The organism is Thalassospira australica (assembly GCF_044790785.1).
GTDB lineage: Bacteria > Pseudomonadota > Alphaproteobacteria > Rhodospirillales > Thalassospiraceae > Thalassospira > Thalassospira australica_A.
In genome coordinates, this window is record NZ_CP085258.1 from 3769387 (window position 1) to 3827057 (window position 57671).

Sequence of the window (57671 nt, forward strand, 5' to 3'; positions counted from 1 at the left end):
ATTCGACTTGCAGCCCGACTGGAAAATCTATTGGCGCAGCGCCGGGGATGCCGGTTTCCCGCCGCAACTCGACTGGACCGGATCAGCCAATATCGGCAACGGTGAAATCCGCTGGCCCGCCCCGCATCGGTTCTCGATCTTTGGCCTCGAAACCTTCGGCTACAAGGATCACGTCATCCTGCCGATTGATGTGCCGATCACCGACCCGGCACAAGGCGCAAACATCAGTCTTGATGTCGATTATCTGGTCTGTAGCGACGTCTGCATCCCCGCACAGGCAAACTTCACCCTCGATATCCCCGCCAGCCTTTCGGGGGACACAAACGGCGATACGGCAGGCATCAGCCGCTTTGCCCACGACATCGAAAAATTCGCATCCCGTGTGCCGCTTCGCGGGAACAACCTGCCGATGTCGGTCACCGATATCTGGCAGTCGGTCGAAAATGACGAAACCGTTCTCAATGTCACCGTCACCGGCCTTGATCAAACCACGACCGACCCGGTTGAAATCCTGATCGAAGGCAATGTTCGCCTCGGCTTTGGCGTGCCGGTTCCAACCGAAACCGATGACGCAACCGGCACACAGCAATTCCGGCTCCCGATCTATGGCCTCAAGGACGGTCAGACCACGATTGGCGATGACATGATCGTCACCGTCATTGCTGGCCCCCTTGCCATCGAACAGGACCGCCAGATCGCCGCTGCCCCGTCCGGCAGCAGCAACACCGGTGCCAGCACCACCACGCCCCCCACCGGCAACACCGCCATCACCAGCCTCTGGCTGATCGGCGCGCTGGCCCTTCTGGGCGGGTTTATCCTCAATTTCATGCCCTGCGTCCTGCCGGTCCTGTCGATCAAGGTCATGTCGGCGATGAAGGCGCAAGGCTCCGAGCGTAGTGCAACGCGCCGCGGCTTCCTTGCCAGTGCGGCGGGCATCATCACCTCCTTCTGGCTGATCGCGCTCGTTCTGATCGCGATCAAGCTTGCGGGTGGCACGATTGGCTGGGGTATCCAGTTCCAGCAACCCCTGTTCCTGACCGTGATGACCATCATCGTGGCCCTGTTTGCCTTCAATATGTGGGGCCTGTTTGAAATCAATGGTCCGGCCGAACTCGGCAATGCCGCCAATGATGCCATCACCACGCGCGAACAATCCGGAAGCCACCTTGGCGGTCATTTCCTGACCGGCATGTTCGCCACCCTGCTTGCCACCCCCTGCTCGGCCCCGTTCCTTGGCACGGCGGTCGGTTTCGCCCTGGCCGGCAGCAACTTTGACATCGTCTGGATATTCACCCTGCTTGGCATCGGGCTTGCCATTCCTTATCTCGCGATTGCCGCCCGGCCCGAAATCGCCCGCCTTCTGCCCAAACCGGGCCGCTGGATGGGCTTTGTCAAAGGGGTTCTGGGCGTGGCCCTTGCTGGCACCGCCATCTGGCTGCTGTCGGTTCTGGCCGTGCAGATCGGCATGGGCGGGGCGATTGCGGTTGGTGTGGCCCTTGTGATTGCCGGTATCCTTCTGTTTGCCCGTCACCGCACAACGCTACAGAAACGCAAATTCGCCTTTACCGCACTCGCCACCCTTGGCGTGCTGGCCGCCCTGTTTGCACCGGGCTTTTCCAAGGCCCCGGTGCGCGACACGGCGGCCACCGAAACCGCCACCGGCAAACTCCCGTGGCAGCCATTCGCGCCGGATGACATCGCGCGCCACGTTGCCGATGGCAAAACCGTACTGGTCGATATTACCGCCGATTGGTGTGTGAGCTGTCAGGTCAACAAAAAGCTGGTCCTTGAAACCGCCGAAATCACCGATGCCCTGTCGGCGGACAACATCGTCCTGATGCAGGGCGACTGGACCCGCCCGGACCCGCTAATCTCGCAATATCTCGCCGGATATGGCCGTTATGGCATTCCGTTCAACGCGGTATTTGGCCCCAAGGCGGAAAAAGGCATCCTGCTTTCGGAACTTCTCGGCAAGAAAGAAGTTCTGGATGCATTGGCCGGGGCAACCGGCGGGGCTGATCTTGTCAAAAACTGATCCGGTCCATGTCTTTGCATGTCTCGGCCGGAATGCAGGGATGGATGACAAAGATTTGAAACCATCGCAACATCACCGGATATGATTGAAGATCAATCCGTTTTGCTGTTTGATGGCCCGATCCAATCACCAGAACAAGGGCGGCAATAAAGCCCCCCGCATGACGGAGAAAACCCCATGACCATCGAAATCGGCAGCACCCTTCCCGAAGTCACCCTTTTCCGTGCAACGGCCGACGGCCCCGAAGCCGTCAACACCAAGGAATTTTTCGCCGGTCGCAAGGTTGTCGTCTTTGCCGTGCCCGGTGCCTTCACCCCGACCTGTTCGGCCAAGCATCTGCCGGGCTTCGTTGCCAATGCCGATGCCATCAAGGCAAAGGGCGTTGATGAAATCGTCTGCCTGGCATCGAACGACGCATTTGTGCTGCGCGCATGGGCCAAGGCGGAAAACGCCGGTGACAACATCACCATGCTGTCCGATGGCGATCTCGCCTTTGTCAGCAAAACCGGCCTTGAACTGGACCTGACCGGTCGCGGCCTTGGCAAACGCGCCAACCGTTTTGCCATGATTGTCGATGATGGCAAGGTCACCGACCTCGCGGTCGAGGCACCGGGCGCATTCGACGTTTCAAGTGCCGAAACCGTTCTGGGCAAACTCTGATCGGTTCTCCCGAACCCCACGGCCTGAAAACAGAAAAGCTCCGCAGCAATGCGGAGCTTTTCCTTTATCCGTAGACGCTTAACGCGGCAAAAGAACCGCAATCGGGTCCGATTTGCTGTCAAAATCGCATTCAAAAGTCGGATTGGTGTGTTTGGCGATGAAATGCACCACGCCTTCGCGGAAATCCGCCTTGATCGGGGACCAGCTCATAAAGACACCGCCGCGATTGTCATACTCGCGAATATCGCGATCGCGGAAAAGTTCACGGAAACTATGGCCCAGATCTTCGGTTGCACCGGCAACCAGCCAGGATGGCTTCAAGCCGCCATGCCACAACAGATAAACACCGCCAACATTGTCGAGTTTCAGTTCGCTGAAATCATCAATCATGAACAGGCGGTAATATTCGCCACGCGGGCTTTTCCGCCATTTGATATCTTGTGCCTTTGGCTGGCGCATACCGCCAAGCGACCAGAATCCCATTTCATCCTCCAAGCGTGCCAAAATGCGCGCAACTGCCTGTTACACGCATCCCAACGCAGCTTCTGTTTTTTTATGATTTTCACGATACCCGATAACTGTAAACTTTTGGTTGATCAAAAACAGTTCACCGAATTCGCAAAATCTTGTTCTTTCGCAAGATTGTTTTGTGGGCTTCCATCTTGAATATAAGATGTTTTTGCCGTTTTGGAATAGTCAGTCAAACAATTTGTCAATGTCATCCTGACTGATCCCCTCACCCTCAAGCTGCGGACCGTTCAAAAGGTCATCATCTTCATTCTTTGGCATCCCGTCATTATCATCGGGAACCGGAAGATCGCTAAAGGCATCCTCGCCCCAGATCAGGATCATATTGTGAACCCGCTCCTCAACGAACTCAAGGGTTCTGACCACCTTGTTGATCCGCTGCCCGGTAATATCCTGGAAGTTACAGGACTCGAAAATCTTGGTGACCAGAAACGCAATCTGTTCGACATGGTCGGCAACAAAATCATTCGGTGCCGAATTCTTAAGCGTCATCGCCAGATCGTCGATCTGTTCGGCGGATTCAAGGATCGTATGCGTTGCCATTTCCGTATCCTTGATGATCGCATCAAGTTCGGTGGTCGCATTGACAAGGCGGTCATCCTCGGCCTTGGGATGGCGCAGCGACGCAATCTGCATCTTCGCCTTGTGAATATGTTCGTTCATTTCCTCGATCTGCTTGCGGATCAGTTCGAGGTCGTCACGATCAGGCTCGGATGCCCCCGGACGATTGCTATGGGTGAAATTGCTCCTGACCGGTTCGGGCAGGGTATCGGCCGCCTTCTCACCATTCGATGCCGGCATGTCCGGGTGGCTTGCATCCCCACCACCGCCGGAACCAACCGCATCGCGAAGCTGCGCCACTTCGGATCGCAGCGCACGGATTTCGTCAAGAACGGCCTGATTGATCCCCGATGCATCCGCCGCCGCAGACTTGGGCGCGGACAAGGCTTCCCCCCCACCGATACCGCTTTCAAGCGTCGGATCGAAAAAGGAATCCGACCAATCTTCGACCACACCACCCGAACGTTCTTTCAAACGGCGTTCTGCGGTAAAAACCTTCTGCACGCGACGTGTCATGGTTGACTTCAATCCTCCGGCAACGGGTTTTCGCCCGATCCCTATTCCCCCGATCACCCACCCCCGTGGTCAGATGATCACATTACAATCAGTATAAGGGGCCAGATTGCTACAAGTCCAATGGGTTTCAAGAACAACCCCTTGAAAAAGAACACCCCGGCCAACCGACCGGGGTGTTTTCGAAGGCTATGTTGCGTTGCAAATCAAGCAGATTCAGGCATCCAGCGCAGAACCGGCTTCCTTGCAGCCGCCGTTTCGTCAAGACGACGGCGCGGCGTCAGATACGGCGCATTTTTAAAGAATTCCGCATCGCCCGATTCTGCCTTGGCCACCAATGCCAGAACCGCATCGCAGAACTGGTCAATCGATTCCTTGGTTTCCGTTTCCGTCGGCTCGATCAAAAGCGCACCATGAACCACCAGCGGGAAATACATGGTCATCGGGTGGAAGCCCTCGTCAATGATCGCCTTGGCAAGATCCAGCGTCGAAACACCGGTATCTTTCAGGAAATCATCGTCAAACAGCGCTTCATGCATGCAATAGCCGGGGAATGCCACGCTCAGCTTGTCTTTCAGACGCGCCAGCAGATAGTTGGCATTCAGCACCGCATCGCCCGATGCCTGACGCAATCCATCCGCCCCGTGACTTTTCATATAAGCCAGCGCACGAATGAACATGCCCATCTGGCCGTGGAAGCCTTTCAGACGACCGAACGGCTTTTTGCCATCCTGTTCTTCTGCGGTTTCCACCAGATGGAATTTCTCGCCCTTGCGCACGACATAGGGGATCGGTGCGAACGGGGCCAGTGCGTCGGAAAACACAACCGGACCCGAACCCGGTCCACCGCCGCCATGCGGGGTCGAAAAGGTTTTATGCAGGTTGATATGCATCGCATCAATGCCAAGGTCCGCCGGGCGCACCCGTCCGACAATCGCGTTGAAGTTCGCCCCGTCGCAGTAAAAATACCCACCGGCCGCATGGACCAGATCGGCAATCTTGCGAACGTCGCGTTCAAACAACCCGCAGGTATTCGGGTTGGTCAGCATGATACCCGCCACATCGTCGCCAAGCTTGGCTTCGAATGCCGCCAGATCAACACGGCCATCTTCGGTGGCCGGGATCGAATCAACCGTGAAACCGCATGCGGCTGCGGTTGCCGGGTTGGTCCCGTGGGCCGATTCCGGCACCAGAACACGACGACGGTTTTCACCGCGCGCATCAAGGGCCGCACGGATCGCCATCATGCCGCAAAGCTCGCCCTGCGCGCCCGCTGCGGGCGACATGGAAACCGCCGGCATCCCGGTCAGAACCAGCAACCAGTGTGCGCAACTGTCAATCAGTTCAAGCGCCCCCTGAACCGTGCTTTCGGGCTGCATCGGATGCAAATCGGCAAGACCGGGCATACGCGCGACCTTTTCGTTCAGGCGCGGGTTGTGTTTCATCGTGCACGATCCCAGCGGGAAGAAGCCGGAATCGATGCCAAAGTTTTTCTGCGACAGGCGCGTGAAATGACGCACCACCTGCGGCTCGGACAGGCCCGGCAAACCGACATCGCTATCGCGATCAAGGCCGCCAAGGCGTGATTTGATGCCCGCCGGTTTCGGAAGGTCAACACCGGTACGACCCGGTTCGCCCTGTTCGAAAATCAGCTTTTCCTCAAGAACGAGGCCGCGGTTACCGGTATGGGTGGTAAAGCTCATGCCAGCACCTCCTTCAATGCAGACGCAAGGTCCGCGATGTCTTCGTCGGTGTTGGTTTCGGTCGCCGCCACCAGCATGTAATGGTCCAGATCGTCGCGGTTCGGATACAGGCGCGACAACGGAACCCCGCCAAGGACACCCTTGCCAACCAGTGCCTCGACCACCTCGGCTGCCGGTTTGGCAAGCTTGACGGTGAACTCGTTAAAGAAGCTGTCATTGACCACTTCCGCCCCCGGCACCGCATCAATCGCATCTGCGGTCTTGCACGCGGTTTCATGATTAAGGGTCGCCACACCACGATAGCCGTCTTCACCCAGAAGGCTCATATGCACCGTAAAGGCCAACGAACACAGACCGGAATTGGTACAGATGTTCGACGTCGCCTTTTCGCGGCGGATATGCTGCTCGCGCGTCGAAAGTGTTAGAACAAAACCGCGCTTGCCGTCCTGATCGACCGTTTCACCGCACAGGCGACCGGGCATCTGGCGTACCAGTTTGCTGGTCGTCGCAAAAAGTCCGACATACGGCCCGCCATAGTTCAGGTTGTTGCCAATCGACTGGCCTTCGCCGCAGACGATATCCGCGCCAAAGCTGCCCGGCGACTTGATCGCGCCAAACGCCATGGCCTCGGTAAAGACCACGATCAGAAGCGCCCCCTTGGCATGGCACGCGTCCGCAAGCTTCGTGTGATCCTGAATGCGTCCGAAAACGTCCGGGTACTGGACCACCACACAGGCGGTCTGATCATCAATCAGATCGTCAAGCTCGTCGGCAGTTGCCTGCTTTTCCGGGTGCCCGTCGCGACCGGCAACTTCGGTATCGCTATACTGGCAATAGGTTTCCGTGACTTCACGGTAATGCGGATGCAAACCACCCGACAGAACCGCCTTCTTGCGCCGTGTTGCGCGGCACGCCATCAAAACGGCCTCCGCGCACGACGTTGCCCCGTCCCACATTGATGCGTTCGCCACATCCATGCCGGTGATCGATGCCACCTGGGTCTGGAATTCGAACAGATACTGCAACGTACCCTGTGCGATTTCCGGCTGATACGGGGTATAGGCCGTCAGGAACTCACCGCGCTGGATGATGTAATCGACCGTGGCCGGAACATGGTGGCGATACGCCCCCGCACCCAGGAAGCTCGGCACGCTGGCCGTTCCCATGTTTTTGGCGGCCAGTTTCGCCATGTCGCGTTCGACCTGCAATTCACCCAGATGATGGGGCAGATCGACCGGCTCGGACAGCAACGCGCCTTCGGGCACGTCGCTATATAATTCATCAACGGACTTTGCCCCGATGGTTTCAAGCATCGAGGCGCGATCCGCACTGGTTAGCGGAAGATAACGCATATCTTAAAGGCCTTCGACAAAGTCTTTATACGCAGCTTCGTCCATCAGCTCGTCAAGCTGGGACTCATCGGAAAGTTCCATGCGGAAGAACCAGCCATCGCTTTCCGGTGCTTCGTTGACCAGTGCCGGATTGTCATCAAGCTCTTCGTTGGCTTCGACAACCACACCATCCAGCGGCGCATAAACGTCGCTGGCGGCCTTGACCGATTCGACAACTGCCGCGTCACCATCCTTGGTCAGCTTTTTGCCGACTTCCGGCAGTTCGACATACACGATATCGCCAAGCGCCTGCTGGGCGTAATCGGTGATGCCGACGGTCGCGACACCGTCTTCATATTCAACCCATTCATGTTCCTGCGAGAATTTTTTAGTCATGGTAATTCGTCCCTGTAAGATCAGTTGTCTCGATTGTCTCTTACGGGCGGCTTATTGCCAGCCCAAAACCGGTTTCTTCAGTTTTTTGTCATTAGCCGCGATAGTAACGGTGCGGCGCAAACGGCAGTTCGACGATTTCCGCCGGACGCGCTTTGCCGCGCACCATCAAATCGACTTTGGTACCCGGGGCGGCAAATTCAATTGCGACATATCCCATCGCAATCGGGCCATCCACGGTCGGGCCGAAACCACCGCTGGTGATTTCGCCAATTTCTTCGCCGTCACTGTTCAGGATCGGGGTATGTTCGCGCGCCGGGGCCTTGCCTTCGGGTTTGATCCCGACGCGCTTGCGATCCGCCCCGTTGGCCAGCTGATCAAGGATGACATCCGCCCCCTTGAACCCGCCTTCTTCGCGACGACGCTTGTTGATGATCCAGTTAAGGTCCCCTTCGACCGGGGTGGTCGTGGTATCGATATCGTTGCCATACAGGCAAAGACCGGCCTCAAGACGCAGCGAATCGCGCGCGCCAAGGCCAATCGCCTCGACCTCGTCCTCGGCCAACAACTTGCGCGCCAGCTCTTCGGCGCGGTCGTTCGGCACGGAAATCTCGTACCCGTCCTCGCCGGTGTAACCCGACCGGGTGACAAAGCACGCGATACCGGCAATATCGATCTCGGCAAAGCTCATGAATTTCATATCGGCAACCGACGGTGCAAACCGCGCCAGCACGCGGGCGGCATCCGGGCCCTGCAACGCCAGAAGCGCGCGGTCGTCAATCTCGATCAGGTTCACACCATTATCCAGATTGGCCCGCATATGGACAATGTCATCATCCTTGCACGCCGCATTGATCACCAGAAACAGGCTGTCGCCCGCATTGGTGATCATCAGATCGTCCAAGATCGTGCCATCGTCATTGGTCAGCGCGGAATAACGGGTGCGGCCGGGTTTCAGGATCGCGATATCACCGGGTACGAGCTTTTCAAGCTCGGCGACGCGATGTTCGCCGGTCAGGCGAACCTGCCCCATATGCGAAACGTCAAACAGGCCCGCCTTCGCACGGGTATGCAGATGTTCGCCCTTCACCCCCAGCGGATATTGTACCGGCATGTCGTATCCGGCAAACGGCACCATCTTGGCACCCAGTTCGACATGCAAATCATGAAGGGCGGTTTTCAGCAGTTCGGTTTGATGATCGGCCATCAAGGTCTCCAGACAGTCGTTGCGAAACATAGCCGACCAGTGGCCAACCACGTCCCCCTCTGTCTTGGAGCCTGAAAGAATCACAGCCGGTTTGGATACCGGTCTGCTTACATCTTCGGCGAGGCGCACATCGATTTTCAATGCCGCCTGCTTTCCAGAGTCCCATCTCCCCGCGGTCCGTTTGCCTGAGAGTTTCCGGGGTGGTTGCTCCTTCGGCGTCCGCGCAATCCCTATCGATGCAATCACGCACATCGATCAAGACCGTGGCACTCTCCCACGGGGATCATTTGGGTATGCCCCCTTATACGGATTTGAATCCGACCAGACCAGCCCCAAAAATCAGAACCTTTCGACCCCATCCATTGGTATGAGGATTAGCAACCCTGATTTCGCCCTCAGGCAAACGATAATTATTTTGTATGAGGATTACCGAAAACGAACTTTTGACCAAAAACGAAAATCCCGCCACGCGATGCGGGCGGGATTTGATTACTCACTAAAAGTGAATAATAGGCCGGATTATTAATTTTTTCCGAAGCGTCGATTGTAATCGAGCTGATCGGCACTCAGCTGGAAACCAAGATAGATTTCATAGTCCGGACCGGCCCAGATATCCTCAAGCGGCACATTCAAATTCACCTGCTCGTCACGATATCGCCCCATGTTCAAATTGCTCGGGAATGCCATATCAACATCGAACAGATTCTTCTGGATAAACGCGCCTGACGGGTCCTTAAGTGCCACAAAATACTGAAGTTTTGCGTTGCGTCCCTGCGCTGCCGGGCCCAGTTCGGCACTGATGACCGGGCTGATGACAACGTTTAAAACCTTGTCATCAAGGTCATAGCCGCAATCGCCCTGATATCCGTCAAATTCGGCCTCAAGAATCACATCGGTCAGGTCTTTGCCCTGGCCATTGAACTGCACCAATTTGGCGGTATCATTGGGTAAGAAGGCACGCGGACATGCCGGGATCGGCTGTTCTTCGAACGTGCCACACGCTGCCAGGAAACCGGCAAACGACACCAAACCCAATGCACAAACACGCCGCAGTCCGTTCGAAATCGTCATCCAAGCCTCTATGGAACTGGTCAAATTCGCTGTCATCCCCCATCCGGGCACAGCCGCGCGCAGTCTATTCGCTCCGATATGGCGACACAACCCGCTTCCGTTTCAAATCGCTGCCCGCGACACAATTCCATCCCAGAACATACCTGAACACGCATCTTTCCACGGTGTCTGTCATTGCACGTCCGGTGCTGGCGGGTTATGTAACGAAGACCTTTGAATAATCGCGCGCCTCATTGCCGCGCATCATGAACATTCGGACCCGTATCATGTCTGACAAAGCCGACCTTCGGATCATCCTTGCCAACCCGCGCGGTTTCTGTGCGGGGGTGGATCGTGCGATCGAGATCGTCGAAAAGGCGCTGGTGAAGTATGGCGCGCCGGTCTATGTCCGCCACGAAATCGTCCATAACAAATTCGTGGTCGACCGCCTGCGCGATATGGGCGCGGTTTTTGTCGACGAACTTGATGGCGTCCCGGATGGTGTGCCAGTAATCTTTTCCGCCCACGGCGTGCCCAAATCGGTACCCGAAGCCGCCGAAAGCCGCCAGCTTGAATATCTTGATGCGACCTGCCCGCTGGTCTCCAAGGTCCATCGCGGGGCTGAACGCCACCATGCGGATGGCAAACATATCCTTCTGATCGGCCATGCCGGTCATCCCGAAGTCATCGGCACCATGGGCCAGTTGCCACCGGGCAGCATGACCCTGATCGAAACCGAAGAAGATGCCGAAAACCTTCAGGTCGAAAACCCCGAAAACCTTGCGTTTGTGACCCAGACCACCCTGTCGCTGGACGATACGGCCAGGATTATTTCGATCCTGCAACGCCGTTTCCCGACAATCGAAGTCCCGAAGAAAGAAGATATCTGCTACGCGACCACCAACCGCCAGCACGCGGTCAAGCTGATCGCGACCGATGCCGACGCCATTCTGGTGCTGGGGGCGCCCAATTCGTCGAACTCGAACCGGCTGGTCGAAGTCGCGAAACGCGAGGGATGTGACCGTTCGGTTCTGGTCGAACGCGCCAAGGATATCGACTGGTCCAAGCTTGACGGTATTTCGACCCTTGGCATTACCGCCGGTGCATCCGCCCCGGAAATTCTGGTCGAGGAAGTCATCGATGCCTGCCGGGAACGTTATAACGTGACGGTCGAAACCCTGACACTGACCAACGAAAACGTCACCTTCAAGCTGCCCCGTCAGCTTGCCAGCTAACCCCGCCCCGATGCAGGAAATCCGGATATCCCATGGCCGTCTATACCGACGTTTCTGACGAAGATATCGCCCGTTTTGTCGCCGAATACGATATCGGCAATGTGATTTCCTTCAAGGGAATCGCCGAGGGTGTCGAAAACACCAACTTCCTGCTTCAGACCGATCAGGCATCCTTCATCCTGACCCTGTATGAAAAGCGCGTAAACCCCGATGACCTGCCCTTTTATCTGGGCCTGATGGATCATCTGTCGGCCAAGGGGCTGAACTGCCCGACGCCGATCCACGGCAAGGACGGGGTTGCGTTGCGTCGTCTTTGCGGACGTCCGGCCGCCATTACATCCTTCCTGAACGGCATGTCGCCGCGCCGGATCATGCCCCATCACTGTTCCGGTCTGGGCACCGCACTGGCGCAATTGCATAACGCCGGTCAGGATTTCGAAATGTATCTTGGCAACGCGCTAAGTGTGAAGGGCTGGCGCCCCCTGTTCGAAAGCTGCCGTGCCGATGCCGACGGCGTTCAGCCCGGCCTTGAAAAGCTGATCGAGGATGAACTGGCCTTTCTTGAAGCCAACTGGCCCCATCAATTGCCCGCAGGCGTCATTCATGCCGACCTTTTCCCGGACAATGTGTTTTTCTTCCCGGGCAAGGATGACGTTTCCGGCCTGATTGATTTCTATTTCGCGTGCAATGACCTTCTGGCCTATGACATTGCGATCTGCATGAATGCCTGGTGTTTCGAGCCCGACAACAGCTTCAACGTCACCAAGGCGCGCAACCTTCTGTCAAGCTATGGCAAGGTCCGCGCCTTGTCCGATGACGAACTGACCGCCCTTCCGATCCTTGCGCGCGGCGCGTCCCTGCGCTTTTTGCTGACCCGACTTTACGATTGGCTCAACACGCCCAAGGATGCGCTGGTCACGCCGAAAAACCCGCGTGAATATATCAACAAACTGCGTTTTCATCAGCGCATCGACAGTGCCAGCGCCTATGGCCTGGGCGAGGAATAGAATTATATGACGGCAACTGACGGCAAACGCGTCGAGATTTACACAGACGGCGCGTGCAGCGGCAATCCCGGCCCCGGTGGCTGGGGTGCGATCCTGCGGTTTAACGGTGTGGAAAAGGAAATGTCGGGCGGCGATCCGGAAACCACCAACAACCGCATGGAAATGATGGCCGCCATCAGTGCGCTTGAGGCATTGAAACGCCCGTGCATCGTCGACATTTATACTGACAGCAGCTACGTCCGGGATGGAATAACCAAGTGGATTTGGGGATGGCAAAAACGCGAATGGAAGACTGCAGATAAAAAACCGGTCAAAAATGTCGAGCTTTGGCAACGACTTCTTGATGCCCTGAAACCCCACACGGTTGAATGGCACTGGGTCAAGGGACATGCCGGACACCCCGAAAACGAGCGATGCGACGAACTCGCCCGTCAGGCCGTGCCAAAATAAACTTGGCCAACAAGTCCTTGAAGCTGCTGGACTTCGATCCAAAATAGATGGTCCGGGACAGTTTTTGTGAACGCTATATGAAAAAAATGAAATCAAACTTGCTTTTGGGCGGACTTCCGGATTGAGTAAGACAGTCTTAGGGGTATTGGAGCCCACCCGAAGGTCGAGTATGGTTGCCTTTGACTAGTCGATAGTGGGTGCCGAGGAGAAATACGCTTGTCGCGCGGATCGTACGGCTTTTTACAACGGAAGTCGCTTAGCAGCCGATTGCTTTTTATCGCGCTGCCGCTGGTTTCCCTGTTCTCCCTCGCCCTGTTCGTTGTCTTCGGATACGTCAGCTACACGGTTCTGCGTGACGATCTGAACGAAAAAATCGAACAGACTGCCGATATCAACGCCCGCGTTCTGGCGACACCTTTCTGGTATCTTGATGTCGACAATATCGAATCAGCCCTGAACGCCATGAGCCGGGATCGCGATATTGTCGCCGTGCAGGCCCTGGGCGCTGACGGTACCGAATTTGCCCATACCGGCATCTCGCAATCCGAGCTTAACGACACCCTGCGTCTATCGCGACGCGTGTTCTTTGAACGCAACAATGTGCGCCATGACGTCGGCGAACTTGTCATTTACTTCACGGAAGCACGCGTTCAGGATTTGCTGTTCCGCCGGATGGTGATCGACATGATCCTGTTCGGCTTGCTGATTTCAGTTGTCGCCGCCAGCCTTCTGATCGCCAACAGACGGTCGATCAAGGAACCGCTCAACCGGCTTTTGCATTCCATCCGCATGACCAAACATGGCCGTCTGCGCCGCCCGGTGGAATGGAACAGTGCGGACGAACTGGGTCTTCTGATCCGCGAATATAATGAAATGGTGACCCTTCAGGGTCAGGCACAGGAAGAGGCCCAGCGCAAACAGGCGCTTCTGGAAGCAACCCTTCACAATATCGGTCAGGGGATATGCCTGTTCGATCAGGACCTGAACCTGATGGTCTGGAACGAACGCTATATCGAATTGCTGAACCTGCCGCGCGATCTGGTCAAGGAAGGCACCCCGCTTTCCGATATTCTGCGTTATAATGCCGAACGCGGCGAATATGGCGATGTCAGCATTCAGGCACTGATTTCCGACCGTGTCGCGATTGCACGCCGCCGCGAACCCTATCGCATGGAACGCACCCGCCCGAATGGCCGCGTGGTTCAGGTTGACCACAACCCGATGCCCGGCGGCGGTTATGTCGCGACCTATACCGACATTACCGAACGCAAACAGACCGAAGCCCGCATGCGCCATCTGGCCGTCCATGACGTGCTGACCAGCCTGCCGAACCGCACCCTGTTCCTGGATCGCCTGCGCCAGGCATTGCTGTCCGCCCGCCGGTTCCAGCGCGGGGTCACGGTGCTGTTTGTCGATCTGGACCGGTTCAAGGATATCAACGATCACTTTGGCCATGATGTCGGCGATCTGATGATCCAGGAAATGGGGCAGCGCCTGTCGCGCATCATCCGTGATTCCGATACCGCCGCGCGCCTTGGCGGCGATGAATTCGCCATCATCCAGACCGATGTGCAGAATATCGAAGACACCATCGCCCTTGCCCAGCGCATCATCGATGAACTTTGCCAGCCGTTCGATTGCCGTGGCATTCGCCTGCATTCCACGGCCAGTGTCGGCATCACTCTGTTCCCCGAAGACGGCGAAAACCCCGAACAGCTGGTCAAAAACGCCGATATGGCAATGTATGCCGCCAAGGCCGAAGGCCGCAACAATTACCGGTTCTTCCTGCCCTCGATGCATGAACGGGTCAAGGAACGCAAAACCATCGAGGAAGATCTGCGCAACGCGCTCGAATATGATCAGCTTGAACTGTACTATCAGCCGAAAATCGATTGCCGTACCGAGCGGGTTGTCGGGGCGGAGGCACTGGTGCGCTGGCATCACCCGGATCGCGGCATGATCCTGCCCGGCGAATTCATTTCGGTGGCCGAGGAATGCGGCCTGATCAACCGTCTGGGTGCATGGGTTCTGAACAAGGCCTGCAAACAGACGCAAATCTGGCGCGAAACCACATTGCCGGGTCTTCGGATTGCGGTAAATCTGTCCCCGGCCCAGTTCCAGGATGCCGAACTGGTCAGTTCCGTCACCCAGATCATGGATCAGACCCTCCTGCCCGACGGCACGCTGGAACTTGAAATCACCGAATCGATCCTGATGAACAACCCGGAAAAAGCCGTTTCGACCTTAAACGAGCTCAAGGCCCTTGGCGTGCGGATCGCGATTGACGATTTCGGTACCGGTTATTCATCGCTGAACTATCTGAAACGTTTCCCGGTTTCGTCGATCAAGATCGACCGGTCGTTTGTCAACGACATCCATGTCGATATGGATGACAAGGCGATTGTCGATGCGGTGATCGGATTGGGTCACAGTCTTAATCTTGAAGTCGTCGCCGAAGGTGTGGAAGAAGTCGAACAGCACGAATATCTGCGCGACAAGGGTTGCGACTTCATTCAGGGCTTCCTGTTTTCCAAACCGTTGCCCGCGGCCACATTCGAAAGCTGGGTGATTGAACGCCACGGTCGTGAACCGGCACGGGTTGCCGCCAAAAACTGATCAGGGGCATCCGGCATGGCGTTACGTCCGTTTTCCGACATCATTGCGGATACCGCAGCCCTCAAGGGTGGCATGGATGCCATCACTGCCCGGCTGATCACCCCCAAAACCCCTGATGAAATCCGGAAAATCCCCTCGGACAGATGGCTGTCCGCCATGACCATGTGCGTGTTTCAAGCGGGGTTTAGCTGGAAAGTCATCGAAAACAAATGGCCGAATTTTGAGGCCGCCTATGACGGATTCGATATCGGCCGCTGGTCGATGATGCATGACGAGGATATCGACCGCCTGATGGCAACCGATGGCCTTGTCGCACACGCCCCGAAAATCAGATCGGTCGGCCCCAACGCCCATTTCCTGTGCCAGATCGAAGATACCCACGGATCGGTCGGTGCATGGTTTGCCGATTGGCGGATTGCTGATTATTGCGACAATTTGCGCAAGCTTCACAAAGGCGGATCGCGCCTTGGCGGTAAAACCGGGCAGGTTTTCCTGCGCCGGATGGGGGTTGATACGCTGGTCTTTTCCAACGACGTCCTTGCAGCACTTGGTCGTGAAGGCGTGGTGTCGAAAATGCCATCATCGGGCAGGGATTTTACCGCCGTTCAGCACGCCATTGACCAATGGCACGGCGAAACCGGTCGCCCCCTGACCCAGATCAGCCAGATACTGGCGCTATCGATCAATTAGGCCACATGCATAATACGTCACGGCCAGAAACAAAGTCCTGACCGTGACGCTGTTGCGAAATCATATATCGTGCGGTCAGGCGCTGAACCCGCTATCAACTGTGAATTCCGCGCCGGTCGTTACCCGTGCTTCTGGCCCGGCCAGCCAGGCAACCAGTCCTGCTGTATCTTCAGCCTTACTGTATTGTGGGATTGCCATCATTCCACGCTGCCCATCGGCCATCTCACCATCCGCCGGGTTCATATCTGTGTCGGTCGATCCGGGATGGAGCATGTTGACGGTAATTCCGCGGCCACCAAGATCATGTGCCAAGCTGCGTGTAAAACCAACCAAAGCTGTTTTCGACAAGGTGTAAATGCTGATGCCCTGCATGGGCGCGCGCAGAGCAAAAGCCGTACCTGTCGTAATAATCCGCCCACCATCCGGCATATGTGCCAGAACTGCTTTGACTGCGACAAACACCGAACGGACATTGACACTTATCGTTCGATCAAACTGGTCAAGCGTCAATTCGGAGATTGGGCCGAATTCAGCGATTCCTGCATTATTGACCAGAATGTCGATCTTGCCGAATTTCGCGGCAGCTTCGTTGATCGCAGTCTCGATCTCGTCGGGCTTGCGGTTATCGGCCTTAAGAGCCAATGCCACACCGCCCGCCGCCTCAATTTCACCAACCACATCACGGGCGCGGTCCGGCGCACTGACATAGGTGATGGCGACCTTGGCACCTTCACGCGCCAGACGTTTTGCGATGGCTGCACCGATTCCACGGCTGCCGCCGGTAACGAAGGCGACCTTTCCTGCAAGGTTCTGCATGATGAACTCCATTTATGTAACGATCACTACATAATTCGTGACAGGCTTGCATTTATCCGTCAAGTGATTTATTTAATGATCGTTACATAAATAGGTGAGCAGAAGATGGCGCCACGCGGAAGACCACGCGCATTCGACCGGGACGACGCATTGAACAAGGCCTTGGCCCTGTTCTGGGAACGGGGATATGACAATACATCCATGGCCGATCTGAGCACGGCCATGACACTCAGCCCGCCCAGCATCTATGCCGCCTTTGGCAGCAAGGAAACGTTGTTTGACGAGGTCATCACACATTACGCCAAACACTATGGCGCATCGATCTGGGGAAATCTGGACCGTTTCAAACTGGCAAGGGAGGCGACGCAGCATGTTCTGATCGCGTCCGCCAATGCCTTTACCCGCGATGATACACCGCATGGCTGTCTGGTTGTTCTGGCCGCACCACAGGCGGAATCAAACCATGCCACGGTCAATCAGACCCTGCGCGCCCATCGCCGCAAGGTGACGGAAATCCTGAAAAACCTGTATGAAGCAGGCTTGGATCGCGGCGATATCCCGCGCGGTACGAATATCGATAAAATGGCGAACTATTACGCAACCGTGCAGCATGGCATGTCGATCCAGGCACGCGATGGCGCAACCCGCGACGAACTGATCGCCGTTGCCGAGGCGGCAATGTCGACCTGGCCCATCCTGATCAGCCCGTCATCGGCCACAACCTGAAGCCGAACCCACCGCAATCAATAGATCGCGGTTCCCGCCCCTTCCGAATTGCCCTCGACATTACGCTGGGCCGGATGTTCTGTTGATTTGCGATCCACCAGATCGACAATTTCGGAAATCACCCGGACCAGTTGGTAATCCTTTGGCGTATAGACCGCCGAGACCCCCATCTGGCGCAGAACAAGCATATCCGCATCCGGGATGATGCCACCAACGACGACGGGAATATGCCCCGCCCCGTGGGCGCGCAGACCATTGACGACTTCGCGCACCAACGGCACATGCGACCCCGACAGGATCGAAAGACCGATCACATGCGCGCCTTGCTCGATGGCGTTGCGTACCAGTTCATCGGGCGTCCAGCGAATGCCGTCATAAAGCACCTCGATCCCGGCATCGCCCGCCTTGACCGCAATCTGTTCGGCCCCGTTGGAATGACCATCCAGCCCCGGCTTGCCGACCAGCATCTTCATCCGTTCACCAAGCTTTTCGGAAACTTCATCCACCCGGCTTCGCAGTTTTTTGATGTCGTCTTCCCCGCCGGTCACGATCATCGATGTGATGCCGGTCGGCGCACGATATTCGCCAAACACCTGCCGCAGCGTTTCGGACCATTCCCCGGTCGTGACCCCGGCATGGGCGCAGGCAATCGAACTTTCCATGATGTTGCGGTCTTCGCGGGCGGCGGCCTCAAGATCGGCAAGGCTTCTGGCAACTGCGGCCTGATCCCGGCCGGATCGCCATTGCTTCAGCTTTTCGATCTGTTCCTGTTCGGCCATGTCATCGACTGTCAGGATCGATTTTTCCCCCGATGTCAGCGGCGAGGGTTCGGTTTCGGTATAGGCATTCACCCCGATCACCTTGGTCAGCCCGGTTTCGATATCGGCCAGACGGCGCGCATTGGACCGCACCAGTTCCTGCTTCATATAGCCGCGGTCCACCGCCGCAATCGCCCCGCCCATCGCCTCGATTTTCGCCAGTTCCGCACGCGCCCCTTCCTTCAGCAATCCGACCTTGCGTTCAATCGCCGGATTGCCGTCAAACAGGTCGTCATATTCCAGAAGGTCGGTTTCATAGGCCATGATCTGTTGCAGGCGCAGCGACCATTGCTGATCCCACGGGCGCGGCAGACCAAGGGCCTCGTTCCAGGCCGGAAGCTGCACGGCACGCGCGCGGGCATTTTTCGACAGCACCACCGCCAGCATTTCGATCAGGATGCGATACACATTGTTTTCAGGCTGCTGTTCGGTCAGCCCAAGCGAATTGACCTGCACGCCATAGCGGAACCGACGATATTTTTCATCTGCAATGCCATAACGGTCGCGCGTGATTTCATTCCACAATTCGCAAAATGCCCGCATCTTGCAAATCTCGGTCACAAACCGGATGCCGGCATTCACAAAAAATGAAATCCGCCCGACGACCCTGGCAAAATCTTCTTCGGGCACCTGACCGGATGCCTTGACGGCATCAAGCACGGCAATCGCGGTTGCCAGCGCATAGGCCAGTTCCTGTTCGGCGGTCGCCCCGGCTTCCTGCAAATGGTACGAGCACACATTCATCGGGTTCCATTTCGGGACCTCGCGATAGGTAAAGGCCGCAACATCGGTAATCAGTTTCAGGCTGGGTGCCGGCGGAAAGATATAAGTCCCGCGCGAAAGATATTCCTTGATGATGTCGTTCTGGGTCGTCCCCTGCAGGCTGTCGCGCGGCGTTCCCTGTTTTTCGGCAACGGCAATATATAACGACAAAAGCCATGCCGCCGGCGCGTTGATCGTCATCGATGTGTTCATCTGATCAAGCGGAATGCCGTCAAACAGGGTCATCATGTCGCCCAGATGCGATACCGGCACGCCGACCTTGCCGACCTCGCCGCGTGCCAGAACATGGTCCGAATCGTAACCGGTCTGGGTCGGCAGATCGAACGCGACCGAAAGCCCCGTCTGCCCCTTTGCCAGATTCTGACGGTACAGCGCGTTCGATGCACTGGCCGAACTGTGCCCGGCATAAGTCCGGATCAGCCACGGGCGATCGCGTTCCGACTTTGCTGCACTGCGTTGATTTTCCATCGACATGCCGACCTCGCGTATCTTTATTACCCAAAAGCTTTTTGTTTATTACAAAGAAACGTTATTAAATTACCCACTAGACATCGATTGGATAATTATATAACAATTTGTGCAACGCGATAAAAGCGAAAACTAAGAAAGCATTCGGGGAACCTGGCCCAAAACCAAGGGAAACCGGTGTATTTCAGGGAAAATATCACAAAATCCGTGGCTTGGAGGATTCGTCGACCGCAGCGCAACACAAGGTAATTTTATTACCACTCATTTACAGCGCATCCCGGATCGACCCCGAACAAGGAGTGAAGGCCATGAATACGACTGCTGAAGTTCTGCCGTTCCGTGGTGGTCATGAAGAAAAAGACCTGTATGAAATCGGCGAAATCCCGCCGCTGGGTCATGTGCCGAAAAATATGTATGGCTGGGCCATCCGCCGCGAACGTCACGGGGAACCTGATACCGCCATGCAATGCGAAGTCCTGCCCGTAATCCAGCCCGACAGCCACGAGGTTCTTGTCCTCGTGATGGCGGCGGGTGTGAATTACAACGGTGTGTGGGCGTCACTTGGCAAACCGATCTCGGTCTTTGACGTGCATGACCTGCCCTATCATATCGCGGGGTCGGATGCGTCGGGCATTGTCTGGGCGGTTGGGTCAAAGGTCACGCGCTGGAAAGTCGGGGATGAAGTCGTCATCCACTGCAATCAGGATGACGGCGATGACGAGGAATGCAACGGCGGTGACCCGATGCTCTCCCCCACCCAGCGCATCTGGGGCTATGAAACACCGGACGGATCGTTTGCCCAGTTCACCTGTGTGCAGGCACAGCAGCTCATGCCACGGCCCAAACACCTGACATGGGAAGAAAGTGCGTGTTACACGCTGACCCTTGCCACCGCCTACCGCATGCTGTTTGGCCATCGCCCGCATATCCTGCGCCCCGGCCATAATGTTCTGGTATGGGGGGCCTCGGGTGGCCTTGGATCGATGGCGATCCAGTTGATCACCACCGCAGGTGCCAATGCGATTGGCGTGATTTCGGATGAAAGCAAACGCGATTTCGTGCTGGGCCTTGGCGCCAAGGCGGTGATCAACCGCAAGGATTTCAATTGCTGGGGCCAGTTGCCAACCGTAAACGGCCCGGAATTTGGCGACTATATGAAAGAAGTCCGCAAATTCGGCAAGGCGATCTGGGACATCACCGGCAAGGGCAATGACGTCGATATCGTCTTTGAACATCCGGGCGAACAGACATTCCCCGTATCGTGCAACGTGGTCAAGCGCGGCGGGATGGTCGTGTTCTGCGCCGGGACGACGGGCTTTAACCTCACCTTCGATGCCCGCTTTGTCTGGATGCGCCAGAAACGCATTCAGGGCAGCCACTTCGCCAACCTCAAACAGGCGGCCCAGGCCAACAAGCTGGTAATTGAACGGCGCATTGATCCCAGCATGTCCGAAGTGCTTGGCTGGGACGATATTCCGCGCGCACATATGAAAATGATGCGCAACGAACACAAACCCGGAAACATGGCCGTTCTGGTTCAGGCCAAACGCCCGGGCATGCGCACCCTTGAAGAAGCAGTCGACGCCTAAGCCCACATAAAGCGTCGACTGACCGTTGGTGGCCCTGATGCGTTCTCGCCCGATCCGCATCGGGGCTGCCACTTTTCAATTCCCGCCGAACCGGCAGGACAAAAATGATAGTCTGCTTCATGCACCAGATGGACCGAACCCGAGGATCAGACAGATGACCGATAATGCCCTGCTGCCCGAACTGACCCGGCTTTGCGATGATGCGCTGGTGGCCCTTGCCCCGGTGCATCAGGCCGCCGAAACCGCAATGCGCGACGCTGTGACGGTCGATGGCAAAATCGATGCTCGCGCACTGGATGAAAACCAGTATGCCGCCCACGGCTTTGCGTGGTTTTCAACCTATGTCACTGCACTCAGGCAGATGAAGGCATGGGCTGATCGGCTTACGGCACAGGGCAAGTTCGGAACACTTGAACAATTGATCCTTCAGGCGGCCTTTGGCGAATATCTCGCACAGATTCAGGGCGGCATTGCGATGTCGCAGGGCGAATTTATCCGTCTTTCAACCCTTGGCGTTCCGGGCGATGTGATTGCCGCCCTTGGCGACAGCCGCGCGGTTGCGACCCTAACGGGCATGGGCAACAGCGACGCCACCCGGCGCGCCATTGCCGATCAGATCAAGGACAGTCTTGATACCGGTCGGTTCGGTGAAACCGGACTTGAAGACGAAACCCTTGATCTGGTCCGTGACCAGTTCCGGCGCTTTGTCGATGAAAAGGTCAGCCCGCACGCGCATGGCTGGCACGAACGCGACGAACTGATCCCGATTGAAATTGTCAACGAGATGTCCGAACTGGGCGTTTTCGGCCTGACCATCCCCGAAGAATTCGGCGGGCTTGGCATGGGTAAAACCGCGATGTGCGTCGTGACCGAGGAACTCTCGCGCGGCTATATCGGGGTGGGCTCGCTTGGCACCCGGTCCGAAATTGCCGCCGAACTGATCCGCCTTGGCGGGACGGATGCGCAAAAGGAACATTACCTGCCGAAACTGGCATCGGGTGAAATCCTGCCAACGGCGGTCTTTACCGAACCCAATAACGGATCGGATCTGGCGCATCTGCGCACGCGCGCGACCAAGGATGGCGATACCTATAAGGTGACCGGAAACAAGACATGGATCACCCATGCGGCGCGTTCCGACCTGATGACCCTTCTGGCGCGCACCAACCCCGATGAAACCGGATATCGCGGGCTATCGATGCTGCTTGCCGAAAAGCCGCGCGGCACGGAAAATGATCCGTTCCCGGCCAAGGGCATGACCGGCGGCGAGATCGAGGTACTTGGCTATCGCGGCATGAAGGAATACGAACTGTCCTTTGACGGGTTCGAAGTCCCCGCCGAAAACCTTCTGGGCGGGGATGAGGGCCAGGGCTTCAAACAATTGATGGCGACCTTTGAATCCGCCCGCATCCAGACCGCCGCCCGTGCGGTGGGCGTCGCCCAGAATGCGCTTGAAATCGGGATGCGCTACGCACAGGACCGCATCCAGTTTTCCAATCCGCTTTACAGCTTCCCGCGGGTTTACGGCAAAATCGCCTGGATGGTGGTTGAAACCATGATCGCGCGCCAGCTCACCTATTTTTCCGCCATCGAGAAAGATCAGGATATCCGCTGCGATATCGAGGCCGGCATGGCAAAGCTTCTGGGCGCACGCGTTGCGTGGTCGAACGCCGATAACGCGCTTCAGATCCATGGTGGCAATGGTTACGCGCTTGAATACCAGATCAGCCGGGTTCTGTGCGATGCCCGCATCCTGAACATTTTCGAAGGGGCGGCCGAAATTCAGGCGCAGGTTGTTACCCGCGGCCTTTTGGGGCGTTAAAAGACATCAGCAACCGCTTGCCTTTGTGTTCCCTTTCCAGCGAACCGTGGCCCCTGTGAAAAACTTGGGCAAACTTGGCCCGTCAACCTTGACGGGCCTCTTTCTTGTATCAACCTAAAGTATGATATCTGTATACCTGCCTTGCGGTGGTAACATGACCTTAATCAACAGGTAAAAAAAATCGAAAAATCGAAGCCTGCACGGCCTGATGCGCCGAAGGGGAAAAAGGGAGAGACGTTTACATGAATCACGCGTCTGCATCGCCGGAAAATACAATTTTCACGCGTGCAAATGCTGCGCGCGAGATTTTTGACAAACATGCCGACAAGCTCGCCGAAAGCCTTCTGGCCGGGCTGTTTGGCACAGGTCAGAACAGCAGTGATCCGAACGATCCGAAAGCCCATGTCAGCGCACTGGCCAATCGCCTGCGCACATTGATGGCCGCAACAAGCGGATCGGATTTTGATGCCTGCTTTGACGATCACATTCTGGCCGACGCCATTGCCGGCATCCCGGCCAGCCGCATTGTCCAGGCCTACCACAACACAATCGAAAACTTTGCCAGACTGGCCGCATCCGAGGGACGCGGCCGCCGCGATCCCGGCGTGCTGGATGCCTGCCGTTCGGTGCTGATGGGCGATATGGCCTGCCTGATGGCAAGGTCCGAACGCAAATCGGCACAGAACCGTTCGGCATCGGAAATCCAGTCGATGTCCGAAATCATCGAACGCGAAACCGATAACATGATCGCCGAAGTCGGATTTCAGGCCGGACGCACCAATGATGTCGCGCAAACAATGGCATCCGATGCGCATGATCTGTCGGAACTGGTCGAACGGATCACATCGACCACCGCCATTGCCAGCAACAATGTTTCCACCGTCGCCTCCGCGACCGAGGAATTGCAGGCATCGAGCGAGGAAATTGCCGACCGCATCCACAAGACCAACGACATCGCCAGTCAGGCCGTGACCCGCGCCCAGGAAACATCGGTCACGATGAACAGCCTGTCAGACACCGCAAGCGAGATCGGCAAGGTCGTCGACATCGTCAAACGCATTTCCGATCAGACCAAGATGCTGGCGCTTAACGCCACCATCGAAGCCGCCCGTGCCGGCGATGCCGGCAAGGGCTTTGCGGTTGTTGCCAACGAGGTCAAGAACCTTGCATCGCAAACCGAAAAAGCCATTTCCGACATCAACGCCCAGATCACCGCCATTCAGGACGCCACATCCGAAGCCGTCGGCGCGATCGAAGGCATTGGCGGCGCGATTGACGAAGTCAGCCAGCTTTCATCGGATATCGCCTCATCGGTTCAGCAGCAGACCGCCGCCATCAGCGAGATTTCAACCAGCGCGCAGGAAGTGTCCACCCACATGCAGGGCATTTCCAGCGACATCGCACTGGCCAGCGAAAGATCACACAACGCCAGCAAGACATCGGAAAACCTGCGCATTCTGGCATCGAATATCCGCAAGGATATCAACGAGATGGAAAACCGGTTCCGCGTTGTTCTGCGTTCGGCGGATACCAGCAACCGCCGCAATCAGGAACGCGTTCCGATTGCCGTTGATATCGAAATGGATTTCGGCAATGGCGACAAACGCAAGGGCGTTACCGCCGATATGTCGGTGGCCGGTCTTCTGGCGCGGATCAAGGCCAGCGATCAAGACAATGGCAAACCGGTGTCAATCCTGCTTGATGGCAACACCCGTCTGCACGGCATCCTGAAGGCAGTTTCAAATCTGGGATCGCATGTCCAGTTCACCGAACTGGACGAAGAAGCCAACCGCACGATCATGGGGCTTTTGCAAAAAACCCGCGATCACGACAACAAGATCGCCGAACTGGGCGCACCCTTGGCGGCCCAACTGGCAAAGGTACTGGAAAACGGCATCCGCAATGGCGAGATCAGGAAAGAAGATCTGTTCCGTCCCCGCTATGAACCGATTGACGGCACCGACCCGATACAGTTCATGACGCCCTATATCCCCTTTACCGACCGGCATTTCACCCCGTTACAGGAAGAAATCCTGCAAAAGGACAAACATATCGTGTTTGCCGCCGGGGTGGATATCAACGGCTTCCTGCCGACCCATAACAAGGTCTACAGCCAGCCACAGCGCCCCGGTGAACCGGCATGGAATATGGGCAATTGCCGCAACCGCCGTATCTTTGATGACCGGGCCGGCCTGATGGCTGCGCGCAATACCAAACCCAAACTGTTGCAAACCTATTTCCGCGACATGGGATCGGAAGTCGTGTTCATGAAGGAATGCGACATCCCGATTGTCGTGAATGGCGAACAATGGGGCAATCTGCGCATAGGATATCGCGCTTGATCTTCAAGATGCGGGTCGGACAACTTTACTCCAAGGCCCGCAACATTGCGGCGAAATACTTCCGGAGCCTTCATGGATCAGCTTTTCATATCTCTACTTCTTCAGGACGAGGCCACGCTGATCGGAATTAACGTTGTACTGATTATCGCCGGAGGCATTGCTGCAGCATTCTTTCTTGATGTGAAGATCACATATAGGCGTGTGGAGTATCTTTGGTTCATTGCTTTGTCAGGCCTTGCATTGACCATTTCACAGTTTCTCTGGGCACTGACGCCAGCAGCTGCTGATGCAGGCCTACTCTCAATCTTGATAATAGTAGGAATGGGGTCTTTCGCGCTATTTGGCGCAGCTATTTACTATGCCTCAGCTGCGCGTTCGCGCCATATCTGCGGGCAGACCTCAAACGCTTGGTTGGGTTTCGTCCCACTAGCTAACCTCTGGCTAATATTCAAAGGAGGCGCAACCTCCGCCTATGATCCAGATAAAGTACGAAGCAAACTGTCACGCCTCTTTCCCGACCCGATACTGGTAATTGGAGCAATTGTCGTGCTCGCGCTTTCGCAAGGCATCGACAAGGCCGTCGAGTACAAGGGGTATTACGATCCGAACGATAGCGAAGTGCTGGTCAGTCTAATTGCCAACGCACAAACGGTTGAAGAGAGATTTGCTACGGAGGCCAAACTAAGTGGCGCGGAATTACCTGTCCGGATTGATGAATTAACCATATTGAGCAAGATAGAGGCTCAGGGCGAGACGCTTCGTATTACCTACGATGTGGAGCAAGACATTTTCAGCTTCAGACCGGATTTCAAACTTACCTTGGCGACAATGCAATGCGCACCTGAGATGTTCGGCCCTGACATCGCTCGTGGCGGCACAATTGAGATGATATACCGCGCTCCCGGCGGTAGGATCATTGAGACCTACAAGATTACCCAATCTGATTGCATACCCTGAGAGAAATTCACATCAGCCCACGTACAAAAACACCCCGGTCACATGCCGGGGTGTTTTGCATTTGATGAACCCGAAATCAGCTATGCGACCGTAAAACCGCCTCGGCAATTTCGCGTTCGACATCCGCCGGATAATCATAAAATCCCGGTTTGAACGACGATGCCCCACCCGATGCCAGCCAGTCGATCCCGCGGATCAGAATGGCGGAAAACGGATCAAACAGGTCCTTGCCCGAACCGCCCATGCCCGGTGCGAGGTTCAAAAGGCTGCCACGGTTCAGAAGGTAAACTTCCTTGCCATCATCAAGCGTGAAACGTTCGATATAGCGGCGCATGCGGGTGCGTTCCTGCGTATCAAGCCATTTGACATCGATTTCGGTATTGGAATGCCCGACATTGACCAGAATGGCACCACGACGCGCCAGCTTGATCTGATCCGCACCAAGAATGCCGGAAAATCCGGTGGCGGTGACGACAATCGCACATTCCCGAAGCCCGTCTTCAAGGCCAACCACCCGGCAACCGTGATGCTGGGCCTCAAGCGCACGGACCGGATTGCGTTCGGCCACGCAAACCACCGCCCCCAGATTGCGCGCCCGTTCGGCAACGCCGCGCCCGACCGGACCAAAACCGATCACAAGAACCGAACGGCCATATAACGCCAGACCAGTCACATTGGAAAAGACCGGCCACATTTCCTGTGCCACGTGATGGCGGTTATGCAGGCGATCCTTGATCGCAATATCGTTCCAGTTAAAGACAGGGAAGGTGAAATCAAGCTTTTCAACGCGATGAACGCCCGTCGTGGTCGCTTCAAGCGCCCCATCGACCTTATGGCCCTTTTTCACAAACGCCTCGATCAGCTCCCCGCCCATGTCGGCGATGATATCGGCCGGGCTATCAGACAGGATATCGATGCTTTTGGCATATTCATCGGGCGTCATGCCGGAAAAGGCATGGACCTCGACCCCGTTCGCCGCCAGATAGGCCGCCGCAACATCGTCGGTGCTATCGGGGTTACACGCACCGACCTTGACCTTGGCACCTGCTTTGACAAACGGCAGCAGGGTCGGAATGGTGTCTTCAAGAACGTGCTGGAAACTGACGATGGTTTTGTCACGCAGGTCGCGTTTGGCAACGTAATTGCCGTATTTGGCGGTCACCGGGCAGATCACCTCGCGCCAGGCAAGGGTTTCGTCGGTGATATTGGCGGCAAGTGCCGGGTCCTTGATACGGCTGGTGGTCGAGGTGGTCATGGGTGGGCTCGCTTGAAACGTGGGACGAATACTGGATTACCCCCATGTGTTAATCCCAGCCCGACCGGATGAAAAGCATTTCTGACCGTCTGGTCAGATTTTTCATCCGGCGGGCAGGATTAAGGACGCGCCGGAATTTCCAGACCACGCTTGACCGCCGGACGCGCAAGCCCGCGCTCAAGCCATGCCGGAACGTTTTTCAGGCTGTCATAATCCACCAGTGCCCCGGCATCATAGAAACCGACCAGGTTGCGCACCCAGCCAAGGGTGGCGATATCGGCAATGGTATATTCATCACCCATGATCCAGTCACGCCCGGCAAGACGCGTTTCCAGAACACCCAGCAGACGTTTGGATTCCCCAACATACCGATCCCGTGGGCGTTTATCCTCATACTCGCGCCCGGCAAATTTGTGGAAGAAGCCAAGCTGGCCAAACATCGGCCCAATTGCCGCCATCTGGAAAAACACCCACTGGATGGTTTCGATCCGGGCAATCGGATCAGACGGCAGGAATTTTCCGGTTTTTTCTGCCAGATACAAAAGGATTGCGCCCGATTCAAACAGGCCAACCGGCGCGTCCCCCGGCCCGTTCGGGTCAATGATTGCCGGGATTTTGCCATTCGGGTTCAGCGAAAGGAATTCCGGCGTCCAGGTTTCGTCCTTGCCAATATCAATGAAATGCGGCTCGTAATCGATGCCGGTTTCTTCCAGCATGATCGAAACCTTGACCCCGTTTGGCGTCGGCAGGGAATAAAGCTGCAATATATCGGGGTTCTTCGCCGGCCAGCGTTTGGTGATGTCAAATGCGGACAGATCAGCCATCTGATTGTTATCCTTCCTGATTTGGGTCATGGTGGTTGATGGGGTCGGCATTGCGCCAGACCATCAACCCTTATCCAACGTGATATCCCCAAGATGTAGGATAAGACGGCATTATCGCCAGCACGAAATTGGCAATGGACTGTTTCCCGCCCCGTTTCAGTCCTGCGGCAAAAACAGATCAGGCCAACCCGCAGATGCAGATTGGCCCGACTGGACTGCGACATGCGGATCAATATTCATCCGCTGCCGATATTACCACGCACGATACGGCAGGAATTTGCCATCAAGGGTCACGACAACGCGGTCCCCCTTCGGATCGGCCTTGCGTTCGATATACATTTCGTAATCAATCGCGCTCATGATGCCGTCGCCGAACTTTTCATGAATGATTTCTTTGATCGTTTCGCCGTAAACGCCCATGATTTCATAAATGCGGTACACCGCCGGATCGGTCGGCACCGCCTGTTCCCAGATTTTCATCGGGCATTCCTGCAACACGGCAGATGCCTCCGCCGGAAGCTCCAGCAGGGCCACCAGCATATCGGCCTTTTCCTTGGGCGCGGAATTCATGCCAAGGCAGACCGAGGTCGTCCAGACCGGGGACATGCCGATCTTGCTGGCGATTTCTTCCCAGCCAAGGCCCTTGGCTTTTTTGGACGTAATGATCAGTTCTTTCACATCTGCTTTTTTCACAGCTTTTCTCCACTTCACTGTCTGTGTCGTTACGGATTAGTCGGCACCGTTCACCACCCGCGCACGCGCAGGTGTTTCCCCGGTACCTTTGTTGGATGTATTGGCAACCGGCCCGTTCAGGCCAAAACGGACGACGTTTGGTTCGGAAACGCCATCCTCGTCGCGTTTCCCGGCCAGTTCGCGGGACCGTTTGGCAAGGAATTCGACCAGATGGTTGCGAATGTCGTAATAGTCGGGATGATGGATGATATCGGCCCGGACACGCGGACGTTCGATATCGACCTGTACCGATTCCGCAACCCGCGCATAGGGGCCGTTGGTCATCAGAAGGATACGGTCGGCAAGAAGGATCGCCTCGTCCACATCATGGGTAATCATGAAAACGGTCTGATCCGACCCGGCCCAGATACGGATCAGCTCATCCTGAATGCTGCCCCGTGTCAGGGCATCCAGTGCCCCAAACGGTTCATCCAACAACAACAGTTCGGGCTGAATGGCAAAGGCCCGCGCAATCGAAACGCGCTGACGCATACCACCTGATAACTGCGATGGCTTGCGAAGCTCCGCCCCGCCGGTAAGCCCCACCATTTCCAGATATTTGATCGAATGATCATGGACCTGTTTCTTGGTCCAGTTGCGATGACGCGCCTGCACGGCAAAGGTCACGTTTTTAAGCGCGGATAACCACGGCAACAGGGAATAGTTCTGAAACACGATACCGCGATCAAGACTTGGCCCCGATACTTCCTTGCCATTCATGATCACCGCCCCGTCGGTCGGCTCGTCCAGCCCGGCAAGGATATTCAGGATCGTCGATTTGCCGCAGCCCGAATGACCGATGATGCAGACAAATTCGCCCTTTTCGATCCCCAGATTGACGTTTTCAAATACGGTTAACGGATCAGATCCCTTGGGGCTGGGAAACCGCTTGCTTAGTCCCTGTACGCTCAGGAAGGGTGTTGGCATGGTGCTTTTCCTTATTCCTGGTACTGCACAAGGCGGGCGCAATAGGCGAACGCCGTATCAAGAAGCATGCCGACAAGGCCGATCATCAGGATCGAAAAGATCACACTGGTCAGATCCAGATTGTTCCATTCGTTCCAGACGTAATAGCCAATCCCGGTACCGCCCACGAGCATCTCGGCGGCCACAATCACCAGCCACGCAATCCCGATGGAAATCCGCATCCCCGTCAGGATGGTCGGCGCCGCCGCCGGAAGGATGACGATCCACGCGGTTTTAAGCGTACCAAGTTCGTGGGTGCGCGCGACATTGACCCAATCCTTGCGCACACCGGCAACGCCAAAGGCCGTATTGATCAGCATCGGCCAGATCGAACAGATAAAGATCACGAAAATCGCCGATGCCTGACTGTCCTGAATGACAAACAGCGCAAGCGGCATCCACGCCAGCGGCGAAATCGGGCGAAGGATCTGGATGAACGGATCAAGTGCCCGATACATCAATGGCGACATACCGATCAGGAACCCGGCCGGAATGGCAATTGCGGCGGCCAGGAAATAGCCCGACAGCACGCGATAAAGCGAATAGCCGATCTGGATGCCAATCCCCTTGTCGTTGGGACCGGCATCATAGAAAGGGTTGGAAAGTTCTTCCCACGCCTTGACGAACACCGCAGATGGCGGCGGGACCGCGGCCTTTGGCTCCGCCCCGCCCATCAGGATTTCATATTCTGTCAGTTCACTGCCCATTATCTGCCGGGAACTGGCGGCTTCCCATATTCCAAGGACAACCACCAGCAACACAGCAGACAACAGCAGCGCCCTGGCATTCAGGGATGCGATCATATCAGCTTACCCCTTTGCCAATCGGGAAGCTGTTGACATAGGCCTCGGGCTGATCGGGATCGAACTCTTTGCCCATGATCGTGTATTTCTGATAGGTGCTGCTTGGCGCTTCATAGCCAAGGTCTTTCATGATCTTGGCACAGTCGGCCGCGACATAGACTTCCTCGGCGATTTTCCTGTAATCGACATCGCCGTCGATATAGCCCCAGCGCTTCATCTGCGTCAGAATCCAGACACCCATCGAATGCCACGGGAACGGATCGAAATCGATGCGATCGGGCACGTTTTTGACCTCGCCCAGACCATCGGCATACCGCCCGGTCAGGACCTGCTCGATGACCGGCACCGGCTGGTTCAGATAGTTGGTCGGCGCAATCGCGGCCGAGATTTCCTTGCGGTTTTCCGGCTTGGATGCGTATTGCGTCGCATCGACAATCGATTTCAGAAGCGCGCCATAGGTATTGGGCATTTCATCGGCGAACGCCTTGGAACAGGCAAATGCGCAGCACGGATGGCCTTCCCAGATATCCTTGGTCAGGGTGTGGATGAAGCCGATTTTTTCCCAGACGGCACGCTGGTTGAACGGATCAGGCGACAGATAGCCATCAAGGTTCCCGGCACGCAGGTTTGCGACCATTTCGGGCGGCGGAACGACACGGATCTGGATGTCTTTATCCGGGTCAAGGCCATGTTCGGCGACGTAATAACGCAGCAGGAAGTTGTGCATCGAATATTCGAACGGCACACCGAACTTGAAGCCCTTCCACTGTTTCGGATCGCGTTTATCAAGATGGTCGTTATGCAGGACAATCGCCTGCCCGTTGATGTTTTCAACCGCCGGCATCAGGAACGGGGTCGCGGTCGAACCGGCCCCCATGGTGATGGCAAGCGGCATCGGGGTGAGCATATGCGACGCGTCATATTCATTGTTCAGGGACTTGTCGCGCGCAACCGCCCAGCCCGCGGTTTTGATCACATCGACATCAAGACCGTACTTCTCATAAAAGCCCATCGGCTGGGCCATGATGATCGGGGTGGCGCAGGTGATCGGAACAAAACCGATATTAAGCTTGGTCTTTTCCGGCGTGCCCAGATCATCAAGGATCGCCGCCTTGACCTTATCCAGCGGCAGGACCGACGCCAGTGCCGCCATCATCGTGCCGCTGCCAACCATTTTGGCAAAGGAACGACGCGAAATTTCGTTATGCCCGAAGACAGAGCGGACCACCGCACTTTCAATCGCGCGATCCAGCATTTCCTCGCTGCTGGCAAGCTTGCCAGACGATGACGCCGCGCCATCCACAGCCATATCGCTATGGGCGGGCATCGATGCCAGATCGTATGTGTCTTCGTGATGGTCATGACCGGCATGGTGATGTTTGCCGGTTGCGCAAGCCTCGCAGCCGCACGATTTGCTATGCCGCAGATCGCTTTCGCCACTGAATGGATCGCCCAGACTTTTGATAGACATGTGGTCACCCCCTGTTTTGTTTACGCCGCCCGTCAGGCGACACCGATATTCGGGGGCATAGCAGCAACCGGCGTGCCAGATTTGTGCGGCGCGAAAAACTCTAGGGAAAGACTGGACTTTGACCCGAAACAGGCGCAATCTCAGGCCATACGAAATTTCGTAATTTACGATATTTCGTAATCATATTTACGAAATATCGTAGGCCGATCACGATGGATCAGATTGCAAACCCGCCACCCCCAACGGTTTCGGATGCCCTGTATCAACAGGCCCTTGCATCGCATATTCATCCGACTTTGCTGGTGCATCCGCAAAGTGATCGCATCATGTTTGCCAATCAGGCGGCGGCAGATTTGCTGGGCCGCAGCATTTCCGATCTGAAATCCACCCCCATGAGCAGCCTGCACAAGGGGCAGGTGCCAAGCCTGGTGGTGTTCAGTCAGGCCGCCCTGTATCACGGCTTTGCCTGGACGCGGGGCCTGAACCTGATGCATGCGGATGGCACCGAAATCCGGCTTGAACACGAAGCCCGCGCCCTGCATTGGGAGGGCGAGGATTACCTGATCATCATCCTTTGTGATCTCGATGCCCGCCATCGCCGCGATGTCGATTCCGAAGCCGATAATTACCTGCGCGAAGGCATTGCCGAATGGCGACGTGCCGAACGGTTTTTCCGCGAAATCGAACGCGAAAACCAGTTGATACTGGGTGCGGCGGGCGAAGGCATTTACGGGGTCAACAGCGACGGCATCACCACCTTTGTCAATCCGGCTGCCGAACGGATGCTGGGCTGGACGGCCGAGGAACTGGTGGGCAAGGAAATCCATTCGATCATCCACCATTCCCATGTGAACGGCGATCCCTACCACGCCGAGCATTGCCCGATTTACAATGCGTTTCGCGAAGGCATCGTCCGGCGCGTTGATGACGAAGTTTTCTGGCGCAGCGACGGCAAACCGATCCGGGTTGAATATACATCCACCCCGATCCGCGATCATGGGCTGGTGATTGGTGCTGTGATCGTGTTTCGCGATATCACCGAACGCAAGATTGCCGAGGAAAAGCTGCATGCCGCCCTGGCCGAGGTCGACCGCCTGCGCGAAAGGCTGGAACTTGAAAACGCCTATCTTCAGGAAGAAATCCTTTCAACCAACAACCACCATGAAATCATCGGCCAGTCCGAGGCGATCAACAGTGCGCTCAAACAGATCGATCTGGTCGCCCCTACCGATGCCAACGTCCTGATCACCGGGGAATCGGGGACCGGCAAGGAACTGATTGCGCGCGCCATCCATCAGGCAAGCCACCGGCGCGACCGCGTTCTGGTGCGCGTAAACTGTGCCGCCATCCCCCATGAACTGTTCGAAAGCGAGTTTTTCGGCCATGTCCGCGGTGCCTTTACCGGGGCGATACGTGATCGCGTCGGCCGGTTTGAACTGGCCGATGGCGGAACCCTGTTTCTGGACGAGGTCGGGGAAATTCCGCTGGAACTGCAGGGCAAGCTTTTGCGCGTCCTGCAGGATCAGAAGTTCGAACGCATCGGCGAGGAACGCACGCGCGAGGTCAATGTAAGGTTACTGGCCGCCACCAACCGCGATCTCAAGGAAGAAGTCCGGCTGGGCCGCTTCCGCGAGGACCTGTATTTCCGCCTGAATGTATTTCCCATCGAATGCCGGCCGCTGCGTGAACGGCCCGACGATATCCCGCCCTTGGCGACACATTTCCTGCGCAATATCTGCCAGCGGCTGAACATTCCGCAACTGACCCTGACCAACGGGCAGGTCCGAAGCCTGATGAAATATGACTGGCCGGGCAATGCGCGCGAACTTGAAAACATTATCGAACGCGCTGCCATTCTGGCCCGTGACGGCAAACTGAATTTTGACCTGCCCGAACCCAACCGCCGTGAAACCGACCATGGCAATTCGCACCCCGCCCGTGATCAGGTCAGCACCGCATCCGCAATCCTGACCGAAGATGACCGGCGCAAACGCGAATATGACAATATCATCCGCGCCCTTGAAACCACACGCGGCCGGATTTTTGGCCCCGATGGCGCGGCGGCCCTTTTGAATGTAAAGCCGACAACATTGGCATCGCGGATCAAAAAGCTTCGGATTGACCGGCGCGATTTCACGCCATCGGGCCAGCAATAGGAACCAGTCATCGGAAATCGCAAAGATTTTTCGATCTGCGACCTTGCCCCCGCCCGCAGTTTGACGCAGCATGTCGCCCCGCCCGGCACATTACCACCGCAAGGGCGGCACAAAGGAGTAGTCCGGTATGGCTGGATTTTTACAGATTGGCGTTCTGATCGCGATGGCCGCGGTGGCGGTTATTCTCGTTCTTGGCATCATCACCATGGCGCGCGGCAAGGATGCCAGGAAATCCAACAAGCTGATGCAGCTTCGCGTGCTGGTACAGGGGATCGCCCTGCTGCTTCTGGTCATCCTGTCCTTCATGGCGCTGGGCAAGTAGCCCGCCGATAGTCTTAATGACGCCCCCGCATATCTGCGCTACTCCGACAGTCACGCATCAGGACAACGGAATTCACGATGGTTCAACTGACCCGCATCTACACCAAATCCGGCGACAAGGGTAAAACCGCCCTTGGCAATGGCACCCGCGTTGCCAAAAACGATATTCGCGTTGCGGCCTATGGCACGGTGGACGAAACCAATGCGGTGATCGGGGTCGCCCGCCTGCATGCGAGTGGCGATGTCGATGATATGCTGGCCCGCATCCAGAACGATCTTTTTGATCTTGGGGCTGATCTGTGTACGCCGGGTGACGGCAGTGACGATAACCCGGAACGCCCGGCCCTTCGCATTACGCCCACGCAAACCGAACGGCTTGAGGCCGAAATCGATGCCATCAATGCCGGTCTGGACCCGCTGAAATCCTTTGTCCTGCCCGGCGGCAGCGCCCTTTCGGCACAGCTTCATGTCGCGCGCACCGTATCGCGCCGCGCCGAACGCCTCATTGTCGAACTGGCGGGAATCGAGGCGATCAACCCCGAAGCGGTCCGTTACATCAACCGCCTGTCGGACCATATGTTCGTTCTGGCCCGCCATGCCAATAATGGCGGCAAGGACGATATCCTGTGGCAACCCGGCCTGACCCGCTAGGCAAATATTGGAAATAACCCCCTGTCTTTTCAGGGGTTGGTTGCGTATCAAGGCAGCCTGAGACTTCAGAATTTCAGTAAAGAAGTTGTCGTTAACGTTAACCTCTTTACGTAAATTGACAAGCCCCGTAGCACCCCCTATTGTGCATCGCGGGGAAAACAGTAACATCGGGCCCCACTGCGGACTGCCCCGGCAGAACGCAGCAAGCCCATAGCTTCGACAACAAAAACGAACAGGTCTGTCATGAAGGTTCTTGTCGCCGTTAAGCGCGTTGTGGATTACAACGTCAAGATCCGTGTCAAACAGGACCAGTCTGGCGTTGAATTGAACAACGTCAAAATGTCCATGAACCCGTTTGACGAAATCGCCGTTGAAGAGGCCGTCCGCCTCAAGGAAGCCGGCACCGCGACCGAAGTGGTCGCCGTATCGCTGGGTGTGAAACAGTGTCAGGAAACACTGCGTACCGCCCTTGCCATGGGTGCCGATCGCGGCATTCTGGTCGAAACCGACGACGAACTGCAACCGCTTGCCGTTGCCAAACTTCTCAAGGAAGTCGTTGCCAAGGAAAGCCCGGATCTCGTGATCCTCGGCAAACAGGCAATTGATGACGACGCCAACCAGACCGGTCAGATGCTGGCCGCCCTTCTGGACTGGCCGCAGGGTACGTTCGCATCCAAGGTCGCCGTTGCCGATGGCAAGCTTGACGTGACCCGCGAAGTCGATGGTGGCCTTGAAACCATCAGGATCGATCTTCCGGCCATCGTCACCACCGACCTTCGCCTGAACGAGCCGCGCTATGCGTCGCTTCCCAACATCATGAAGGCCAAGAAAAAGCCGCTTGATACCCTAAGCCCGGCTGATCTTGGTGTCGACACCGCGCCGCGCCTGAAAACCCTGAAAGTGACGGAACCACCGGCACGTCAGGCAGGTGTGAAAGTTGCCAACGTCGCCGAGCTTGTCGACAAGCTTCGCAACGAAGCCAAAGTGATTTAAGCGGGGGCCGATCAAATGAGCATTCTTGTTATTGCCGAACACGACAATACCGAACTGAAGGGCGCAACGCTCAATACCGTTGCCGCCGCCCAGAAAATCGGTGGCGACATCACCATTCTGGTCGCGGGCGAAAACTGCCGTGCGGTTGCCGATGCGGCTGCAAAGGTTGCGGGCGTTTCAAAGGTTCTGGTTGCCGATAACGCGGCCTATGGCCATTTCCTGGCTGAAAACATGGCGGGTCTCGTCAATGAACTGGCCGGTGATTACAGCCACGTTCTGGTCGCCGCCTCGACCACGGGCAAAAACTTCATGCCCCGCGTTGCAGCACTCAAAGACGTCGCACAGATTTCCGACATCACCGATGTCGAAAGTGCCGATACGTTCGTGCGTCCGATCTATGCTGGGAACGCGATGGCGACCGTTCAGTCGTCAGACAGCCTGAAACTGATCACCGTGCGCACCACGGGCTTTGATCCGGTCGCGGCCGAAGGCGGTTCTGCATCCATCGAAGATGTCGCAATCGCGAAAGATGCCGGAAAATCCGCTTTCGTCAGTCAGGAACTGACCGAGTCGGAACGTCCGGAACTGACCGCAGCCAGTGTTGTGATCTCTGGCGGTCGCGGCATGGGCTCGGGCGAGAACTTCCACCTGATCGAACCGATTGCCGATAAACTCGGCGCTGCCATTGGTGCTTCGCGCGCCGCCGTCGATGCGGGATACGCCCCGAACGACTGGCAGGTCGGCCAGACCGGCAAAGTTGTTGCACCGCAGCTATACATTGCGGTAGGCATTTCAGGTGCGATACAGCACCTTGCCGGCATGAAGGACAGTAAGGTCATTGTTGCGATCAACAAGGACGAAGAAGCACCGATCTTCTCGGTTGCCGATTACGGTCTTGTCGCGGACCTGTTCGAGGCCCTTCCCGCATTGGCGAGCGAACTCGACAAATAATCAGATCCCATCTAGGGTCAGAACAATCTAAAGAACATTGTTCTGACCTTGTTTTGACCCTGGGGGATGAGTGGGGAACAAATGGCTTCGCTTGAAGATATCAAGACCATTGGCGTAATCGGCGCCGGTCAGATGGGCAACGGGATTGCTCATGTGATTGCGCTTGCCGACTACGACGTCCGACTGCTTGACGTATCGGCAGAGGCGCTCGACAAGGCGCTTGGCCTGATTGGCAAGAACATGGATCGTCAGGTCAAGAAAGACCTGATTACCGAGGCACAGAAAGAAGCAGCCCTTGCCCGGATTACCACCGGCACGGATTACAGCTTCCTGTCTGACTGCGATCTCGTGATCGAGGCCGCAACCGAAAACGAAGAGACCAAGAAACAGATTTTCAAGGCTCTGTGTCCGGTTCTGGGCCCCGAAGCCATCATTGCGACCAACACATCGTCCATTTCGGTAACGCGTCTGGCTTCCTATACCGACCGCCCGTCGAAATTCATGGGCATGCACTTCATGAATCCGGTGCCGCTGATGAAGCTGGTCGAACTGATCCGTGGTATCGCCACGGACGAACCGACCTATCGCACCATTCATGAATTGACCAAGAAACTGGGCAAGGAAACGGCAAGTGCCGAAGATTTCCCGGCTTTCATCGTCAACCGTATCCTGCTGCCGATGATCAACGAGGCGATCTATACGCTTTACGAAGGTGTCGGCAATGTCCGGTCCATCGATGATGCCATGCGCCTTGGCGCGAACCATCCGATGGGTCCGCTGCAACTGGCCGATTTCATTGGTCTGGATACCTGCCTGTCGATCATGCATGTCCTGCATGATGGTCTGGCCGATACCAAATATCGTCCCTGCCCGCTTCTGGTCAAATATGTCGAAGCCGGCTGGCTTGGCCGCAAGGTCGGTCGCGGCTTCTATGACTATAGCGGTGACGAGCCGGTTCCGACCCGCTAATCATTGCCGGTCATTGCCGGGTTACGCATTCAAGGGCCACCGCATCGCTGCGGTGGCCTTTTTGCATTCCGGTTTCGATTTAACCGCAATGCAAAGCTTTTGATCTTTCGATCAGAAATTGCCCTGCTATGATGACCCATAAGAAACCAAGACTAAAAAGAATCCAGGAGGCCGTCCCACATGTTTCTCGGAATAGATGTCGGTACATCTGCCGTTAAAGCGCTTCTGATGGATGAACATTCGGTCACCGTCGCCGAAACAGATGTGCCCCTGACGCTGAGTAACCCCAAACCATTCTGGAGCGAACAGCACCCGGATGACTGGTGGGCTGCGACCTGCACGGCGATGGACCAGTTGAAATCATCCAACCCCGCCGCCCTTGCCGCGGTTCGCGCGATTGGCCTGTCAGGCCAGATGCACGGGGCTGTGATCCTTGATGCGAACGACAAGCCACTCCGCCCCGCGATCCTGTGGAATGACGGCCGGGCGAAGGCCGAATGCGATGAATTGCAGGCCGCCCTGCCCGATCTGCCATCGCGGGCCGGTGTGGTTGCCATGCCCGGCATGACCGCGCCCAAACTGATGTGGCTTCGCAAACACGAACCCGAAATCTTTGCCAAAATCAAAACCGTCCTGTTGCCAAAGGATTACATCCGATTTTGCATGACCGGCGAAAAGGTCACCGAAATGTCGGATGCCGCCGGCACGCTCTGGCTTGATGAAGAAAGCCGAAGCTGGAATTTTGACGCCATTGCCGCAACCGGCATGGATATCGCCCAATTGCCCCGCCTTGTCGAAGGCAGCGACCCCACCGGCCATCTGCGCGGTGAACTGGCCACACGCTGGGACATGAAGCCGACCGTGATTGTTGCGGGTGGCGGCGGCGATGCCGCGACCGGTGGCATCGGTGTCGGCGCGGTCAGCCACGGCGACGGCTTCATTTCGCTTGGCACATCGTCACAGATTTTCGTCGCATCCGATCGTTACCGCCCGAAACCACAGGAACTTCTGCACAGCTTCGCCCATGCCGTGCCACAGCACTGGTTCCAGATGGCGGTATTGCTGAACGGGGCAAGCTGCCTGTTGTGGGCGGCAAACCTGTTGGGCGAAAAGGATATCGGCGCGCTTCTGCAACGGACCGAAGCCGCGCACAAGGCCCCCGCCGATGTGGTGTTCCTGCCCTATCTTAACGGGGAACGCACCCCGCATAACGATCCTTATGCCCGTGGCGTGTTCTTTGGCCTTGGCAGCGACACCGCGCGTGAAACGCTGGTCCAATCGGTGCTCGAAGGTGTGGGTTTCGCCCTTCTGGACGGGCAATCGCGCCTGCATGCCGCCGGAACGCATTGCGAATTGCCCGGTGTCATTGGCGGCGGCGCGCGCAGCCGATACTGGATTCAGTTGATATCCGACATCATGGGTTGTCCGCTTGCCCGCTACGAAGGGGCGGCCAAGGGCCCGGCATTTGGCGCGGCCCGTCTGGGACGGCTGGCACTCGATAACGAAACGGTCGAGGATGTCTGCCAGAAACCGGCCATTCAGGAAGTCATCGAACCCGATATGAACAGACACGCGGCCTATCAGCCGCGATTTGCCAAATTCAAACGCATCTATGCAGCCCTCCGCGAGGAATTCCAACCCGCCTGACCCTACATCTTTTGCCCCATCTGATCGGCCTTTTTCGGTGTGATGCACTTCACCTCAAATGTTGCACCGGGTTCTTTAATCACCTGAAAAGATGCCAATATCAGTAAAAGGTATTAGAAATTTTCCAATCGGATAGACCATGACCATTGCCATTGTCGGAAGTTCCAATATCGATTTTGCCGCCCGCGTTGCCGAATTGCCCAAACCCGGCCAAACCGTATCGGCCAGGGATTACATGACAGGCCCCGGCGGCAAAGGCTGCAATCAGGCGATTGCCGTGGCCCGTCTGGGGCAGAAACCTGTTTTCATTTCCAAAATCGGCAATGATGTTCTGGGACGCAGCCTGATTGAAACGCTCAAAATCGAAGGATTTGACACCAACCAGCTAATCCTGGCGACGGATGCACAAACCGGCACCGCCCTGATCTCAATCGACGATGCCGGGGAAAACATCATCACCGTGGCCGGTGGTGCCAACATGACCATGAGCCGCGCCGACATCCGCGAAAAGCAGGTTTTTCTGGAAAATTGCGGCTATCTGCTCGTGCAGCTCGAATGCCCGGTTGTCGCCGTGGCCTGCGCAATGAAATATGCCCGCGACGCCGGGGCCACCATCATCCTTGATCCGGCCCCTGTACCGGACCGGGTTGTTCTGCGTGATCTTATGGCGCTGACCGATATCGTCACCCCCAACAGCAGCGAATGTTTCGCCATGACCGGCATCCTTCCCGAAAGCCTTGAAACCGCCCATCAGGCCGCCGAAAAACTGCGCGAAATGGGGGTACGGATCGCGATCATCAAAATGGGATCAAAGGGCGCGTTTTATTCGGATGGCGAACAGTCCGGGATGGTCCCGCCATTTGATGTGTCGGCGATTGATACGGTTGCGGCGGGCGATTGTTTTAACGGCGGCTTGGCCGTCGCCCTGCATGAAGGGTGGTCCCTGCGCGATGCCGTCCGGTTTGCCTGCGCAACCGGGGCATTGGCGACCACGCGCTATGGTGCGGCTGATGCCGCCCCGACCCGTGAACAGGTTCTATCGCTTCTCGAAGAAAATGCCGCCACCTGATCCCAATCAGGACGCGGCATCAATCAGGCTGTTGAAATAGGCAATAACCCCGTCGGCATCCCATTTCGCCGTGCCTTCCAGCTTGCCGATAACCTGCCCGTTGGCATCAATCACGAAACTGGTCGGAAGGCCGCGCGCGCCAAAGGCCCGTGCGGTCGCCCCGCGCGGATCAAGAACGACATCAAGATTGCCGATTCCGTTTTCATCAAAGAATTCCTGCACGATTTCTGCCCCGCCGCGATCCTGGCTAAGGGCCAGAATGCGAAACGGCTTGCCATCCATTTCAGACGCCAGACGATCAAGATCGGGCATTTCCTCGATGCAGGGCGCGCACCATGTCGCCCAAAGATTGACCAGAATAACCTGACCTTTCAGGTCTTTAAGGTCACTTTCGCTGCCATCTTTTTCGATGAAAACCGCCTTTTCCGGCAGGCTCGTGCGATCAGGTGCGGTGTCCATTTTCGAAAGTTCTTGCGGCAATTGCGTATCTGCAAAGGCAGGGCTTGCATAAATGGCCGATATGGCGACAATCACGCCCAGTTTTACGTAACGAAGCAATGCCTTCACAATACTCACCTTTCCAACGCTTGCGGATCACAATGACCGATCAAAACGCCACCGACCAGAAAAATGCCAACGCCCTGTGGGGCGGCCGCTTTGAAGCGGGCCCGTCCGCCATCATGGAAGAAATCAATGCTTCCATCGGCTTTGACAAACGCCTGTACGCCCAGGACATTCAGGGTTCCAAAGCCCATTGCGCCATGCTGGTCAAGCAGAAGATCATCCCCGCAGAAGATGGCGAGAAAATAGTCGCGGGTCTAGACCAGATCCTTCAAGAAATCGAGAGCGGCCAGTTCACCTTCTCTGCCGCCCTTGAAGACATCCACATGAATGTCGAAAGCCGCCTGCGTGATCTGATCGGGCCTGCCGCCGGTCGCCTGCATACCGCACGCTCCCGCAATGATCAGGTCGCGACCGATTTCAAACTCTGGGTGCGCGACGTGGCACTGGCCGATCTTGAAGCCGGGCTCAAGGGCCTTCAGGAAGCCCTGATCGAACAGGCCGGCACCCATGCCGAAACCATCATGCCGGGCTTTACCCACCTTCAGGCCGCCCAGCCGGTCACCTTTGGCCATCATCTTCTGGCCTATGTCGAAATGTTTGGCCGGGATCGTGGGCGCGTTGCCGATTGCCGCACGCGCGCCAATGAAAACCCGCTGGGTTCGGCCGCTTTGGCCGGAACGCCCTATCCGATTGACCGTCACATGACGGCATCGTCGCTCGGCTTTGATCGCCCGACCGCGAACTCGCTTGATGCGGTGTCGGATCGTGACTTTGCGCTGGAATATCTGAACGCGGCCTCGATCACTGCCATGCACCTGTCGCGCCTGGCCGAGGAAATGGTCATCTGGTGTTCGGCACAGTTCCGCTTTGTCGGCATGTCGGACAAATTCTCCACCGGCTCCTCGATCATGCCGCAAAAACGCAACCCCGACGCCGCCGAACTGATCCGCTCCAAGATCGGCCGTATCGTTGGCTGCTATAATTCGCTGATGCTCTCGATGAAGGGTCTGCCGCTGGCCTATTCCAAGGACATGCAGGAAGACAAGGAACCGGTATTCGAGGCCCACGACCATCTCGGTCTGTGTGTCGCCGCCATGACCGGCATGATTGCCGACATGAAGGTCCATAAGGACAATATGCGTGCGGCTGCCGGGGCGGGTTACACCACCGCGACCGATCTTGCCGACTGGCTGGTGGCCGAACTTGGCATGCCGTTCCGTGACGCCCATCATGTGGTGGGGGCCACCGTGAAACTTGCCGAGGGCAAGGGTTGCGATCTTGATCAGCTTTCGCTGGAAGACCTTCAGGGGATCGAACCCAAAATCACCAAGGCCGTTTACGATGTCCTGACTGTCGAGGCATCGGTCAGCGCGCGTCAAAGCTTCGGCGGCACCGCCCCGGTCCGCGTCAGGGAACAGGTCGCAGCCGCAAAGGAAAGGTTCATGAAATGAGCAACCCGATCTTCAAACGCAGCACAGTGATCGTACTGGCGGTGATGCTGGGCCTGTCTGTTGCCGCCTGCGGCAAGAAAGGCCCGCTTGAACCACCGACCGACGAAGGCCACAAATATCCACGGACATATCCGGCACAATGAACCATTTTGAATATATTGATGGCGTCCTTCACGCCGAAGGCGTTTCCATCCCCGAGCTTGCCGAAAAAGTCGGCACGCCGTTCTATTGCTATTCCACCGCCACCCTTGAACGTCATTACAAGGTTTATGCCAGTGCGTTTGACGGGCTTGACGCCACGGTTTGCTATGCGATCAAGGCAAACTCCAATCAGGCTGTGCTGAAAACGCTCGCCAAACTGGGGGCGGGTGCCGATGTGGTTTCGGTGGGTGAAATGCGCCGCGCCTTGCGGGCCGGTGTCGCACCGGGCAAAGTCATTTTTTCCGGCGTTGGCAAGGCCGATGCCGAAATGCGCGAAGCCCTTGATGCCGATATCGCCCAGATCAATGTCGAAAGCATCCCCGAGCTTGAAGAACTCAACCGGGTTGCCCTCGACATGGGCAAAAAGGCCCGGATCGCGATCCGCATCAACCCGCATGTCGATGCCAAAACCCACGAAAAAATCGCCACCGGCAAGGCCGAAAACAAATTTGGCATCGACTGGACCCGCGCGATCGAGGTTTACCGCCTGGCCGCCGCCATGGACGGGATCGACGTCACCGGCATTGCGATGCATATCGGGTCGCAATTGACCGATCTTGCCCCCTTCCGCGAAGCCTTCACCCGTCTTGCCGGTCTGGTCGAAAACCTTCGCGCCGAAGGCATCAATATCCGCAATCTCGACCTTGGCGGCGGGCTTGGCATTGCCTATCAGGGCGAAACACCCCCCCTGCCCGATGCCTATGGCCAGATGGTACGTGAAACCGTCGGGCACCTTGGCTGTCACATCACGCTGGAACCGGGCCGCCTGATCGCAGGCAACGCCGGTGTGATGATTTCACGCGTCATGTATATCAAGGATGGCGAGGCCAAACGCTTTGTCATTCTTGATGCCGCGATGAACGATCTGATCCGGCCAACCCTATACAACGCCTATCACGAAGTCATCCCGGTCAATGAACAGGGTGACGGTGATAAACAGGCAACCGTCGATATCGTCGGCCCGGTTTGCGAAACCGGCGACACCTTCGGCAAGGACCGCAAACTGCCCGATGACCTGAAGCCGGGTGATCTGGTCGCGGTCATGTCGGCGGGTGCCTATGGTGCGGTGATGTCATCGACCTACAACACCCGCGCCCTGACACCCGAAGTCCTGGTGAAGGGCGATGACTTCGCCATCGTCCGCCCGCGTCAGTCGATTGACGAACTGATCGGACTGGACCGTATCCCCGACTGGCTCGACTGACCCGAACCAAAAGAACCTTGCAAGGCGGTCTTTCAACACGAAAGGCCGCCTTCTGCATATCCCCATCCTGCCCGGACAGACCCCGGGCCTTCGCCAGCCTCACCACCAAACGGCCCACGGCCTCGCTGCCCGCTCCGCTCCCGTCCGGCAATGCCATGACCACCGACGCCGGACAAACTCCGGGCCTTCGCCAGACTCACCCTCAGACGGTCCTCGGCCTCGCTGCCGCACCGCTCCCGTCCGGCACGGCCACAACCACCGACGCCGGACAAACCTCGGGCCCTCGCCAGACTCGCCCTCAGACGGTCCTCGGGCTTGCGGCCCCCACCTGTCCACCACCGACGGGCCACAGATCACTGCCGCCACTGCTGCTGCCATTGCTGCCCCTTCCGGCAAATTCGGGGTCCCTTCCCCGACAAGACGCACCTCTCCTGTCATGACAAACAAGCGTGTTTGAAACCTGTTAACCCCGGCGCGGAATGCCGCCGTAATGGCTTCGCCATCCGCCGGTCAGTATCCTGCGGGTCACCCCGCCACCCTGCCTGTATCTCTGCCCCTGCATCCTGATCACCTCTTTGATCCAGCCCCAAACGCAAAAACCCGCGAGGCTCAAGGCCTTGCGGGTTTTGGTCCGGGTGCATTTCTCCCGTTGATTTTTCTCTTATGCCATAAGCAAAAGAACAAATCAAGAACTTTTTTAAAGAAATTTTAAATACCTCCAGAAACCGCCCCATCCGGGACCGCCTTTTATTTTGGCTTGGTCGCGATCCTGACTTGACCCGCCGCGTCAAAGCCCCAAACTTAGATTAGGGTCTTATTGGACCAAGCTGGCGTCATCCGTCCCGGACACGGGGCGATTGCAGGGGCCGAAATTCGATATGTCGATCATACCACCCAATCCCCGACTGGAACGTCATCTGCGCCTGGCGCGGATGATCATGTCGTGGGAACGGGTGTGGCCGCGACTGATCCCGCCTTTGACAATCGTGATGCTGATTGCCGGTCTGACCCTGACCGGTACGTTTGAAATGCTGCCCGCGACCGGGCATATCATTTTGCTTTCGATCCTCTCGGTTACCGGACTTGTCGCCATCATCCTGCCGTGGCGTCATTTCACATGGCCCAATCGCCGGGCTGTCCTGCAAAGGATCGAACAGGAAAACGGCCTTGAAAACAATCCGCTGCAAAGCCTTGAAGACCATATCAACGATGGCGACGACCCGCTGACCAGCTACCTGTGGCAAAAGCAGCTGCAACGGCACGAGGCAATGCTTGATAACCTGCATTTGCCCCGCCCCCTGCCCTCGCTGGCGCGGATTGATCGCTATGGGCTGGTCGTTTTGCCGGTATTGCTGCTGGCCGTCGGGCTGTTTGTCGCCCATGACCGCATGGGGGAACGCTTTTACAAGGCGTTCAGCCCGCTGCAACGGCTGGGCGCTGCCGATTTCAGCACGACATTATGGGTCACCCCGCCTGCCTATACCGGGCAAATCCCGCGAGTCCTGCGCTTTGCCGATGGCACCGGCCAACCGCAGCAGCAACCGGCGGATACAAACGCCGGGAATCCCAATGTGATCGATGTAGATGTCCCCGTCGGATCAACACTGGCCGGCAACATCGGAAGTGTCTGGCAACCCACATTGCATACCCCCACCGGTGAACGCGACATCTCCGAAAGCAGCGACAACAGCTATGTCATTTCTACCGCCCTTGATCAGGCCGGACCCTGGCGCATTTCGGTCTGGGGCAATGACCGGCTGACATTGAATGTCAATCTGGTTGCCGATAAACCGCCCGCACTTTCATTTGTCAGCCCGCCGTCGGTGACGCGCCGCGACCATATCCGGCTGGATTATGTTGCAACCGATGATTACGGCATGGACAGCCTTGATCTGATGATTACCCCCGCGACCGAGGGCGTCGGTCAGGAACAGTTCGGCATGATCGACAATATCCGTATCGATCTGTCCGGTGGCGACGCTCAGGGTGGCACAAGTGCCATGCCGACACGGATCGAGGGCCCCCGTTTTCTGGATCTGGTTTCCCATCCCTGGGCGGGGCTTCCGGTCAATCTGCAACTGGTGTCACAGGACAATGCCGGGCAGCGCGGCGAAAGCGATATGCGATCCATCGTGTTGCCGGAACGCGAATTTACCCATCCGGTTGCGAAAAAGCTGATCACGATCCGGCGTGGCTTGCTGCGCTATCCCGACAAGGCTCTTGAAATGCGCAATGCCCTTTTGCCCGTGCTTTATGCCCCGCAGGCATTTAACGGCCATATCGGTATATTTCTTGCGCTTTCGGTGACCGAAGCACGCCTGTCGGCGAATCTGCGTGATCGCGACGTTCATCAGGAAATCGCCGGATTGCTGTGGCACATCGCCGAGGAAATCGAGCGCGGCAGCTATGGCATGGCCGAACGCAACCTGATGGAGGCCGAGGAACGTCTGCTGGAGGCTTTGGCAAATCCGGATGTCACCGAAGCCGAAATCGCCGAACTGATCGAAAACTATCGTCGTGCCCTTAACGAATATATGGCCGCCCTTGCCCGCGAGGCACCGCAAAATCAGCAAAGCCAGCAACAGGGCCCCGCCGCCATCCTTGAACAGCAGGACCTGTCGCGCATTGTCGATCAGATTGATGCCCTGATGCGGGCCGGGGCACGTGATCAGGCCCGTGCCCTGATCGACCGGTTACGCGAACTGGTCGAAAATATGCAGGTCACATCGGGCGAAGGCGGAACGGACATCACATCGACCCTGCGTGAAATGCTGGACGGCATTCGCGATCTTGCCCGCCGTCAGCAGGAACTGATGAACCAGGGCGACAATCCCGAAAGCCCGGGCGGAAATGGCAACCGTGCTGAACAGCAGCAAAACCTTGCCGGTGATGCCGAAAACCTGACCGGGAATTCCGGCTTTGGTCAATTTGGCAATCTCAGTGGCATTGAAACCGCGATTGAGGCCATGCAACGCGCAGCAGAGGCCCTTGGCCGTAACCGTGCCCACGAAGCCCTGCAACAACAGGGACAGGCCATGGAGGCCCTTCAGCGCGGTATTGGCGAGCTTAGCCGCGCGCTTGAGGGACTAAGCCAGATGATGCCGATGCTCGAAGAACTGCGCGGCTCGGGCAACCGCGATCCGCTCGGTCGTCCGGTCGGCGGGGATGGTACGACAATCATCCCCGAAGTCGATACCCTTGAACGGGCGTGGCGCATCCTGCAGGAACTGCGCCGCCGTTCAGGTGATCCTGATCGCCCGCAAATCGAACAGGAATATATCGACCGGCTGCTCAAACGGTTCTGATACCCCATAAAAACGACCAAAGGGCAGCGACGGATCGCTGCCCTTTGTCATTTTCAGATCAAACCGATCAGGGTTCGACCGCCTCGCGCGGGTCAAGGAAGGTGACCTGCAAACGGGTTGCTGTCGGGTTCGGACGACGGATTCTGGTTTCGACCGTCATGGTTTCGCCAACCGGCAGCATCTGGGTTTCCATCGGCATTTCCGCCCCACCCTGAACCGCACTTTCGTCATAGATCAGCGGCACTTTTTTGCGCTGAACCACACGATCAAGCGGATCAAGAAGTTCAATCAGCAGATAGGGCAAAACACGGTCGGTTTCGCTGATATTGACGATCTCGGCCCGCACGACGAGAACATCAACACCGTCTTCTTCTTCGCGAGTCGGCGGCAATTCCCGAATATCAAGACCTTCGCCGACATGCGGGACATCAAGCCCGACCATGTCATAAACCTTGGCAATCGGCGGCCACAGATTGATCAGGATATCCTTGGCGAAATAACCACCTGCCCCGATCCCGCCAAGGATCAGGAAGAAGAGAATCCAGCCGATAACACCCTTTTTCGACTTCGCCGGTGGCTTCGGGTTGTTATGGATCAGTTGCTGCGGAATAGGGGGCGGGTCTGGAATTTTGTCGGCTTGTTCAAAACCGGGGTCGATCTGACCGGGCATCTGATCCGCATTGAAATCGGCACCAAGCGCGCCGTCCTGATCGAAGGGCGGCGGCAGCTTGTTTTCCTGCGCTGGCGACGGGGTTTTCATCCCCGGCGGGTCCTGATGCCAGCTATTGCCGCAATTTTTGCAGCGCACGGTTCTGCCTTTTGGGCCGATCGCCTCTGTTTTCACAGAGTATTTTTTTGAACAATCTGGGCAAGTAATGATCATTGCAAACCTGGCATCTCGATGTCAGCGGCATGAAACCCGGGGCGCGGCCATAACCTGAGTGATTTCCGACGATCCCCCGAATTCGCCGGTGTAGGGCAGAACCTACACTATATGTAAATAGCGGCGATTTAACAGACTGTTAAGCACAGATAACTGAAGCTGCCCCAATTTGGACGGCACAGCATTGCATATATGGTGCTTCGATGACATCCGAAGAACTGTTTAAGTCGTCATATTTTCGGCCAACCCGCGATGATACCCACTTAAAGGTCATCGGGAACGGACTTTTGTAATTGTTCAACCGGCCCCGTCATTATCATGTTATGTCGGGTCATATGCCTCGTGCTGCGATATGGAGCGCAAGTTTTGACTGAAGTCGTAAGTTTCAGGAATGTCGGTGTTCGCTATGAATCCGGGCCGGAGATTCTGCGCGATCTGAATTTTACCCTGCACCGGGGCAGCTTCCATTTCCTGACCGGGGCTTCTGGTGCGGGCAAATCGACATTGATGCGTTTGCTGTACCTTGCCCTGCGCCAGACACGCGGTGAAATAAATATTTTCGGTCGTGACAATATCCGCATCCCGCGTGATGAACTGCCCGCGATCCGACGCAAGATCGGTGTGGTGTTTCAGGATTTCCGCCTGATCAATCATTTGACGACCTTTGAAAATGTTGCCCTGCCGCTGCGTGTCGCCGGGGTCGAGGATCTGCAAATCCGTAAAAACGTGACCGAACTTCTCGAGTGGGTCGGCCTTGGCGATCAGATCAATGCGGTTCCATCGCGCCTTTCGGGCGGGCAGCAGCAGCGCGTGGCCATCGCGCGTGCGGTTATCGGCCGTCCGGCCCTGCTTCTGGCCGACGAACCGACCGGTAACGTTGATGACCGGATCGCCATGCGGCTGTTATACCTTTTTGAAGAACTGAACAAACTTGGCACAACAGTGCTGATCGCCACCCATAACCGCCAGCTGGTGCGCCGTTTCGGGCATAATCAATGGCTGCTTGAGGCTGGCACACTGCACGACATCACGCATAGCGCGTAAACCGGACCAACCGACGGCAACTGGCTCAGACAGGACCCCAAAACGATCATGGCTTTTCGTTCGCAACCGTCACATCTGCCGCTTGATAGCGATTCATCGACGCGCTTTTTGCCAAGCATCGTCGCGCTGATGGTGGCATTGCTGACATTTTCGATCGTCGGTCTTGCCGCCTTGCATGACAGTGTCGGCAAATGGTCCGGCCAGATCGAAGGCAGCCTTTCGATACAGGTTCCCCCGACCGGGATGGCGGATCGCGCCCCCGAAGAACGCGAACAGGCTTTGCAGGCAACCGTTGACGATATTATCGAACAGCTGGCCGACATGCCCGGCATCTCCCGGATCGAGGAGCTCAGCCCCGAAACCATGTCGGCCCTTCTTGAACCGTGGCTTGGCCCCGATGAAATCGTCAGCGAATTACCGATCCCGCGCATTATCGAAATTACCCCGGAAACCGGGTTCAATTTCGACATGCTTGAACGCCGGCTGGGCGAAATCGCCCCCGAGGCCGTTCTGGACGATCATCGCATCTGGATCGAACGGATTGCCGATGTTGCCTTTTCGGTCGAACTGGCCCTGATTGCCCTGATTATCGTGCTTTTCGGGGCGACAATGCTGTCCGTGGTGTTTGCAACGCGATCTGGTCTATCGATCCATCGCACCATCATCGAACTGCTGCATCTGATCGGCGCGCAGGATTCCTATATTGCCGGTCAGTTTGCCCGCCATAACCTCAGACTGGCGTTTTTCGGCGCATTGATCGGACTTCTGATTGCATTACCGGTTTCCGGGCTGATTGCCTGGCTTGGCCTGCGCGCTGGGTGGCCAATTCCAACACTGGTCTTCAGCCCGCTTTTCATCGGCATTATAATCGCCATTCCGTTTGTGGTGGCCGGGGTTGCCCAGATGACGGCCAAAAGAACTGTGCTGCGTGTTTTGCGCAGATTGTTGTAACCTGCCTCACTCCTCCGTATAGTCGGCCTGCAGCGTTGTGATCATTTCCTGTTTTGGATCATGACCTTGTCCCCAAAGGAGACCCAAGTCGCATGCCAGCGTCCCGTCAGGCCCAATCAGATGAGTAAGCCGCCCCTTTCCGTTCAGCATCGCCGACGATTTCGCCGGTTTCGATTTTTGCTATCAAGTCTGATCCTGCTGGGGCTGGTCTGGGCAGGTGGTTTTGTCTGGTATGTCGGCATCATCCCGACCGGGGTCGAAGCACCGGATCGCAAGACCGACGCCATCGTTGTTCTGACTGGCGGCAGCGAACGCCTGTCGGAAGGACGCCGTTTGCTGACCCGTCAACTTGCCGACAAACTGTTTATTTCCGGCGTGTATCGCGGGGTAGAAGTCGACGAGCTTCTTTCAGCGGGGAAATCCGACCCGCGCCTGATTTCATGCTGTGTCATACTTGGTCATGTTGCGGAAAATACGCGGGGCAATGCCCTGGAAACGGCCGTCTGGGTTTACGAAGAAGGCTATAAAAGCCTGCGCATCGTGACCGCAAATTATCACATGCCAAGGTCGCTTCTGGAATTTCGCAGCCTGATGCCCGATATCGATATTATCGCCCATCCGGTTTTCCCCGATAATGTCAAGGTAGACAGCTGGTGGCGCTGGCCGGGCAGTGCCAGCCTGATTGCCAGCGAATACAACAAGTTCCTGTTTGCCAGCCTGCGAAACTATGTTCTGGGTTTTCTGCCTGATCAGGATCGCGCCGGTCCGCATGGCCCAACCCCGCCGTCAGATCCGGCAAAGCAGGATTACTCGGCATCAAACCGTCTGTCGCAGAAATCGGGTTGAACATAGGCCGTTTCACTCGTGTCGCATAACTGTTACAAACCCTTTGACGAATAGTTTGAAGGATCTGCCTGTATGAGAGCCCTGCGCGCGTTTCTGTTTAACGTGTTGTTTTTCGCCGGTACAACCGCACTTTGCATTTGTATGGTTCCCCTGATGCCGTTTGGTCGCAAGGCCAATCAGCTTGTCGGGCATATGTGGTGTCGTTTGACGCAAGGCGCGCTGGCCCTCTCTGTTGGCATGTATAGACGTATTCGCGGTCAGGAAAACCTGCCCAAAGGGCCGTGTATTCTGGTCGCCAAACATCAGTCGGCATGGGAAACCCTGACCTTTCATACGGTGGTTTCCGATCCGGCCTATATCCTGAAAAAGGAACTGACGCGTATTCCGCTGATGGGGCAGTTTCTGTTGTTTTCCGGGCAGATCGCCGTTGACAGATCGGCGGGTTCGTCTGCCCTGAAAGACATGATCAAAGGTGCGGAACGCGCGATTGCGGAAAACAGGCAGATCGTGATTTTCCCCGAAGGTACACGCACCCCGCCCGGGTCAGACCGCCCTTATCATCCGGGCATTTATGCTCTTTACAAGGCGTTCCCGAATGTTCCTGTCATTCCGGTCGCGGTCAATTCCGGCATGTTCTGGGGGCGGCACAGTTTCATGAAATATGGTGGCGAGGTCACCATGGAATTCCTGCCCGCGATTGAACCGGGGCTGGATCGCAAAACCTTTATGACGGAAATCAAAACCAGGATCGATACGCGCACTCGCGAACTTGAACGCGAGGCACAGGTCGAATTCAATCTGCCGACACTGACATCTCTTGATGTCGAGATTGAGGAAGCCCGCGAAAAGGCCGAAGCCGAACAGCAGGAAGCCAAAACCGCAATTCCGATGAAATCCGTCGACAGGGAAAAAACGCCGTCCTGATCGGGCGGGTTGTTCCAAATGCAAAAAGGCCGGGTTTTTATCCGGCCTTTTCAATTCCATCCATCTTTCGGCTGCTATGCCTTTCGACGTGTTGCCTGCCAGATGCCAAAGGCAATCAATGTGATCCCGCCCAGATGGTAAAGGTGCAATTCTTCGCCCAAAAAGATGATGGCAAGGACACTGGCAAAAACCGGCATCAGATACAGGAACACACCTGCATTTGCCGGGCCTACAACCGCAACACCCTTGTTCCAGAACAGATATCCCAAAAAGGCTGGCCCGGCCCCGATATAGAAAATCTTCAGCATATCGGGCCATGCCGGATCAAGATGGGTAAAGAACGGTTCGCCGCGAACAGTCACCGACCAGATATAAAGCGGGGTCAGGAATACCAACCCGATCAAGGCTGAAACAAATACAAGGCTAAGCGGATGGACCCCTTTGGGGGCCCGTTTCAGCAGCATCGAATAGGCTGCCCAAACCATTGCCGAAATCAGCGCGAACAGATCACCCGGAACAAAATCCATATTCGCAAATACGGAAAAATCACCTTTGGCGATGATCAATGCGGTGCCAAAACCGGCAATCAGGACACCGATCCACTGGCCGAGTTTGGGTTTATCCGCAGTCAGCACGGCGGCAAACAACAATACCCAAACCGGGGCCGTCGCGTTAAGAAGCCCGGTATTCACCGCTGTTGTGTTATAGGCAGCAAGATAGATAACGATCGAAAACAGAAAAACACCCGTTGTCCCGATCAGGAACATCGACATTTTGTGATCCGCCATCAGTCTCAGATCGCGCCTCAGGTGTGGAATACAGACCGGAAACAACAAAACCGCCGCCACCACCCAGCGCCAGAAAGCAAGTGCCTCAAGCGGGACGGACGCATTCACACCGCGCGCGACAACATGGTTTGACCCCCACATCATCGCACAGGCAACCAGCATCAGATAGGCGGCCATCATCGGGGCATTGGCACCTTTGGACGTTGTGGTGGCGTCCGACATCAGATCCCGGCTCCCATATTGATTTCCCCGTATTCGCGCCTTACCAGATCCATCAGATCATGCAATGGCGGGTCGACAATTCCCATCTGATCCAGATGACAGACCGTGTTCTCAAGATATTCCAGGTTCGGGCCAATATTGCCATGTGCCGCCACAATGATTTCCACGGCCGTTCGCACCGGCAGGTTCCCTGCGAACTGTTCATGCGTCGGATCGGCGACATAGGTGTGCGCAATCACCTTGCGTCCGTCGGCAAGCTCGACCTCGACATCGGCGGGAATATAGGTGTTGGTCACCAGTTCGCGTTCATCAAGATAGGCCTTGACCAGCCCCCAGTTGTCCGGCGCGATCCGGAACGCATTGCCCACACATTCCCCGCCGACATTCAACCCCAGAACCAGCCCCGGGTTTTCCGGTGTGCCGCGATAGTGATGGGAATAGATGCAAAAGGACCGGTGATAGCCGCGCAAAAGTGCCTGGGCCCGTTCCTCGAACTCGAAGCCCGGACGCCACAGCAGCGATCCATATCCAAATACCCATCTTTCGTCGGGCTCAGTCAAAATTTCCTCCGGTCATGCTGGCATTTTATGTCCGGTTCTGAACCTAGCGTTTCACCATCACCAATGCCACCCCGAGTGCGGCAATTCCAAATCCGGCAAAGCCGAGCAGGCCGAGATGTTCATCAAAAAGCAGCCACGCAAAAAAGGCAGCCGTCGGCGGTACAAGGTAAAACATGCTTGCAACCCGGGTTGCTTCGCCCTGCTTGATCAAAACCATCAGAAGCATGATCGCCCCGATTGACAGCACCAGAACCAGCCAGGCCATCGCAAGGATGAAGTTCATGCTCCATTCAATCACCAATGGTTCCTTGATCAGGGCCACCAGCCCGACAAAGGCTGCCGCAGCGATATACTGGATAACCGTACCGCTCATCAGGTCCATGCCCGTGCAGAATCGTTTCTGATAAAGCGTCCCGGCCGTCATGCCAAACAGCGCCATGATGGCAAGCCCGATGCCAAAAGCGGTAATGCCAACCCCGTCGCCAATCTTGGGAATCAGCACCAGAGCAACCCCGATCAGGCCAAGCACAAGCCCGCCCCATTGACGTCCTGAAACCCGTTCACCCAGAAGTGCCCCGACAACAGATGCCGTTACCACCGGCTGCAGCCCGACGATCAGGGCCGCCAAACCCGACGGAAGCCCCGTATCAATCGCCCAGAAAACGCCGCCCAGATAAATCCCGTGAACTAGAACCCCGGTGGTACTGATATGGGCAACCTGTCGCCAGCTTTTGGGCCATTTGGCCCCCAGCAGCGAAATCACCGGCACCATCAGAACGATGACGATGGCAAAACGGGCAAACAGAAAGGTAAAGGGTTCGGCATAGGGAAGACCGAACTTTGCACCAACGAAGCCCGTGCTCCAGAGGAACACAAACACAAACGGCATGATCCGTGCAAAAGCCGGATGATCGGTGGCAGGCATGACGATCCCCTTTAACCGGCGGAAGATGCAGTTTGGGGCCCATCTTTCCACCCGACAACGGCCTGCCATTTGCAAACCGTGGAAATTGATTATTTATCGGACTTGCTTTTACCCTTGGCATCGCTTTGGCGATCTTCACCCTCGGCCGAGAAATTGGTGAAGTACTGCCCGGCATCGACAATACCACGGCGAATTTCGCGTGTCCGGGTGAACAGGTCGAACAGTTTTTCGCCCTCACCCCAGCGGATCGCACGTTGCAACGCCATCAAATCTTCCTGAAAACGGCCAAGAACCTCAAGGACCGCTTCGCGGTTATTCAAAAACACATCCCGCCACATCGTCGGATCGGACGCGGCAATGCGGGTAAAGTCGCGGAAACCGGATGCGGAAAACTTGATCACTTCCTGACGCAGCGCATCTTCAAGATCGGTTGCCGTCCCGACAATGGTATAGGCGATCAGGTGCGGCAGATGCGACGTGATGCCCAGAATGCGATCATGATGATCGGCATCCATGCACTCAACCTTCATGCCACATGCTTCCCAAAGGGCCTGCACGCGTACGGTCGCACTTTCCTTTTCTCCGGGAACCGGGGTCAGAATGCACCAGCGCCCTTCGAACAGTTCGGGAAAACCGGAATCCGGTCCGGAATGTTCGGTCCCGGCCAACGGGTGGCCCGGCACGAACGAAACGCCTTCGTCAAGATGCGGGGCGATATCACGAATAACTGCCTGTTTGACCGATCCGACATCGGAAACAATCGCACCCTTTTTAAGGTTTCCGGCAAGCTGTGCGCCAATGGCTTCATTGGCCCCCACCGGCGCACAGATCATCACCAGATCGGCATCTTTGACCGCTTCCTTGATGTCGCAATAGGCTTCATCGGCAATACCAAGTTCAAGCACCCGATCACGGGTGGCTTCGGAACGCACGGCACAGGTGATCTTTTTCGCCAGACCGTCGCGCAGAATGCGACGTGCCAGGGACGAGCCAATCAGCCCCATGCCGATAAAAGCAACGGTATCAAAAAGCGGTTCGGATGCGGTGTTGGTCATTTTACCTGTTCACAAAGTCTTTGATCGCCTGGAGGCAGATTTCCATTTCTTCCTTCGTACCGATCGAAATACGAAGCATCTGCGGCAGGCCGTAGGCACCGATTTTGCGCGGGATAACGCCCTGAGCCATCATAAAATCATTGGCAGCATCGGCATCCCTGCCTTCTTCCCTGGGGAATTCGACCAGAACAAAGTTGCCATAGCTCGGATGGGCGATCAGCCCGTCAATCGCGTTCACCTGATCGCGAAACCACGCCAGTGTTTCAGCATTATGACGCACGCAGGCATTGACGAATTCATCATCATCAAGTGCGGCAAGACCGGCTTCCTGCGTCGGAAGGGCAACGTTAAACGGATTGCGCAGGCGTTGCAGAACGTCGGCAATATCAACCGGCGCATAGCACCAGCCAAGACGAATGCCGCCAAGACCATAAATCTTGGAAAATGTGCGGGTCATGACGGTATTTTTACCGGCACGCACCAGTTCTTCACCGGCGGAATAATCTTCCTGCCCGGTCATGAATTCGGCGTACGCCGCGTCAACGACCAGAACGATGTCTTCACGCAGACCATCACGCAGGCGTTTCATTTCCGCATCATTGATGTAGGTCCCCGTCGGATTGTTCGGGTTCGCGACAAAAACGATTTTGGTTTTTTCGGTCACAGCCGCCAGCAGCGCATCAACGCTGGTGGTCATGTTGGTTTCGGCTGCTGTCACCGGAACCGCACCGACACCCTTGGCCGCAATCGGATACATCAGGAAGCCATGCTGCGAATACAGCACTTCATCCCCCGGACCGGCATAGGCACGGATCAGAAGGGTGATCAGTTCATCCGAACCGGCACCGCAGACAATCTGATCGGCTTCAAGATTGTATTTCTCGGCCAGTTTGTTGCGCAGCGCCTCGCAACCGCCATCGGGATAGCGATGCAGCTTTTCAGCCGATTTGCGGAGCGCCTCGATGGCCTTGGGGCTCGGGCCAAGCGCGCCTTCGTTCGATGAAAGCTTGATTACGCGGGTTGCACCATCGGTGCGCGACTTGCCGCCAACATAAGGCGCGATATCAAGAATGCCGGGACGTGGGGTGGGCGCAGACATTTCCTAGTTTCTCCCAGTGGGCAAGGCCGATGACAATCAACCGGCCGGTATCAATCAACTCAGCGCGTCTTCGGGAATCGGTACGCCATAGGCACCAACAACACTGAGCCCTTCGGGATCAAGTCCCTGATCGGTCAGTGCGCGCTGAAACACTTCGGCGCGATTACAAAAGAATCCCGGCACATCAACAAGAACAAAACGGCGATCACCGGTTTCATCGGCAGAAAAGCCAAGGATTGCCGATCCATCAATGCCATTCGCAATTTTTTTGCGCGCCGTATCCATCGAAATCTCGTTTGGCAGGCTGACGATAAACAGTGTGCGATCATCCCCGCTTTCTTCAAGCTCGATCGCCGCAAGGACAAATCCTTCGGTCTGCTCACCACGTCCAACCGGACGCCCGCCAAATGGCAGCTTTGATACAATGCGCACCGGGCTGTCATCGGACAGGAAAGTCCACCATGGCTGTGCTTCGCCGAGTTCCGGTTTCGGGAACACACCCACCGCCGCACGGCCTTCTTCAAGGGCGTAAAATGCTTCG

52 protein-coding genes and 2 riboswitches (2 of these 54 only partly in view) are annotated in these 57671 nt (G+C 56.6%); of the genes, 29 read left to right on the forward strand and 23 right to left on the reverse strand.

Annotated elements, in window-relative coordinates:
- Nucleotides 1–2035, forward strand: the 3' portion of a protein-coding gene (locus LG297_RS17660; RefSeq protein WP_404422582.1) for a protein-disulfide reductase DsbD family protein. 173 nt of this gene lie to the left of the window's left edge; only the last 2035 of its 2208 coding nucleotides appear in the window; its start codon lies off the left edge, out of view; it ends in the stop codon at nucleotides 2033–2035.
- A 177-nt stretch (nucleotides 2036–2212) separates the two neighbouring features.
- Nucleotides 2213–2695 (forward strand): peroxiredoxin, encoded by a 483-nt coding sequence (locus LG297_RS17665; RefSeq protein ID WP_404422584.1) that lies wholly within the window; start codon nucleotides 2213–2215, stop codon nucleotides 2693–2695.
- 78 nt (nucleotides 2696–2773) lie between these two features.
- Here LG297_RS17665 and LG297_RS17670 read toward each other — a convergent pair whose 3' ends face one another.
- From LG297_RS17670 to LG297_RS17700, 7 genes are all read right to left on the reverse strand, one after another.
- Nucleotides 2774–3178: a hypothetical protein gene (locus tag LG297_RS17670; RefSeq protein ID WP_404422586.1), complete on the reverse strand. Its 405-nt coding sequence runs from the start codon at nucleotides 3176–3178 to the stop codon at nucleotides 2774–2776.
- A 213-nt stretch (nucleotides 3179–3391) separates the two neighbouring features.
- Nucleotides 3392–4300, reverse strand: coding sequence for a protein phosphatase CheZ (locus LG297_RS17675; RefSeq protein WP_404422588.1), 909 nt, complete (start codon nucleotides 4298–4300; stop codon nucleotides 3392–3394).
- 203 nt (nucleotides 4301–4503) lie between these two features.
- Nucleotides 4504–6000, reverse strand: a complete 1497-nt coding sequence (gcvPB, locus tag LG297_RS17680; RefSeq protein WP_404422590.1) for an aminomethyl-transferring glycine dehydrogenase subunit GcvPB — start codon at nucleotides 5998–6000, stop codon at nucleotides 4504–4506.
- Entirely contained in the window at nucleotides 5997–7352 is a 1356-nt protein-coding gene (gcvPA, locus tag LG297_RS17685) for an aminomethyl-transferring glycine dehydrogenase subunit GcvPA (RefSeq protein WP_404422592.1), read from the reverse strand. The genes gcvPB and gcvPA overlap by 4 nt, the downstream gene beginning before the upstream one ends.
- 3 nt (nucleotides 7353–7355) lie before the next feature.
- Nucleotides 7356–7727 carry a glycine cleavage system protein GcvH gene (gcvH, locus tag LG297_RS17690; RefSeq protein WP_404422594.1) on the reverse strand — a complete coding sequence of 124 codons (372 nt, stop codon included), beginning with the start codon at nucleotides 7725–7727 and terminating at the stop codon, nucleotides 7356–7358.
- A 91-nt stretch (nucleotides 7728–7818) separates the two neighbouring features.
- On the reverse strand, nucleotides 7819–8931 hold the full coding sequence (gcvT, locus tag LG297_RS17695; protein WP_404422596.1) for a glycine cleavage system aminomethyltransferase GcvT: 1113 nt from the start codon (nucleotides 8929–8931) through the stop codon (nucleotides 7819–7821).
- Nucleotides 8932–8988: 57 nt separating this feature from the next.
- A riboswitch (glycine riboswitch) is annotated at nucleotides 8989–9091 on the reverse strand.
- A gap of 3 nt (nucleotides 9092–9094) precedes the next feature.
- Nucleotides 9095–9218: riboswitch (glycine riboswitch) on the reverse strand.
- 235 nt (nucleotides 9219–9453) lie between these two features.
- Nucleotides 9454–10038 (reverse strand): hypothetical protein, encoded by a 585-nt coding sequence (locus tag LG297_RS17700; RefSeq protein WP_404422598.1) that lies wholly within the window; start codon nucleotides 10036–10038, stop codon nucleotides 9454–9456.
- Nucleotides 10039–10268: 230 nt separating this feature from the next.
- Here LG297_RS17700 and ispH point away from each other — a divergent pair, with 230 nt between their 5' ends.
- The 5 genes from ispH to LG297_RS17725 all read left to right on the forward strand — a co-directional run bounded on the left by ispH (nucleotide 10269) and on the right by LG297_RS17725 (nucleotide 15979).
- Nucleotides 10269–11216, forward strand: a complete 948-nt coding sequence (ispH, locus tag LG297_RS17705) for a 4-hydroxy-3-methylbut-2-enyl diphosphate reductase (RefSeq protein WP_404422600.1) — start codon at nucleotides 10269–10271, stop codon at nucleotides 11214–11216.
- Nucleotides 11217–11248: 32 nt separating this feature from the next.
- A complete protein-coding gene (locus LG297_RS17710) occupies nucleotides 11249–12223 on the forward strand; it encodes a homoserine kinase (RefSeq protein ID WP_404422602.1) in 975 nt (324 codons plus the stop codon).
- 6 nt (nucleotides 12224–12229) lie between these two features.
- Complete coding sequence (gene rnhA, locus LG297_RS17715) at nucleotides 12230–12673, forward strand: ribonuclease HI (protein ID WP_404422604.1); 444 nt, start codon at nucleotides 12230–12232, stop codon at nucleotides 12671–12673.
- Between the two features lie 216 nt (nucleotides 12674–12889).
- A complete protein-coding gene (locus LG297_RS17720; protein ID WP_404422606.1) occupies nucleotides 12890–15289 on the forward strand; it encodes a putative bifunctional diguanylate cyclase/phosphodiesterase in 2400 nt (799 codons plus the stop codon).
- Nucleotides 15290–15304: 15 nt separating this feature from the next.
- Nucleotides 15305–15979 carry a DNA-3-methyladenine glycosylase I gene (locus LG297_RS17725; protein WP_404422608.1) on the forward strand — a complete coding sequence of 225 codons (675 nt, stop codon included), beginning with the start codon at nucleotides 15305–15307 and terminating at the stop codon, nucleotides 15977–15979.
- A 75-nt stretch (nucleotides 15980–16054) separates the two neighbouring features.
- Here LG297_RS17725 and LG297_RS17730 read toward each other — a convergent pair whose 3' ends face one another.
- The gene (locus LG297_RS17730; RefSeq protein ID WP_404422610.1) at nucleotides 16055–16795 is read right to left on the reverse strand and encodes an SDR family NAD(P)-dependent oxidoreductase; all 741 of its coding nucleotides are present in this window, start codon (nucleotides 16793–16795) and stop codon (nucleotides 16055–16057) included.
- 105 nt (nucleotides 16796–16900) lie between these two features.
- Here LG297_RS17730 and LG297_RS17735 point away from each other — a divergent pair, with 105 nt between their 5' ends.
- Entirely contained in the window at nucleotides 16901–17521 is a 621-nt protein-coding gene (locus LG297_RS17735) for a TetR/AcrR family transcriptional regulator (RefSeq protein ID WP_404422612.1), read from the forward strand.
- A 17-nt stretch (nucleotides 17522–17538) separates the two neighbouring features.
- On the opposite strand, the gene LG297_RS17740 is transcribed toward LG297_RS17735, so the two are convergent.
- The gene (locus LG297_RS17740; protein ID WP_404422614.1) at nucleotides 17539–19596 is read right to left on the reverse strand and encodes a protein meaA; all 2058 of its coding nucleotides are present in this window, start codon (nucleotides 19594–19596) and stop codon (nucleotides 17539–17541) included.
- Between the two features lie 302 nt (nucleotides 19597–19898).
- On the opposite strand from LG297_RS17740, the gene ccrA reads away from it, so the two are divergent.
- The 4 genes from ccrA to LG297_RS17760 all read left to right on the forward strand — a co-directional run bounded on the left by ccrA (nucleotide 19899) and on the right by LG297_RS17760 (nucleotide 26300).
- Nucleotides 19899–21179 (forward strand): crotonyl-CoA carboxylase/reductase, encoded by a 1281-nt coding sequence (gene ccrA / locus LG297_RS17745; protein ID WP_062948406.1) that lies wholly within the window; start codon nucleotides 19899–19901, stop codon nucleotides 21177–21179.
- Nucleotides 21180–21333: 154 nt separating this feature from the next.
- A complete protein-coding gene (locus LG297_RS17750; protein ID WP_404422617.1) occupies nucleotides 21334–23001 on the forward strand; it encodes an acyl-CoA dehydrogenase family protein in 1668 nt (555 codons plus the stop codon).
- 242 nt (nucleotides 23002–23243) lie between these two features.
- A complete protein-coding gene (locus LG297_RS17755) occupies nucleotides 23244–25343 on the forward strand; it encodes a methyl-accepting chemotaxis protein (protein WP_404422619.1) in 2100 nt (699 codons plus the stop codon).
- Nucleotides 25344–25415: 72 nt separating this feature from the next.
- Nucleotides 25416–26300, forward strand: a complete 885-nt coding sequence (locus tag LG297_RS17760) for a hypothetical protein (protein WP_404422621.1) — start codon at nucleotides 25416–25418, stop codon at nucleotides 26298–26300.
- Nucleotides 26301–26376: 76 nt separating this feature from the next.
- On the opposite strand, the gene LG297_RS17765 is transcribed toward LG297_RS17760, so the two are convergent.
- The 6 genes from LG297_RS17765 to LG297_RS17790 all read right to left on the reverse strand — a co-directional run bounded on the left by LG297_RS17765 (nucleotide 26377) and on the right by LG297_RS17790 (nucleotide 32351).
- Entirely contained in the window at nucleotides 26377–27555 is a 1179-nt protein-coding gene (locus LG297_RS17765; RefSeq protein ID WP_404422623.1) for an adenosylhomocysteinase, read from the reverse strand.
- Between the two features lie 119 nt (nucleotides 27556–27674).
- Complete coding sequence (locus LG297_RS17770) at nucleotides 27675–28379, reverse strand: glutathione S-transferase N-terminal domain-containing protein (RefSeq protein ID WP_404422625.1); 705 nt, start codon at nucleotides 28377–28379, stop codon at nucleotides 27675–27677.
- Nucleotides 28380–28631: 252 nt separating this feature from the next.
- Complete coding sequence (gene cynS, locus LG297_RS17775) at nucleotides 28632–29072, reverse strand: cyanase (RefSeq protein WP_007092354.1); 441 nt, start codon at nucleotides 29070–29072, stop codon at nucleotides 28632–28634.
- A gap of 36 nt (nucleotides 29073–29108) precedes the next feature.
- Complete coding sequence (locus LG297_RS17780; RefSeq protein ID WP_404422627.1) at nucleotides 29109–30038, reverse strand: ABC transporter ATP-binding protein; 930 nt, start codon at nucleotides 30036–30038, stop codon at nucleotides 29109–29111.
- Between the two features lie 11 nt (nucleotides 30039–30049).
- Entirely contained in the window at nucleotides 30050–30880 is an 831-nt protein-coding gene (gene ntrB / locus LG297_RS17785; protein ID WP_404422629.1) for a nitrate ABC transporter permease, read from the reverse strand.
- A 1-nt stretch (nucleotide 30881) separates the two neighbouring features.
- Complete coding sequence (locus LG297_RS17790; protein WP_404422631.1) at nucleotides 30882–32351, reverse strand: CmpA/NrtA family ABC transporter substrate-binding protein; 1470 nt, start codon at nucleotides 32349–32351, stop codon at nucleotides 30882–30884.
- A gap of 212 nt (nucleotides 32352–32563) precedes the next feature.
- On the opposite strand from LG297_RS17790, the gene LG297_RS17795 reads away from it, so the two are divergent.
- The 8 genes from LG297_RS17795 to rbsK all read left to right on the forward strand — a co-directional run bounded on the left by LG297_RS17795 (nucleotide 32564) and on the right by rbsK (nucleotide 41108).
- Nucleotides 32564–34507, forward strand: a complete 1944-nt coding sequence (locus tag LG297_RS17795) for a sigma 54-interacting transcriptional regulator (RefSeq protein WP_404422633.1) — start codon at nucleotides 32564–32566, stop codon at nucleotides 34505–34507.
- A gap of 127 nt (nucleotides 34508–34634) precedes the next feature.
- Nucleotides 34635–34829 (forward strand): twin transmembrane helix small protein, encoded by a 195-nt coding sequence (locus LG297_RS17800; protein WP_062961271.1) that lies wholly within the window; start codon nucleotides 34635–34637, stop codon nucleotides 34827–34829.
- Between the two features lie 77 nt (nucleotides 34830–34906).
- A complete protein-coding gene (locus LG297_RS17805) occupies nucleotides 34907–35479 on the forward strand; it encodes a cob(I)yrinic acid a,c-diamide adenosyltransferase (protein WP_404422634.1) in 573 nt (190 codons plus the stop codon).
- Nucleotides 35480–35722: 243 nt separating this feature from the next.
- A complete protein-coding gene (locus LG297_RS17810) occupies nucleotides 35723–36472 on the forward strand; it encodes an electron transfer flavoprotein subunit beta/FixA family protein (protein ID WP_404422635.1) in 750 nt (249 codons plus the stop codon).
- Between the two features lie 15 nt (nucleotides 36473–36487).
- Nucleotides 36488–37423 carry an electron transfer flavoprotein subunit alpha/FixB family protein gene (locus tag LG297_RS17815; RefSeq protein WP_404422637.1) on the forward strand — a complete coding sequence of 312 codons (936 nt, stop codon included), beginning with the start codon at nucleotides 36488–36490 and terminating at the stop codon, nucleotides 37421–37423.
- An 81-nt stretch (nucleotides 37424–37504) separates the two neighbouring features.
- The gene (locus tag LG297_RS17820; RefSeq protein WP_404422639.1) at nucleotides 37505–38392 is read left to right on the forward strand and encodes a 3-hydroxybutyryl-CoA dehydrogenase; all 888 of its coding nucleotides are present in this window, start codon (nucleotides 37505–37507) and stop codon (nucleotides 38390–38392) included.
- 180 nt (nucleotides 38393–38572) lie between these two features.
- Nucleotides 38573–40039, forward strand: coding sequence for a xylulokinase (gene xylB, locus LG297_RS17825; protein WP_404422641.1), 1467 nt, complete (start codon nucleotides 38573–38575; stop codon nucleotides 40037–40039).
- A 139-nt stretch (nucleotides 40040–40178) separates the two neighbouring features.
- Nucleotides 40179–41108 (forward strand): ribokinase, encoded by a 930-nt coding sequence (rbsK, locus tag LG297_RS17830; protein ID WP_404422643.1) that lies wholly within the window; start codon nucleotides 40179–40181, stop codon nucleotides 41106–41108.
- Nucleotides 41109–41114: 6 nt separating this feature from the next.
- Here rbsK and LG297_RS17835 read toward each other — a convergent pair whose 3' ends face one another.
- Nucleotides 41115–41675 (reverse strand): TlpA disulfide reductase family protein, encoded by a 561-nt coding sequence (locus tag LG297_RS17835; protein WP_404422645.1) that lies wholly within the window; start codon nucleotides 41673–41675, stop codon nucleotides 41115–41117.
- A 32-nt stretch (nucleotides 41676–41707) separates the two neighbouring features.
- Between LG297_RS17835 and argH the strand changes: the two genes are divergently transcribed.
- The 5 genes from argH to LG297_RS17860 all read left to right on the forward strand — a co-directional run bounded on the left by argH (nucleotide 41708) and on the right by LG297_RS17860 (nucleotide 47833).
- Nucleotides 41708–43123, forward strand: a complete 1416-nt coding sequence (gene argH, locus LG297_RS17840; RefSeq protein WP_404422647.1) for an argininosuccinate lyase — start codon at nucleotides 41708–41710, stop codon at nucleotides 43121–43123.
- Nucleotides 43120–43266, forward strand: a complete 147-nt coding sequence (locus LG297_RS17845; RefSeq protein ID WP_404422649.1) for a lipoprotein — start codon at nucleotides 43120–43122, stop codon at nucleotides 43264–43266. The genes argH and LG297_RS17845 overlap by 4 nt, the downstream gene beginning before the upstream one ends.
- Nucleotides 43263–44528 carry a diaminopimelate decarboxylase gene (gene lysA / locus LG297_RS17850; RefSeq protein WP_404422651.1) on the forward strand — a complete coding sequence of 422 codons (1266 nt, stop codon included), beginning with the start codon at nucleotides 43263–43265 and terminating at the stop codon, nucleotides 44526–44528. Before LG297_RS17845 ends, lysA begins: the two co-directional genes overlap by 4 nt.
- Before the next feature lie 490 nt (nucleotides 44529–45018).
- Complete coding sequence (locus LG297_RS17855) at nucleotides 45019–45240, forward strand: hypothetical protein (protein ID WP_404422653.1); 222 nt, start codon at nucleotides 45019–45021, stop codon at nucleotides 45238–45240.
- Between the two features lie 166 nt (nucleotides 45241–45406).
- Complete coding sequence (locus tag LG297_RS17860; RefSeq protein ID WP_404422655.1) at nucleotides 45407–47833, forward strand: DUF4175 domain-containing protein; 2427 nt, start codon at nucleotides 45407–45409, stop codon at nucleotides 47831–47833.
- Nucleotides 47834–47900: 67 nt separating this feature from the next.
- Here the strand turns inward: LG297_RS17860 and LG297_RS17865 are convergent, their stop codons facing one another.
- On the reverse strand, nucleotides 47901–48716 hold the full coding sequence (locus LG297_RS17865) for a DUF3426 domain-containing protein (RefSeq protein ID WP_404422657.1): 816 nt from the start codon (nucleotides 48714–48716) through the stop codon (nucleotides 47901–47903).
- Between the two features lie 366 nt (nucleotides 48717–49082).
- Here LG297_RS17865 and ftsE point away from each other — a divergent pair, with 366 nt between their 5' ends.
- The 4 genes from ftsE (at nucleotide 49083) to LG297_RS17885 (ending at nucleotide 52481) form a co-directional block, all read left to right on the forward strand.
- Nucleotides 49083–49760: a cell division ATP-binding protein FtsE gene (gene ftsE / locus LG297_RS17870; RefSeq protein ID WP_037987102.1), complete on the forward strand. Its 678-nt coding sequence runs from the start codon at nucleotides 49083–49085 to the stop codon at nucleotides 49758–49760.
- Between the two features lie 48 nt (nucleotides 49761–49808).
- Nucleotides 49809–50711, forward strand: coding sequence for a cell division protein FtsX (locus LG297_RS17875; protein WP_404422659.1), 903 nt, complete (start codon nucleotides 49809–49811; stop codon nucleotides 50709–50711).
- Between the two features lie 120 nt (nucleotides 50712–50831).
- A complete protein-coding gene (locus LG297_RS17880; RefSeq protein WP_404422661.1) occupies nucleotides 50832–51557 on the forward strand; it encodes a YdcF family protein in 726 nt (241 codons plus the stop codon).
- Between the two features lie 72 nt (nucleotides 51558–51629).
- Nucleotides 51630–52481 carry a lysophospholipid acyltransferase family protein gene (locus tag LG297_RS17885; protein WP_404422663.1) on the forward strand — a complete coding sequence of 284 codons (852 nt, stop codon included), beginning with the start codon at nucleotides 51630–51632 and terminating at the stop codon, nucleotides 52479–52481.
- 74 nt (nucleotides 52482–52555) lie between these two features.
- On the opposite strand, the gene LG297_RS17890 is transcribed toward LG297_RS17885, so the two are convergent.
- The 6 genes from LG297_RS17890 to LG297_RS17915 form a co-directional block, all read right to left on the reverse strand.
- A complete protein-coding gene (locus tag LG297_RS17890) occupies nucleotides 52556–53491 on the reverse strand; it encodes a DMT family transporter (protein ID WP_404422665.1) in 936 nt (311 codons plus the stop codon).
- A complete protein-coding gene (locus LG297_RS17895; protein WP_404422667.1) occupies nucleotides 53491–54051 on the reverse strand; it encodes a gamma-glutamylcyclotransferase in 561 nt (186 codons plus the stop codon). Before LG297_RS17895 ends, LG297_RS17890 begins: the two co-directional genes overlap by 1 nt.
- 43 nt (nucleotides 54052–54094) lie before the next feature.
- The gene (locus LG297_RS17900) at nucleotides 54095–54976 is read right to left on the reverse strand and encodes a DMT family transporter (RefSeq protein WP_404422669.1); all 882 of its coding nucleotides are present in this window, start codon (nucleotides 54974–54976) and stop codon (nucleotides 54095–54097) included.
- An 89-nt stretch (nucleotides 54977–55065) separates the two neighbouring features.
- Nucleotides 55066–56031 (reverse strand): prephenate/arogenate dehydrogenase family protein, encoded by a 966-nt coding sequence (locus LG297_RS17905; protein WP_404422671.1) that lies wholly within the window; start codon nucleotides 56029–56031, stop codon nucleotides 55066–55068.
- Between the two features lies 1 nt (nucleotide 56032).
- Complete coding sequence (gene hisC, locus LG297_RS17910) at nucleotides 56033–57130, reverse strand: histidinol-phosphate transaminase (RefSeq protein ID WP_404422673.1); 1098 nt, start codon at nucleotides 57128–57130, stop codon at nucleotides 56033–56035.
- A 54-nt stretch (nucleotides 57131–57184) separates the two neighbouring features.
- A protein-coding gene (locus tag LG297_RS17915) for a chorismate mutase (protein WP_404422675.1) crosses the window boundary here: on the reverse strand, nucleotides 57185–57671 show its 3' portion. 407 nt of this gene lie beyond the right edge of the window; the window shows 487 of its 894 coding nt (coding positions 408–894); its start codon lies beyond the right edge, outside the window; the stop codon is at nucleotides 57185–57187.

Excerpts from the sequence above, each read along its gene's own strand:
- argH (WP_404422647.1), top strand. The coding sequence starts at position 41,708 with ATGACCGATCAAAACGCCACCGACCAGAAAAATGCCAACGCCCTGTGG.
- LG297_RS17755 (WP_404422619.1), top strand. The coding sequence starts at position 23,244 with ATGAATCACGCGTCTGCATCGCCGGAAAATACAATTTTCACGCGTGCA.
- LG297_RS17815 (WP_404422637.1), top strand. The coding sequence starts at position 36,488 with ATGAGCATTCTTGTTATTGCCGAACACGACAATACCGAACTGAAGGGC.
- LG297_RS17750 (WP_404422617.1), top strand. The coding sequence starts at position 21,334 with ATGACCGATAATGCCCTGCTGCCCGAACTGACCCGGCTTTGCGATGAT.
- LG297_RS17670 (WP_404422586.1), bottom strand. The coding sequence starts at position 3,178 with ATGGGATTCTGGTCGCTTGGCGGTATGCGCCAGCCAAAGGCACAAGAT.
- LG297_RS17905 (WP_404422671.1), bottom strand. The coding sequence starts at position 56,031 with ATGACCAACACCGCATCCGAACCGCTTTTTGATACCGTTGCTTTTATC.
- LG297_RS17735 (WP_404422612.1), top strand. The coding sequence starts at position 16,901 with ATGGCGCCACGCGGAAGACCACGCGCATTCGACCGGGACGACGCATTG.
- LG297_RS17810 (WP_404422635.1), top strand. The coding sequence starts at position 35,723 with ATGAAGGTTCTTGTCGCCGTTAAGCGCGTTGTGGATTACAACGTCAAG.
- LG297_RS17710 (WP_404422602.1), top strand. The coding sequence starts at position 11,249 with ATGGCCGTCTATACCGACGTTTCTGACGAAGATATCGCCCGTTTTGTC.
- LG297_RS17790 (WP_404422631.1), bottom strand. The coding sequence starts at position 32,351 with ATGTCTATCAAAAGTCTGGGCGATCCATTCAGTGGCGAAAGCGATCTG.
- lysA (WP_404422651.1), top strand. The coding sequence starts at position 43,263 with ATGAACCATTTTGAATATATTGATGGCGTCCTTCACGCCGAAGGCGTT.
- rbsK (WP_404422643.1), top strand. The coding sequence starts at position 40,179 with ATGACCATTGCCATTGTCGGAAGTTCCAATATCGATTTTGCCGCCCGC.
- LG297_RS17675 (WP_404422588.1), bottom strand. The coding sequence starts at position 4,300 with ATGACACGTCGCGTGCAGAAGGTTTTTACCGCAGAACGCCGTTTGAAA.
- LG297_RS17740 (WP_404422614.1), bottom strand. The coding sequence starts at position 19,596 with ATGTCGATGGAAAATCAACGCAGTGCAGCAAAGTCGGAACGCGATCGC.
- LG297_RS17820 (WP_404422639.1), top strand. The coding sequence starts at position 37,505 with ATGGCTTCGCTTGAAGATATCAAGACCATTGGCGTAATCGGCGCCGGT.
- gcvPB (WP_404422590.1), bottom strand. The coding sequence starts at position 6,000 with ATGAGCTTTACCACCCATACCGGTAACCGCGGCCTCGTTCTTGAGGAA.
- LG297_RS17875 (WP_404422659.1), top strand. The coding sequence starts at position 49,809 with ATGGCTTTTCGTTCGCAACCGTCACATCTGCCGCTTGATAGCGATTCA.
- LG297_RS17865 (WP_404422657.1), bottom strand. The coding sequence starts at position 48,716 with ATGATCATTACTTGCCCAGATTGTTCAAAAAAATACTCTGTGAAAACA.
- ispH (WP_404422600.1), top strand. The coding sequence starts at position 10,269 with ATGTCTGACAAAGCCGACCTTCGGATCATCCTTGCCAACCCGCGCGGT.
- LG297_RS17725 (WP_404422608.1), top strand. The coding sequence starts at position 15,305 with ATGGCGTTACGTCCGTTTTCCGACATCATTGCGGATACCGCAGCCCTC.
- ntrB (WP_404422629.1), bottom strand. The coding sequence starts at position 30,880 with ATGATCGCATCCCTGAATGCCAGGGCGCTGCTGTTGTCTGCTGTGTTG.
- LG297_RS17855 (WP_404422653.1), top strand. The coding sequence starts at position 45,019 with ATGGCTTCGCCATCCGCCGGTCAGTATCCTGCGGGTCACCCCGCCACC.
- LG297_RS17730 (WP_404422610.1), bottom strand. The coding sequence starts at position 16,795 with ATGCAGAACCTTGCAGGAAAGGTCGCCTTCGTTACCGGCGGCAGCCGT.
- LG297_RS17795 (WP_404422633.1), top strand. The coding sequence starts at position 32,564 with ATGGATCAGATTGCAAACCCGCCACCCCCAACGGTTTCGGATGCCCTG.
- LG297_RS17860 (WP_404422655.1), top strand. The coding sequence starts at position 45,407 with ATGTCGATCATACCACCCAATCCCCGACTGGAACGTCATCTGCGCCTG.
- hisC (WP_404422673.1), bottom strand. The coding sequence starts at position 57,130 with ATGTCTGCGCCCACCCCACGTCCCGGCATTCTTGATATCGCGCCTTAT.
- LG297_RS17760 (WP_404422621.1), top strand. The coding sequence starts at position 25,416 with ATGGATCAGCTTTTCATATCTCTACTTCTTCAGGACGAGGCCACGCTG.
- LG297_RS17900 (WP_404422669.1), bottom strand. The coding sequence starts at position 54,976 with ATGCCTGCCACCGATCATCCGGCTTTTGCACGGATCATGCCGTTTGTG.
- xylB (WP_404422641.1), top strand. The coding sequence starts at position 38,573 with ATGTTTCTCGGAATAGATGTCGGTACATCTGCCGTTAAAGCGCTTCTG.
- gcvT (WP_404422596.1), bottom strand. The coding sequence starts at position 8,931 with ATGGCCGATCATCAAACCGAACTGCTGAAAACCGCCCTTCATGATTTG.
- LG297_RS17665 (WP_404422584.1), top strand. The coding sequence starts at position 2,213 with ATGACCATCGAAATCGGCAGCACCCTTCCCGAAGTCACCCTTTTCCGT.
- LG297_RS17880 (WP_404422661.1), top strand. The coding sequence starts at position 50,832 with ATGAGTAAGCCGCCCCTTTCCGTTCAGCATCGCCGACGATTTCGCCGG.
- gcvPA (WP_404422592.1), bottom strand. The coding sequence starts at position 7,352 with ATGCGTTATCTTCCGCTAACCAGTGCGGATCGCGCCTCGATGCTTGAA.
- LG297_RS17800 (WP_062961271.1), top strand. The coding sequence starts at position 34,635 with ATGGCTGGATTTTTACAGATTGGCGTTCTGATCGCGATGGCCGCGGTG.
- LG297_RS17765 (WP_404422623.1), bottom strand. The coding sequence starts at position 27,555 with ATGACCACCTCGACCACCAGCCGTATCAAGGACCCGGCACTTGCCGCC.
- LG297_RS17700 (WP_404422598.1), bottom strand. The coding sequence starts at position 10,038 with ATGACAGCGAATTTGACCAGTTCCATAGAGGCTTGGATGACGATTTCG.
- LG297_RS17780 (WP_404422627.1), bottom strand. The coding sequence starts at position 30,038 with ATGCCAACACCCTTCCTGAGCGTACAGGGACTAAGCAAGCGGTTTCCC.
- ccrA (WP_062948406.1), top strand. The coding sequence starts at position 19,899 with ATGAATACGACTGCTGAAGTTCTGCCGTTCCGTGGTGGTCATGAAGAA.
- LG297_RS17890 (WP_404422665.1), bottom strand. The coding sequence starts at position 53,491 with ATGTCGGACGCCACCACAACGTCCAAAGGTGCCAATGCCCCGATGATG.
- LG297_RS17885 (WP_404422663.1), top strand. The coding sequence starts at position 51,630 with ATGAGAGCCCTGCGCGCGTTTCTGTTTAACGTGTTGTTTTTCGCCGGT.
- LG297_RS17845 (WP_404422649.1), top strand. The coding sequence starts at position 43,120 with ATGAGCAACCCGATCTTCAAACGCAGCACAGTGATCGTACTGGCGGTG.
- rnhA (WP_404422604.1), top strand. The coding sequence starts at position 12,230 with ATGACGGCAACTGACGGCAAACGCGTCGAGATTTACACAGACGGCGCG.
- LG297_RS17805 (WP_404422634.1), top strand. The coding sequence starts at position 34,907 with ATGGTTCAACTGACCCGCATCTACACCAAATCCGGCGACAAGGGTAAA.
- gcvH (WP_404422594.1), bottom strand. The coding sequence starts at position 7,727 with ATGACTAAAAAATTCTCGCAGGAACATGAATGGGTTGAATATGAAGAC.
- LG297_RS17770 (WP_404422625.1), bottom strand. The coding sequence starts at position 28,379 with ATGGCTGATCTGTCCGCATTTGACATCACCAAACGCTGGCCGGCGAAG.